Source organism: Stutzerimonas stutzeri KOS6, assembly GCF_000307775.2.
Classification (GTDB): domain Bacteria; phylum Pseudomonadota; class Gammaproteobacteria; order Pseudomonadales; family Pseudomonadaceae; genus Stutzerimonas; species Stutzerimonas stutzeri_B.
Map to the genome: position 1 here is coordinate 266158 of NZ_KK020676.1, position 44523 is coordinate 310680.

Consider the following 44523-nt stretch of genomic DNA (forward strand, 5'->3'; position numbering starts at 1 on the left):
GAATACCGCACCGAGCGCCCAGACATACAGCAGCCCCAGGCCCACGCTGCACAACATCACCCGCACCCACGACGCCTGACTGCGTAACAGCAGAGCCAGCCCCAGCGAGCCCAGCAATACCAGCAGGGTTCGCGGATCGCCGAAGTACCACCAGGCCAGTGCCGGCAATATCGCCCAGACCAGCACCCCCAGCGCATCGTTGAGGCCGCGGCGCAACAACACCAGGCTGCCCGCAGCTGCACTCAGCCAGAACAACATGGGCAACGCTGCAGCACCTGCCACCACGAAGATGGCCTGCATACGGCCGCGCATGATGAACTCAGCCAGGGCGCGCATGCGATCTATCCTTTACTTCTGTCGACCAGCCGGATCAACGGCCGTGGCTGTCGGTGTAGGGCAGCAGGGCCAGGTAGCGGGCGCGCTTGATAGCGGTAGCCAGCTGACGCTGATAACGTGCCTTGGTTCCGGTGATACGGCTAGGAACGATCTTGCCGGTCTCGGAGATGTAGGCCTTCAGGGTGTTGAGATCCTTGTAATCGATCTCTTTCACGCCTTCGGCGGTGAAACGGCAGAACTTACGACGACGGAAAAAACGTGCCATGAAATAGGCTCCTCAATAGATCCGTGGATTACTCGTCAGCGTTGTTATCGCTGCCGTCACTGTCGCTCTCGCTGGAGCCATCAGTGCTTTCAGGGCGATCACGACGCTCGCGGCGCTCGCTACGGTTTTCCTCGGCCTTGAGCATTTCGGACTGTTCGGTCTCGGCTTCGTCGCGACGAATGATCAGGTTGCGGATGACAGCGTCGTTGTAGCGGAAGTTGTCTTCCAGCTCGGCCAGTGCCTTGCCGCTGCACTCGACGTTCAGCATCACGTAGTGAGCCTTGTGAACGTTGTTGATGGCATAAGCCAGCTGACGACGGCCCCAGTCTTCCAGGCGGTGGATCTTGCCGCCGTCTTCTTCGATCAGCTTGGTGTAACGCTCCACCATGCCGCCGACCTGCTCGCTCTGGTCCGGGTGAACCAGAAAGATGATTTCGTAATGACGCATAACTGCTCCTTACGGGTTGCAGCCTGCCGCCGATGCGGTCAGGCAAGGAGTGAATGACTTGTTGTCCCGCCTGCAGGAAGGCGCGCAAGCGCCTGCCACCCAGGCAAGGGGCGCCATTCTAGAGAAGGGCCGACAGCGGCGCAAGGCAAACTGGTGAATATTTAACCAGCACCGGGCGTTCAGCGTCTTGCTGCCTCGCGCTCGGCGCGAATGGCGTCGAGAAGGTCGCGCACCTGATGGATATCGTAGGGTTTGATCATGGTCCGCAACCGGCTCACCCCGACGTCGGAGGCGCTAACCGCGTATCCCGAGGCGATCACCAGCGAAAGCACCGGATGGCGGGCTGCGGCCTGCCGGACAAGGTCGATGCCGCTCATCCCGGCCAACCCCACATCGGTAAGCAGCACGTCGAAAGACTGCCGCTCGAGCGCCTCCAGTGCCTCTTCTGCCGTCTCGTGGACCTCGACCTGATGACCGAGCTCCATCATCACCTCGCCGGTCAGCATGCGCAGCGTCGGATCATCCTCGACGAAGAGGATCCTCAATCCCATGTCCGCGGCGGGCGAGGCATCGCCCGCAACCTGCGACTGTTCTGCCAACGGCACCTCGGCCGCGACAGCATCCTGACTCTCATCCGCACAGCGCGGGAGGTGCACGCGCACCGCCGCGCCACCAGCCTCATCGCTGTCCAGCGTGACGAAGCCGCCACTCTGCTTGACGAACCCATAGACCATGCTCAGGCCCAGCCCCGACGCCCTACTGTCCTGCTTGGTGGTAAAGAAGGGCTCGAATGCGCGAGCACGAACCTCGTCGCTCATGCCGCCACCCTGGTCGATGACGCTGAGCGACACGAAATCGCCATGCTGCTCGGCCCCAGCTCCGCCCCTCAGCGAGCGATTCTCCAGGCGCAGTATCAGCCGCCCCCTGCCCGCCATCGCATCACGCGCATTGGCCGCCAGATTCAGCACCACGCTCTGCAGATTGCCGACATCGACGAATACCGGCCACGGACGACCCAGCACCTCCAGCTCGACCTGCACGGCCGACCCCAGGGCACCATTGAGCAACTCATGCATCTGTTCGAGAAGATCCGGCAGATGAACCTGTCGCGGCAGCAACGGCTGACGACTGGCGAAGGCCAGCAGCTGGGAGGCCAGGCGGGCACCTTTCTCGACGCCACTGACCGCCGCATCCAGCCGTCTGACTGCGGTCTCATCGCTGCCAACATTGCGCCGCAACAGCTGCAGATTGCCACCTATGATCTGCAGCATGTTATTGAAGTCATGGGCAATACCGCCGGTCAGCTTGCCCACCGCCTCAAGCCGCTGAGCCTGCTGCAAGGCCCGCTCGGCGGCTTGCCGTTCGACCTCGCTCTGGCGGAGCGCCAGGGTTCGCTCGCGCACCAGCTCCTCCAACTGCTCGCGATAACGGCGCAACTCCACCTCGTTGCGCTGCTGCTCGGTTACATCCTGCCCCTGAACGAAGATGCCGATCACCCGACCATCGTTTTCCATGATCGGCTGTAGAACGAAGTCCAGGATCGCCTCTTCCGCAGCCCTGTCCGGATGCCGCCTGAGAAACAGAGAAACGCGTTTGCCGACGTAGGGCCGGCCAGTCTCATAGACCTCGTCGAGCAGCCCGAGAAGAGCCTGCCCCTCGACCTCGGGCAAACCTTCACGCACCGTCTTGCCCAGCAACTGACGATGCCCGGTGACCCGCCGATACGCGTCGTTGACCAATTCGTAGACATGCTCCGGCCCACGTAGAAAACAGACGAAACCAGGCGCCTGGGCGAACAGTCGGCGCAACTGCTCGCCCTCGGACTGCAGCAGGCGCGCCCGAGACATCACGCCCTGCTCGAGCTGCTCCACCGGCTGCCCAGTGCCGGCCGCCTCACTTCGCGAGCCCTTCATCACCTGCAGCTCGGTGATGTCCGAGGTGTGCTGGAGTATCGCGACGACATCTCCCCGCTCGTCCAGGATCGGCGTATGCGTGGCACTCCAGTAACGATCCTCGTAAACCGGCCCGTGCGGGGTATGCCTCGCAATCGAATAACGGATCACCGGCAGCGTATCGACGGCCTTGCGGCTAAGCACGCGCGCGAACGAGTCGAGCAACTCCTGCACGTGCGTCGCTTCGGGGGACAGCGGATCAGCCGCAAAGGCCTCGTGCAGGCGCTTGCCCTGGATGTCCGCCAGCGCCCGGCCGGTGAGCGCCAGGTAAGCCTCGTTGGCATCCACGATGCGCAGCTCGCGATCGAGCAGGACGTAAGCGTTCGGGGACAGCCTGAACAGGCTTTCGAAAGACGGGCGCTGCTGCATACAACCTCCATGGTACGAGCCTGACGCCGCGTAACGAACCCAGCAAGGCTCCGGCAGCTCCCGGAGCCCTCAAGCAGTGAATCGAACAGCCGCTATCCGGCGGATTGGGCCTAGGACAGCGATTGACCACGGAAAGACCGATGGGTTTCAGAGCAATGTCGGCGCAGCCCGATATCAGCTCAGCCGGCCACTCTTGCGCTGGCGCAGCGCCTCGAACAGGCAGACGCCGGTGGCGACGGAAACGTTCAGGCTGCTCACGCTTCCCGCCATCGGCAAACGCACCAGATAGTCGCAATGCTCCCGGGTCAGCCTGCGCATACCCTTGCCTTCGGCACCCATGACCAGAACGATGGGCCCGCTGAGATCCTGGTCGTACAGGGGTTGCTCAGCCTCGCCGGCTGTTCCTACGATCCACAAACCCTTCTGCTGCAGCTTTTCCAACGTCCGCGCAAGATTGGTTACCGCCACCAGGGGAATGACTTCGGCCGCCCCACAGGCGACCTTGCGCACCGTGGCATTGAGCGTTGCAGACTTGTCCTTGGGCACGATCACCGCCAACGCACCGGCAGCATCGGCGGTGCGCAGGCACGCACCGAGATTATGCGGATCGGTCACGCCATCCAGCACCAGCAACAGCGGCGGACCATCGGCCCGGTCGAGCAACTCCTCCAGCATCGCCTCCCCCCAGACCTGGCTGGGACTGACTTCGGCGACTACGCCCTGATGCACGCCCTCGACCCAGGCGTCCATCTCCCGGCGCTCGCACTGCCCGACACTGACACGCGCCTGCGCAGCCAGTTCGAGCAGTACCTGGGCACGAGGATCACCACGCCCCTCGGCCAGCCAGACCTGCTTGACGCGCTTGGGGTGATGGCGCAGCAACGCTTCCACGGCATGCAGGCCATAGATCTTTTCCAGCTGACTCATGACTTGGCCTTGCGTTTTCTGGGAGCGCCGCCGCTCGACTTGTCAGCCGGCCGGGAGCTCGACTTGGGCTTGGCCGAACCCGAGCGGGACTTGCCCGCAGCCGGCTTGTCGCCTTTGCCTTTGCGGCCGGTCTTGGCCTCCTCCATCAGCGCCTTCTTCAGCTCGCGACTCTTGCGCACATCGGCATTGCCTGGCTCGCGACCGCGCCCCTCGCCGTCACGCTGGGCCGGCGTGGACTTGCTACCGCCACTGATCAGCTCGAAATCGATCTTGCGCTCATCCAGATCGACACGCATGACCCGAACCTCGACGCTGTCGCCAAGACGGAAACTGCGCCCACTGCGCTCACCGGACAGTCGGTGATGCAACGGATCGAAGTGGTAGTAGTCGCCCGGCATTGCCGTGACGTGCACCAGCCCCTCGACGTAGATATCGGTCAGTTCGACGAACAGGCCGAAACCCGTCACGGCAGTAATCACACCGGGGAAGCTCTCTCCGACGCGATCCTTCATGAACTCGCATTTGAGCCAGTTGGTGACGTCGCGGGTCGCCTCGTCGGCGCGTCGCTCGGTCATCGAGCACTGCTCGCCCAACTGCTCCAGTGCGGCTTCGTCGTAGGGATAGATTCGCGCCTTGGGCATGCTGGTGGCGCCTTCCCGACGCACATGCGGCGTGTCGCGGCGAGAGCGGATGACACTGCGAATAGCGCGATGCACCAGCAGGTCCGGGTAACGCCGGATCGGCGAGGTGAAGTGCGCGTAAGCCTCGTAGTTCAGGCCGAAGTGCCCGTGGTTCTCGGCACTGTAGACCGCCTGACTCAACGAACGCAGCATGACCGTCTGGATGACGTGGAAGTCCGGACGCCCCTGGATCTTCTCCAGCAGCGCCTGGTAATCCTTGGGCGACGGCCCTTCCTTGCCCTTGTGCAACGACAGCCCCAGCTCGCCGAGGAATGCGCGCAGCTTTTCCTGGCGCTCCAGCGGCGGAGCGTCATGTACGCGATAGAGCGCCGGAATCTCGTGCTTCTGCAGGAACGCCGCGGTGGCGACGTTGGCGCAGAGCATGCACTCCTCGATCAGCTTGTGCGCATCGTTGCGCTCGGTGGGCTTGATCTCGGCGATCTTGCGATCGGAACCGAACACGATGCGCGTTTCCTGCGTCTCGAAGTCGATCGCGCCGCGGGTGTGGCGCGCCTTGAGCAGCACCTTGTACAACGAATAGAGCTGCTTGAGGTGCGGCAGGACTTCCGCATATTCGCCGCTCAGCCGCTTGCCTTCGGCGGACCTGGGCTGCTCGAGCATGGCGCTGACCTTGTTGTAGGTCAGTCGTGCATGGGAATGGATCACCGCCTCGTAGAACTGGTAGTCGGTCATCTTTCCCGACTTGCTCAGCGTGATCTCGCAGACCATGGCCAGACGATCGACATGGGGGTTCAGCGAGCAGAGTCCGTTGGACAGCTCCTCGGGCAGCATCGGCACCACGCGCTCGGGGAAGTACACCGAATTGCCGCGGACCACCGCTTCCTTGTCGAGCGCCGAGTCGACCTTGACATAGTGCGACACGTCGGCGATGGCCACATACAGGCGGAAGCCGCCCGTCAACAGCTTCCAGCCCCCCGGCTTCTCGCAATAGACCGCATCGTCGAAGTCGCGCGCGTCCTCGCCATCGATGGTCACGAACGGCAGGTGGCGCAGATCGACGCGCTTGTGCTTGTCCTTTTCCTCCACCTCGGGCTTGAGCCGCGCTGCTTCCTTGAGCACCGCTTCTGGCCAGACATGCGGGATATCGAAGCTGCGCAGGGCGACGTCGATCTCCATGCCCGGCGCCATGTAGTTGCCGATCACCTCGACAATGTCACCCTGCGGCTGGAAACGCTGGGTCGGCCAGTGGGTGATCTTCACCTCGACGAACTGGCCGGGCTTGGCGTTCAGCGCACGCCCCGGCGTGACCAGCACTTCCTGCTGGATTTTCGGATTGTCGGGGATGACGAAACCGACATCGCTCTCGATGTGATAGCGCCCGACGATGCTTTCATGGGCGCGGCTGATCACTTCGACGATCGCGCCTTCGCGACGCCCACGCCGATCGAGGCCAGCCACCCGCGCCAGACAGCGATCGCCATCGAAGACCAGGCGCATTTGCGCAGGACTGAGGAACAGATCGTCGCTGCCGTCGTCGGGAATCAGGAATCCAAAACCGTCACGATGGCCACTGACGCGACCGCAGACCAGGTCCAGCTTGTCCACCGGGGCATAGGTGCCGCGCCGGGTGTAGATCAGCTGGCCATCACGCTCCATCGCCCGCAGGCGGCGACGCAACGCTTCGATATCCTCTTCGGACACGAGCCCGAACTCTTCAACCAGTTCTTCGCGGGCGGCTGGCGAGCCGCGCTCACCGAGGTGCTGGAGAATCAGCTCGCGGCTGGGAATGGGGTTTTCGTACTTTTCCGCTTCACGAGCGGCCTCGGGATCGAGGGATTGCCAATCGGCCATTAAGAGATGTCACCTTTCATTCATTTATAGGGACAGAACGCCCTTTTTCTATTGAAGCGCGAATCGCTCCCGGACGGCAGCTTTCACGTAAATTATTTTTCGTCATCAGGGGTTTACAAGGCCAGACCTCAGCCGTATAGTTCGCGCCCACAATGTCTGGTAGACGTTGTAACACGGAAACGAGGAAGTATCATCGTTTCTAGTGCCCAGGTGGCGGAATTGGTAGACGCACTAGGTTCAGGTCCTAGCGGTGGCAACACCGTGGAAGTTCGAGTCTTCTCCTGGGCACCACTTATTCACATGAAGTCCGCCGAACATGGCGAGCCTCAGGTAAAACGAAGAATGCCAACTTCGGCCGGATAGATTCGGCAAAACGGCAAAAAAGTCGATGAGCGATCATCGCAATGTGCCCAGGTGGCGGAATTGGTAGACGCACTAGGTTCAGGTCCTAGCGGTGGCAACACCGTGGAAGTTCGAGTCTTCTCCTGGGCACCACTCTTCAAGAAAAAACCGAGCCTCTGGCTCGGTTTTTTTTGCCCGCAAATTGTGTAGCAGGCCACAAGGCAACGTGCAGGATGGGCTTCAGCCCACCCGCGGCGGCCAGCGCGGGCCGAGGCCCACCCTACACCCCTAGAAGCACCGCACTCCAGACAGCAAAAGACCGCCCGAAGGCGGTCTCCATGCAGACGGCAGCCTACATCAGGCGTACGGATGACGCAGCACGATGGTCTCGTTGCGGTCCGGACCGGTGGAAATGATATCCACCGGCGCCTCGACCAACTCCTCGAGGCGCTTGATATAGGCGCGGGCATTGGCCGGCAGCTCGTCGAGACTCCTGGCACCGACAGTCGATTCGCTCCAGCCCGGCATATCTTCATACACCGGCTGCAGGCCTTCGTAGCTGTCGGCATCGGTCGGCGCATCGACCAGCACATCACCGTTGCGATCCTTGTAGCCGACACAGATGCGGATGGTCTCGAGACCGTCGAGCACATCAAGCTTGGTCAGGCAGATACCGGAAATGCTGTTGATCTCGATGGCGCGACGCAGAATGACGGCATCGAACCAGCCGCAGCGGCGTGCGCGACCAGTGGTCGAGCCGAATTCGTGACCGCGCTCGGCCAGACGGGCACCGACCTCGTCGAACAACTCGGTCGGGAATGGCCCGGAACCCACGCGCGTGGTGTAGGCCTTGGTGATACCGAGAATGTAATCCAGATACAGCGGACCAAAACCCGAACCAGTGGCAGTGCCACCAGCGGTGGTGCTGGAACTGGTCACGTACGGATAGGTGCCATGGTCGATGTCGAGCAGCGAACCCTGCGCGCCCTCGAACATGATGCAGGCGCCCTGCTTGCGCAGCTCGTGCAACCGGGCCGTGACGTCGGTGATCAGCGGCTTGAGGATTTCCGCGTAACCGAGCGCCTCATCGAGGGTCTTCTGGAAATCAACCGGCTCGACCTTGTAGAAGTTCTGCAGCACGAAGTTGTGATACTCCAGCAGCTCGCGCAGCTTGACCGCGAAACGCTCCGGATTGAACAGATCGCCGATGCGCAGACCACGACGCGCAACCTTGTCTTCGTAGGCCGGACCGATACCGCGCCCGGTCGTGCCGATCTTGCCTTCCGAACGCGAAGCCTCGCGCGCCTGGTCCAGCGCCACGTGATACGGCAGGATCAGCGTGCAGGATGGGCTGATGCGCAGGCGCTCGCGTACCGGCACACCCTTCTCTTCCAGCTTGGTGATTTCACGCAGCAGCGCATCGGGCGCGACGACCACACCATTGCCGATCAGGCACTGCACGTTGTCGCGCAGAATACCGGACGGAATCAGGTGCAACACGGTCTTCTCACCGTCGATGACCAGGGTATGACCGGCATTGTGGCCGCCCTGGTAACGCACGACCGCAGCCGCCTGATCGGTCAGCAGATCGACGATCTTGCCCTTGCCCTCATCACCCCACTGGGTGCCCAGGACCACGACATTCTTACCCATAACCCTTTGTCCTCTTCGGCGAAGCATACCGGCCGCAACCGGCGATAAACGAAACCAGGTCGACGCCGCAGCACGGCGTCATAGCCCTCAGAGCGTCAGCGACGATACCGTCCAGACACCATTACTCAACTGCAACTGCCGATCACAACCAAGAGACCCCGCATCGCCAGGCGACTGCCCGTCGAGCGCCTGCACCACGCGCTCGCCATCGCGACGCAGCTGCCGAACCGCATCCCACAGCCCGGGCTCGTCGCCGTGCGGCGCCCAGATACCCGAAAGGGGCGTTGTCAGATCGGCGTTACCCAGGCTCACCAGCGTCTTGAGATCGGTGGAAAATCCCGTCGCCGGCCGCGCGCGACCAAAATCGGCACCGATGTCGTCATAGCGCCCGCCCTGGGCGATGGACTGACCAACGCCCGGTACGAACACGGCGAACACCACTCCAGTATGGTAGTGATAGCCACGCAGTTCGCCCAAGTCGAAGTACAGCGGGACAGCCGGGTAACGCGCCGCGAGCCGATCGGCGATGGTCGTCAACGCTTCCAGGGCGGCCTGCACCTCAGCCGGCGCCCCCTCCAACGCGGCGCGCGCCTCGTCGAGCGCTTCGCGCCCGCCACAAAGCCTTGCCAGCGCACGCAGCATGCCGGCCAGCGCAGGGTCGAGCGCAGCCGTCAGCTCGGCAATCTCATCCATTGCCTTGCGCTGCAGCGCATCGAACAGGCGCTGCTCGGCCTCGCCACTCAGACCAGCCGCCCTGGCCAGGCCGCGATAGATACCGACATGCCCGAGATCCATATGCACATCAGGCACATCGGCCAGCTCGAGCATTTCCAGCATCAGACTGACGACTTCGACATCGCTCGAGACAGAACCATCACCGTACAGCTCCGCCCCGAGCTGGATCGGACTGCGCGACGTGGAGAGCGCCTGCGGCTTGGCATGCAGGACGCTGCCGGCATAACACAGGCGGCTCGGTCCCTCACGGCGCAAGGTGTGAGCGTCGACACGCGCGACCTGGGGCGTGATGTCGGCGCGTAGCCCCATCTGCCGCCCGGAAAGCGGATCGATCACTTTGAACGTACGCAGATCCAGATCCTGACCGGAACCGGTAAGCAGCGACTCGAGAAACTCCACGTGCGGCGTGATCACCAGCTCATAGCCCCAGCGCTGGAACAGATCCAGGACGCGGCGCCGTGCGGTTTCGATACGCGCCGCCTCAGGCGGCAGCACCTCTTCGATGCCATCTGGCAGAAGCCAGCGGTCTACCGTTGCCATTCGCGAAATCACCTCTAGTTCCGGTAAGCCCAGACGAAAACCGCGGCAACAGCCTCAGCTGGCCCGCGGTCGCGCGCAGTTGTATTCGAACCATGGCATCCGAGCCATGCCCCCGGAGGGGATCGGCATGACCACTGCATGCCTGGGATAGCCTGCAACCTCGAGGGCGCAGACGCAAAAAAGCCGGGATTTCCCCGGCTGGCGGATCATAGCAATCTTTTCCCTACCGGTCACCCGGCGGCAGTCTGCCGCCGGAGAAACCCTTCGCTCTGCCATGAAGCGCTACTTGCTTTTCTCCAGATAACGGAAGAACTCGCTCTTCGGATCGAGCACCAGCACATCTTCCTTGCTGGAGAAGCTTTCGCGGTAAGCCTGGAGGCTACGATGGAAAGCGTAGAACTCCTGATCCTGCCCGTAGGCCGCTGCATAGATGGCCGCAGCCTGCGCATCACCGTCACCACGCAGCTCCTCGGCCTCGCGGAAGGCCTCGGCCAGCAGGACACGCCGCTGGCGATCGGCGTCGGCACGGATACCTTCGGCAAGCTCCTTGCCCTTGGCACGATGCTCGCGCGCCTCACGCTCACGCTCCGAGCTCATCCGCTCGAAGACGCTGCGGTTCACCTCGCGTGGCAGGTCGATGCCCTTGACGCGAACGTCGACGACCTCGATGCCCAGCTCCTGTTGAGCCGCGCGGTTCAGGCTGGTGGTGACCTGAGCCATCAGCTCGTCACGCTGCCCGGACACCGACTCATGCAGCGTGCGCTTGCCGAACTGGTCACGCAATGCCGCCTCGAGACGACGCGCCAGGCGCTCGTCGGCGATCTGCTTCATACCCGAAGTCGCGGTATAGAAACGCTCGGCATCGTCCACACGCCACTTGGCATAGGAGTCGACCATCAGCGCTTTCTTTTCCAGGGTCAGGAACCGCGACGTCGTCGTATCCAGCGTCAGCAGGCGCGCGTCGAACTTGCGCACCGAGTTGACGTAGGGGATCTTCATATGCAGGCCCGGCTTCACGTCAGGCTCGACGATGCGGCCAAAGCGCAGCAGCACGGCGCGCTCGGTCTGAGAAACGATGTAGAAGCTGTTCCACAGCCCGATTGCCAGCAACACAACCACGATCAGGGCCGTCAGGGATTTATTGCTCATCAGCGGCTCTCCCTTGTGCGAACTTCACGCGGATCCAGTTCCGGAGGCAGGCGGGTGCCTTGGGTCGCTGCACCCGAGGCAACCCCGGCCGGAGCCGGCGTGCTCGCACCACGACTGTTGATCATCTTGTCCAGCGGCAGATAGAGCAGGTTCTGCCCACTGTCGCCACTCACCATGACTTTGCTGGTATTGCTCATGACTTCCTGCATGGTTTCCAGATACAGGCGCTCGCGCGTGACTTCCGGAGCCTTGCGGTACTCGGCGACCAGCTTGCTGAAGCGATCCGCCTCACCCTGGGCGCGCGAGATCACCGCATCGCGATAACCGCTGGCTTCCTCCAGCATCCGCTGAGCCTGACCGCGGGCTTCGGGAATCACGCCATTGGCGTAGGATTCGGCCTGGTTCTTCTCGCGCTGCTCGTCTTCGCGTGCCCGGATCACGTCATCGAACGCTTCCTGCACCTCGCGCGGCGCGGCCGCACTCTGCAGGTTGACCTGGGTGACGACGATGCCGGTACCGTAGTTGTCGAGGAACCGTTGCAGGCGATCCTTGACCTCGCCAGCCATGACTTCACGACCCTCGGTCAGCACCTGGTCCATGGCGGTCGAGCCCACCACGTGGCGCACGGCGCTGTCAGTGGCGTGCTGCAGGCTCACTTCAGGCTGGTCGACATTGAGCACGAACGATTGCAGGTTGCTGATCTTGTACTGAACGGTCAGCGGCACCTCGATGATGTTCTCGTCCTCGGTGAGCATCTGCCCCTGCTTGCTGTAAGAGCGCTCGCGGGTGACGTTTTCCTGGAACTTGCGATCGATCGGCGGGAAATAGATGTTCAAACCCGGACCAACCGTCTCGTGATACTTGCCGAAGCGCAGCACGACGGCCTGCTCCTGCTCATCGACGATATAGATGGCATTGAAAAGCCATACCGCGAGCAACACGACCAGCGCGATCCAGACCAGGCCGAAGCCGCCGCGCTTGCCGCTGCCGCCAAAACTGCCGCCGCCACGCTTCTTGCCGCCGAACATGCCGTTCAGGCTGTCCTGCAGCTTGCGGAAAGCCTCATCGAGATCCGGCGGGCCCTTCTGGTCGCCGCCGCCACGACGGCCACCGCCACCACTGCCCCAGGGATCCTGGTTATTCGAGTTGCCACCCGGCTCATTCCAAGCCATAGCGCTCTCCATTCAAATAAAGCTAAAGGCGCGCCCACGGCGCGCCGGCTAATGCTACAGAAAGCCCCGAACGACCGGCAAAAATGCCGATAGAGGCTTTATTGCAAAGTGTGTTGCTCGATGAACTCGTTCACTTGCAGACCTTCTCGACTGATCAGGCGATTCAACTCGATGCGCGGCAGACGAACCGCCAGCACACTCCCGCCCTGCTCATCATGGGTTTCGCGCTGAACTGCCCCCAGCTCGAAGAACTGCGCGCGCAGCCGCCCCAGCTTCTGCGGCAGACAGAGCGTGCCGACGAACAGGTCGTTGCCGAGCAACTCGGCAACCGCCTGGCGCACCAGATCCAGCCCCAATCCGTCCCGTGCAGACACCCACACCCGTTGCGGCCGACCATCGGCATCACGCTGAATCTGCGGCTCGATGCCCTCCATGAGGTCGACCTTGTTGTAGACCTCGAGCATCGGCAATTCGTTGGCGCCGATCTCTGCAAGTACGGCCAGCACCTGCTCGATCTGCTGATCGCGCTCCGGTTCGTGCGCATCGATGACGTGCAGGAGCAGATCGGCGTTGCTCGACTCCTCCAGCGTCGCCCGGAAGGACTCCACCAGCTTGTGCGGCAAATGGCGAATGAAACCTACCGTATCGGCCAGGATGACCGGACCGACATCGTCCAGTTCCAGCCGGCGCAGGGTGGGATCGAGCGTGGCGAACAGCTGGTTCGCCGCGTACACGTCGGACTCCGTCAGCGCGTTGAAAAGCGTGGACTTGCCGGCGTTGGTGTAGCCCACCAGCGAAACCGAGGGAATGTCGGCGCGACGACGTCCCCGGCGCGCCTGCTCACGCTGCCCGCGAACCTTTTCCAGGCGCTGCTTGATCTGCCGGATACGCACGCGCAACAGACGCCGGTCGGTCTCCAGCTGGGTTTCACCCGGACCGCGCAGGCCGATACCGCCCTTCTGCCGCTCCAGGTGCGTCCAGCCTCGCACCAGACGCGTACTCATGTGTTCGAGTTGCGCCAGTTCGACCTGCAGCTTGCCTTCATGGGTACGGGCGCGCTGGGCGAAGATATCCAGGATCAGGCCGGTACGATCCAGCACACGGCACTCGAGCACCCGCTCGAGGTTGCGCTCCTGACTGGGCGTCAGCGTGTGATTGAAGATCACCAGCTCGACCTCGCCTTCCTTGACGAGGTCACGCAGCTCCTCGACCTTGCCGCTACCGATCAGGAACTTGGCGGAAGGCTGATGCCGAGCGACATTGACGAAACCCACCGTCTCGGCGCCCGCCGAGCGTGCCAGCTCCTGGAACTCCTGAGGGTCCTCGCGCGCCGCGGGATCCTGGCCGTCCAGGTGCACCAGGATAGCCCGCTCACCACCACCGGGACGTTCGAAGAACAAAGAAACCTACCTCAGTCGTTACCCGACTCGGATTGCTCGGCATCGCCCGCGGTCGGCAGGCGCACAGGGCGACCGGGAACAACGGTGGAAATGGCGTGCTTGTAGACCATCTGGCTGACGGTGTTCTTCAGAAGAATGACGAACTGGTCGAAAGATTCGATCTGGCCCTGCAGCTTGATGCCATTGACCAGATAGATGGAAACCGGGACGCGTTCCTTACGCAGTGTATTGAGGTAAGGGTCTTGTAGCGAATGCCCTTTTGACATGTGCCGCACTCCTTAGAGGATCTGTTTTCGTTAGTGTTCTAAAAGTACAACCGGCGATCCACTTGTCTGAGAATAGACGGTCAAATTCCAGTGTCAGCTCAATATGGAGAGCGATTGCAGGTATTTCAATGCGCGCGGCAGATTGTCGCGGGACAAACTGTCCAGCCAGTGAATCTCCCCCCAGCTGCGCAACCAGGTGAACTGCCGCTTGGCGAGCTGCCGGGTGGCGATGATGCCACGCTCCAGCATTTCGTCTCTTGTCGACAGACCGTCCAGATGTTCCCAGACTTGTCGGTAGCCCACCGAACGAATCGATGGCAGGCCCGGGTGCAGGTCGCCTCGGCATCTCAGGGCTTCGACCTCTTCGACAAAGCCCTGTTCAACCATTCCCGTGAAACGCCTTGCGATGCGCTCGTGGAGAACATGGCGCTGTAGCGGGGCAATGCACAGATGCGCCACAGTATAAGGCAAGACACCGGAGCCTGGAGCGTCTGCAACGGCTTTTTGCGACCTTTGTCGGGCACGATGCTCGCTCATGGTCAAACCGCTGATGCGATACACCTCCAGAGCTCGCACCAGCCGCTGCGGATCATTGGGATGGATTCGAGCTGCCGATTCAGGGTCGATCTGCGCCAGTTGGTCATGCAGCACCTGCAATCCTTCGGCAGCTGCCTGCGCTTCCAGAGCGGCCCGCACCGCGGGGTCGGCGCCCGGCATATCGGCGAGCCCATCGCGCAACGCCTTGAAATACAACATGGTTCCGCCAACGAGCAGCGGAATGCGACCGGCAGCGCTAATCTCGGCCATGGCCGCCAGCGCATCGGCACTGAACTCGGCAGCCGAATAGCTCTCGGCCGGATCGAGGATGTCCACCAGGCGATGGGGAAACTCAGCCAGCACTTGCGCCGAGGGCTTTGCCGTACCGATGTCCATGCCGCGATAGACCAGGGCCGAGTCCACGCTGATCAACTCGCAGGGCAGCACGCGAGCCAGCTCCAGGGCCAGGTCGGTCTTGCCCGAAGCGGTCGGGCCCATGAGAAAAATGGCAGGGGGAAGGCGGGACATCGGCGAAGCTCGGCAGGCGTGGCCGGATAGTTTCCAGTGGCAGGCGACAGGCCGCAAGCTCGGCCTGACGCCGTCAGCGCCCCCGCAGGAACAGTTTGTCCAGATCGTCCATGCCCAGTTGCGTCCAGGTCGGACGGCCATGGTTGCACTGCCCGCTGCGCTCGGTGTGCTCCATATCGCGCAGCAAGGCGTTCATCTCGGGCAACGTCAACCGTCGGTTGGCACGCACAGCGCCATGACAGGCCATGGTCGCCAGCAACTCATTGAGATGCGCCTGGATGCGGTCACTGGTGCCATATTCGAGCAGATCGGCAAGCACGTCGCGCACCAGCTGGGTCGCCTCTGCCTGCTTGAGCAGCGACGGAATCTGGCGGATCGCCAGCGACTCCGGTCCCAGCCGCTGCAATTCGAAACCCAGCTTCTGAAACCACTGGGCGTGCTCCTCGGCACAATCGGCCTCGCGCTGGCTCAGCGCGATCGATTCCGGTACCAGCAACGGCTGGCCACGCAGCCCTTCGCTGGCCATCGCGGTTTTCAGCCGCTCATAGGTGATGCGCTCGTGGGCGGCATGCATGTCCACCAGCACCAGGCCCTGGGCATTCTCGGCAAGGATGTAGACCCCCTTGAGCTGCGCCAGGGCGTAACCCAGCGGTGGCACATCGTCCTGGCTTGCCGGCAAGGGTGCGGGGCCGCGCTCGGGCAGCGGCGTGAAGAACTCGCGGTATGCACCCTGGGCTTCGGCGGTATAGCCGGTCGATGCCGGGCGTGGCGCCTGCGCCTGATAGCCGGCACCGGGTCCACGCCACGCCGCTGCCTCGCCCTGAGGCCGCTCGAGCACACTGGCCGACAGGCTCATCTCGTTCTGCCCGGCGAACTCGCCAGCGGCGAGTCCCGACACCTGGGTCATCGGCGTGACGCTGGCTGGCGCCGCCAACTGGTCTTCCGGGCGCACATCACCCAGCGCGCGATGCAGCGTGCCATAGAGAAAGTCGTGCACCATCCGACTGTCGCGAAAGCGCACCTCGTGCTTGGTCGGGTGCACGTTGACGTCCACCACAGCCGGGTCGACGTCGAGGAACAGCACGAAGGTCGGGTGGCGACCGTTGAACAGCACATCGCGATAGGCCTGGCGCACGGCGTGGGCGACCAGCTTGTCACGGACCATGCGCCCGTTGACGTAGAAGTACTGCAGGTCCGCCTGACTGCGCGAAAAGGTCGGCAACCCGACCCAGCCCCACAAGCGCAGCCCATTGCGCTCGATCTCGATGGGCAACGCCTGCTCGAGAAATGCCGGCCCGCACACCGCGCCCACCCGGCGCGCGCGTGCCGCATCATCGCTGGCCTGGTGCAGGGCCAGCACGCCCTTGCCGTTGTGGCGCAGATGAAACGCCACGTCGAAACGCGCCAGCGCCAGGCGCCGGATGACCTCCTGCAGGTGATCGAACTCGGTCTTCTCGGTACGCAGGAACTTGCGCCGCGCCGGCGTATTGAAAAACAGGTCACGCACTTCGACGGACGTGCCGACCGGATGCGCCGCTGGCTGAACCCGGGCCTCCATCTCGCGCCCCTCGGTTTCCACTTGCCAGGCCTCGCTGGCATCGGCGGTGCGCGAAGTCAGGGTCAAGCGCGAGACGGAGCTGATGGAGGCCAGCGCCTCGCCGCGAAAGCCCAGGCTCATCACGCGCTCGAGGTCTTCCAGGTCGCGAATCTTGCTGGTGGCGTGGCGCGCCAATGCCAGCGGCAGATCGTCCGGTGGAATGCCGCAGCCGTCGTCGCGCACGCGCAGCAGCTTGACGCCGCCCTGTTCGACGTCCACCTCGATGCGGCTGGCGCCGGAATCCAGACTGTTTTCCAGTAACTCCTTGATCACCGAAGCCGGGCGCTCGACCACCTCGCCAGCGGCGATCTGGTTGGCCAGCCGCGGGCTGAGCAGTTGGATGCGAGGCGTACCGCTCATGGCTGGGACGCCAGCGTGGTGGCCGGAATATTCAGCGTCTGACCGATCTTGATGACATCGCTGCGCAGATTATTGGCACTGCGCAGGGAGGTCAGGCTGACCTGATAGCGCTGGGCGAGCAGCGCCAGGCTCTCGCCCGAGCGCACCACATGCTCGCGCGGCCCGGCGGCGATCTTGCCGGAATCCCGCAGCCAGGCGACATAGGTTCCGGGTGGCGGGTTTTCATGGAAGAACTGCCGCACGCCGCTGTGAATGGAACGCGCCAATGCCTGCTGATGGCTCGCGGTCTGCAGCTTCTTCGCCTCGGACGGGTTCGAGATGAAGCCGGTTTCCACCAGAATCGACGGAATGTCCGGCGATTTCAGCACCATGAAGCCAGCCTGCTCGACGCGCCGCTTGTGCAGCGGAGTGATCCGCCCCATGTTGCTCAACACCTTCTGCCCGACGTTGAGGCTGGATGACAGCGAAGCGGTCATCGACAGGTCCAGCAACACGCCGGCCAGCATCTGGTCCTTGTCGCCGAGGCTGACGTTGCCGGCACCGCCGATGAGGTCCGAGCGGTTCTCGCTGTCGGCCAGCCAGCGTGCGGTTTCCGAGGTGGCGCCACGATCCGACAGGGCGAACACCGACGCGCCATAGGCCGCCGAGCGTGGCGCCGCATCGGCATGGATCGAGACGAACAGGTCGGCGCCCTTCTTGCGGGCGACCTCGGTGCGTTTGCGCAGCGGGATGAAGTAGTCGCCGGTACGCACCAGCTCCGCGCGAAAGCCCTTCTCGGCGTTGATTTGGCGCTGCAACTCCTTGGATATCTGCAGCACCACGTGTTTCTCGTAGATCTTGCCGGGCCCGATGGCGCCCGGATCCTCGCCCCCATGGCCGGCATCGATGGCGATCACGATGTCCCGCTTGCCGCCCGCGGTAGCCGGCAGCGTTACCGCGGGCAGGGCCGGCGAGACCGGCGCTGCAGGCGTGGACGGGGTGGCGGTTGCCGGCGGCAACGTCGCGGCGCGGGCGGCGCTGGCCTGATCGAACAGGTCGACCACCAGCCGGTGGCCATACTGCTGATTGGGCGCCAGGCTGAAGCTCTTCGGCGACACGGGCGCTTGCAGATCGACGACTACGCGCAAGGTATCGGCGTCGTGCTGCCCGGCGCGCAAGGCGGCGACCGGGGTGTTGTCCAGCGGCAGTTGATTAAGCGGCGCCTTGAGCGTGGCGCCGCTCACGTCGATGACCAGGCGATCGGGGGCGGTCAGTGTGAAGATCTTGTGCTCGACCGGCCCCGACAGATCGAACACCAGGCGGGTGTTGTCCGGCGCACGCCACAGACGCACGCTCTGCACATCGCTGGCGGCCAGCAGATCCGTCGCGATCAGTGACAGCAGCAGGCCACCGACCAGGGTGCGAATGCGCATACCCAACCCCATGATATTCATAACTCTCCGTCGGTCAGGGCGACACACCAGGCTTCGCCCCGCGCGGTGTGCGGCGACAGGCGCAGCGTACGGCCGGCCTCATGCGGTGCAATGGTAATGTCCATGTCAGCCTTTGGCAAAATGCCGGCGCCGCGCTCAGGCCACTCGATCAGGCACAGCGCATTGCCTTCGAAATAGTCGCGAATGCCGAGAAACTCCAGCTCCTCCGGGTCGACCAGTCGATACAGGTCGAAGTGGAATACCTGCACGTCGCCCAGCTCGTAAGGCTCGACCAGGGTGAAGGTCGGACTCTTGACCTTGCCCGCGTGGCCGAAGCCGCGGATCAGTCCACGCGACAGGGTGGTCTTGCCCGCACCAAGGTCGCCATACAGATAGATCACGCCACAACCGCCGGTCGCCCGGGCGATACGGGCACCGAGCGCCAGCATGGCCGTTTCGTCCGCGGCGTACAGATTCACTTCAGGCATGGCGACTGCTCCTCGAGCGACTGACGGATCAGCGGAATCAGGTCACTGGCGGCCAGCCCGCGGCCCTGGCTGCCCAGCCGCTGACCCGCCGCGGCATGCAGCCAGGCAGCCAGACAGGCCGCCTCGAAGGGTGGCAGGTCCTGCGCCAGCAGCGCGCCGACGACACCGGCCAGCACGTCGCCGAGGCCGGCGCTGGCCATGGCCGGATGGCCTCGGTCGCACAGCGCCAGCCGGCCACCGGGCTCGGCGATCAGCGTGCCGGCGCCCTTGAGCAGCGCTACGCACGCATAGCGCCCGGCCAGCTCGCGCACCGCGGCCGGACGATCGGCCTGAACCTCGGCGGTGGAACACTGCAGCAGCCGCGCGGCCTCGCCCGGATGCGGTGTGATCACGCAGCCTGACGGCAGTTCGACGCTGCCGCTCGCCAGCAGGTTCAACGCATCGGCATCCCACACCTGTGGCACCTCGCGCTGCGCCGCCAACGACAGCAGGCTGCGCGCCCAAGGCGCCTGGCCCAGGCCAGGGCCAACCACCAGAACGTCGGCGCGCTCGGCCAGCGCCGTGAGACCGTAGGTCGACTCGACGCCATGGCACATGATTTCCGGACGCCGCACCAGCGAGGCCGAGACATGCTCCGGGCGGGTCGCCAGCGTCACCATGCCGGCCCCGCAGCGCAGCGCCGCTTCGGCACTGAGCAACGCGGCGCCGCCGGTGCCGAGGTCGCCGCCGATCACCAGCACCTGGCCGAAGCTGCCCTTGTGGGCCACCGGCGAACGCGGCGCGACGCGAGCCAGGGATGGCCGGTCGAGACGCACGGCCTCGCTTTCGACCTGCGCAACGACCTGCGGATCGGCCTGCAGGTCGTCGAACACCAGCGTGCCGACGCGATCCGGCCCGTCAGCAGTGAACAGGCCGAGCTTGAGGCCGATGAAGGTGACGCTGAGATCGGCGCGCACCGCATGCCCCAGCACCCGCCCGGTGTTGGCGCAGAGCCCGGAAGGCAGATCGATCGCCAGCACCGGCAGGCCACTGGCATTGATCGCCTGGATCACGCCGACATAGGGCTCACGTACGTCACCGGCAATGCCGGTACCCAGCAGGGCATCGACCAGCACACCCCGCAGCGGCGCTCCGGTATGCCAGGGCTGAATCGTCACGCCACAGTTCCGTGCTTCGGCGCAGGCAAGCGCGGCGTCGCCCTGCAGCGCTTGCGGATCGCCCACCGCCAGCACCTCGACCTGCCAGCCAGCGCGCTGCGCCAGCGCTGCCACCAGATAGCCGTCGCCGGCATTGTTGCCGCGGCCGGCCAGTACCGTGACCGCGCCGGCTTCCGGCCAGCGCCGGCGCAACGCCCGCCAGGCGGCATGAGCGGCGCGCTGCATCAGTTCGAAGCCGGGGGTGCCGGCAGCAATCAGGCGCGCATCGAGTTCGCGCACCTGTGCGGCGTTGTACAAGGCGACGGGCAGGGAATCGGTCATCGGGGCAGGGATCATCGAGGCGGAATGTCTGGCAGAATTATACGCACCCGCCCGCCAAGTCGTCGTACTCTCCTAGCAATGTCCAGCCCCGCTCTCGATCCAGCCACCCTCGCCCAGTCCATCAAGCAATGGGGCCGTGAACTCGGCTTCCAGCAGGTCGGCATCACCGGGGTCGACCTGGCCGAGCACGAGGCGCACCTCGAGGCCTGGCTCGCGGCCGGCTACCAGGGCGAGATGGATTACATGGCCGCCCACGGCAGCAAGCGTTCGCGACCGGACGAGCTGGTGCCCGGCACGCTGCGGGTGATCTCGCTGCGCATGGACTACCTGCCCGGTGACACGCGCATGACCCAGCAGCTCGCCGATCCGCAGAAGGCCTACGTATCGCGCTATGCCCTCGGCCGCGACTATCACAAGCTGATCCGCAAGCGCCTGCAGCAACTGGCCGAGCGCATCCAGCAGGTGGTCGGCCCGTTCGGCTTCCGGGCCTTCGTCGACAGCGCGCCGGTACTGGAAAAGGCTGCCGGGCAGCAGGCCGGGCTCGGCTGGATCGGCAAGAACACCCTGCTGCTCAACCGCAAGGCCGGCAGTTGGTTCTTTCTCGGCGAACTGTTCGTCGATATCGCCCTGCCGGTCGACGAGCCGATGACACGTGACCATTGCGGCAGCTGCCGGGCCTGTCTGGACGTCTGCCCCACCGATGCCTTCGTCGGCGAACGGCTGCTCGATGCACGGCGCTGCATCTCGTACCTGACCATCGAACTGAAAGGCCCGATCCCCGTCGAGCTGCGCGACAAGATCGGCAACCGGGTATTCGGCTGCGACGATTGTCAGATCGTCTGTCCCTGGAACCGCTTCGCCCGCCCCACCGAGCAAAGCGACTTCCAGCCCCGCCACAGCCTGGACAATGCCGAGCTGGCGAGCCTGTTCCGCTGGAGCGAAGAGGAATTTCTCAGCCGTACCGAAGGTTCGCCGCTGCGCCGTGCCGGCTACCAGCGCTGGCTGCGCAATCTGGCGGTGGGCCTGGGCAATGCGCCGTCGAGCATTGCGGTGCTGGAAGCGCTCGAAGCGCGTCGCGACGATCCATCGGAGCTGGTGCGCGAGCATGTCGAGTGGGCGCTGGCGCAGCATGCCGGGCGCGCGCCCGGATAAGCCAGCGCCCGCCCCACCTAAGGCGTTGGCACGCCGGCCGCGGCGGCACTCAGCTCTCGCAGCGCCTCGGCATCCAGCGTCTCCAGCTGCAGCAACTGCCGGGCGCAGCGCTCGAGCAAGTCGCGACGCGCCTCGAGCAGTGTCAGGCTGCGCTGGAAGGCGGATTGCACCAGCGCCAGGACTTCCTCATCGATGGCCGTGGCGGTGCTTTCGGCATAGTCATGCTGCGGCTTGAGGCCGAGCATCGCCTCGTTGCCGAGGAACGAGTTGGGCTCACGCTCCAGCGCCAGGTGACCGAGACGCTTGGACATGCCGTAGCGGGTGACCATGGCCCGGGCGATGTCGGTGACCTTGGCCAGGTCGTCGGCCGCACCGGTGGACAGGTGGGCGAACACCAGCCATTCCGCCGCGCGCCCGCCGAGCAGCACGGCCATCTTGTTTTCCAGCTCCTCGCGGGTCATCAGGAAGCGGTCCTCGATCGGCCGCTGGATGGTGTAGCCGAGTGCGCCCATGCCACGCGGGATGATCGACACCTTGTGCACCGGATCGACCCCCGGCAGCGCCATCGCCACCAGCGCATGGCCCATCTCGTGGTAGGCGACGATCTCGCGCTCGCGCGGATTGAGCAGGCGATTGCGCTTCTCCAGCCCGGCGACGATGCGCTCTATGGCCGCGGTGAAATCCTCCATCGCCACGGCCTCGGCCTTGCGCCGGGTCGCCAGCAGCGTCGCCTCGTTGACCAGGTTGGCCAGGTCGGCACCGGTGAAGCCCGGCGTCAGGGCGGCGATGGCCTGAGGATCGACATCGGCGCCCAGCCGCGACTTCTTCAGGTGCACATTGAGAATCTGCACCCGCCCGACCTTGTCCGGCCGATCGACCAGCACCTGGCGGTCGAAACGACCGGCGCGCAGCAGCGCCGGGTCGAGGATTTCCGGACGATTGGTCGCCGCCAAGAGCACCAGCCCGCTGGAGGTATCGAAGCCGTCCATCTCCACCAGTAGCTGGTTGAGCGTCTGCTCCTTCTCGTCATGCCCGCCGGACAGCGGCCCGGCACCGCGGGCGCGGCCGAGGGCATCCAGTTCGTCGATGAAGATGATCGCCGGCGCCTGCGCCCGCGCCTGTTCGAACAGGTCGCGCACCCGCGCGGCGCCGACGCCGACGAACATCTCGACGAACTCGGAACCGGAAATGGAGAAGAACGGCACCTTCGCCTCGCCGGCCACGGCGCGCGCCAGCAGCGTCTTGCCGGTGCCGGGCGGGCCGACCAGCAGAACGCCCTTGGGCATGCGTCCGCCGAGCCGGCCGTAGGTCTGCGGGTCGCGCAGGAATTCGATGATTTCCTTGAGTTCGTCCTTGGCTTCGTCGACTCCGGCGACATCGGCGAAGGTCACCTTCATGTCGGTTTCGACATAGACCCGCGCCTTGCTCTTGCCGATCTGCATCATGCCGCCACCACCCAGGCCACTGCCGATGCGCTTGAGCAGGAACAGCCAGATGCCGAAGAACAGCGCCGCCGGGACGATCCACGACAGCAGGTCGCGCAGCAGCGTGCTTTCCACCTTGCCGGTATAGCGCACCGGGTACTGCTGCAGGTGCTCGGCCAGTTGCGGTTCGACGCGATTGCTGACGAAACGTCGCTGGCCGCTGGGCAACGGCTCCTTGAGCGTGCCCTCGATACGCCGCTCGGTGATCGCCAGCTCTTCGACACGCCCATCCTTGAGGTGCTGTTCGAACTCGCTGTAGGGGATGGTCGCGACCTCCTGCTGCACCGACAGCAGATACTGAAGGCCGAAGAACACCACGATGGCGATCATCCAATAGTTGATATGGAATTGGGCTCGGTCTTTCACACCTGTTCTCCTTGTGCCGCAGACGGGGAAATTATGCCGGCTGCGCGAGAGGCCAGCCTGAACCCAGATCAGTAATGCCGCACGCTGCTCAGAGACCGCCCTGCACGCCGAGCCCGACGCCCAGTTCCGTCGCCACGGCAAAAGGCAGCAGCAACGTATCCAGCAGAGCGCTGGCGGGTAGATCCAGCGCGGGATACTTCGGCGCCAGCGCACCGAAGCGATCCATCGGACAGCACCCGCCGTTGAGGCTGTACCAGTCAAGGCGCGTGCCGGAATAGATGATCGGCGCGCCGGGCTTGGCGGCATCCAGCGTGCGCACACTGGCGCAGCCGCCCAGCAGGCCCAGGGCAAGCAGCACGAGCAGCGCGCGGCCGGTCATGTCAATCGTCACTGACAATATGGTGCTCGCCCCAGCGCGGCAGCATGTCCTGTGGAATGTCGAGCAGGTTGAGGATGCGCGCGACGACGAAATCCACCAGATCGTCGAGGGTTTGCGGCTGGTGGTAGAAACCGGGCGAGGCCGGCAGGATCACTGCGCCCAGGTTCGACAGCTTGAGCATGTTTTCCAGATGGATGCTCGAATAAGGCGCCTCGCGCGGCACCAGGATCAGCTGCCGGCGCTCCTTGAGGGCGACATCGGCGGCGCGCTCGATCAGGTTGTTGCAGGCACCGGTAGCGATCGCCGACAGGGTGCCGGTAGAACAGGGCACCACCACCATCGCGGTCGGCGCGCCAGAACCGGAGGCCGGCGGTGCCATCCAGTCTTCCTTGGCGAACACACGGATCTGTCCCGCTGCAGCACCGGTGTATTCGCAGAGAAACGCCTGCATCGCCTGCGGCTTGGCCGGCAGCACCACGTCGGTCTCGGTGGCCATTACCAGTTGCGCCGCCTTGGAAATCAGGAAGTGAACCTCGCGGTCCTCCTGGATCAGGCAATCGAGCAGGCGCAAGCCGTACTGCGCGCCGGAGGCGCCGGTCATGGCCAGGGTGATGCGTTCCGGTCCGCTCATTCGTTGTGCTCCGCGTTATCCTTTTTGGTGGGCTGAAGCCCACCCTACCCGTGTCCTTCAGTCCCCTACGCGAGCGCCACCGCAACCCGCAGGGTGGGCTTTAGCCCACCATTGCCGCCCGTATGGAATAGCTCGATCATCGCTGGCGCAACGCCTCGGCCAATTTGCCGTGCAAGCCGCCGAAGCCGCCGTTGCTCATGATCACCACCTGGGTGCCGGGCACGGCCTCGGCCTTGACCTTGGCGATGATCGCGTCCAGCGAATCACAGACGGTGGTAAGCACCGGCGAACCGGCGACCGTCGCGGCCAGGTCCCAGCCGAGGTTGGCCGGCGCGTACCAGATCGCCTGATCGGCCAGCGCGACGGATTCGGCCAGCCCTTCGCGGTGCGCGCCGAGCTTCATCGAGTTGGACCGCGGCTCGACCACGGCGATGATCGGCGTATCGCCCACCTGCTTGCGCAGGCCGTCGAGGGTGGTGGCAATGGCCGTCGGGTGATGGGCGAAGTCGTCGTAGAGGGTCACGCCGTTGACCTCGGCGACCTTTTCCATGCGCCGCTTGACGCTGCGAAACTCGCTCAGCGCCTCGGCGCCCTGCTTCGGCAAGACGCCGACATGGCGCGCCGCGGCCAGGGTCGCCAGCGCATTGGCGACGTTGTGCCGGCCGGTCAGCTGCCAGTCGACCACACCCTGCACTTCGCCCTCGAAGATCACCTCGAAGCGCGAGCCGTCCTCGCGGAGCAACTTCGCCTGCCACTGACCGCCCTCCCCGGTGGTCTGTACCGGCGTCCAGCAACCCATGCCGATCACGCGCTTGAGCGCCGTTTCCGATTCTGGATGGGTGATCAGCCCTTCGCCCGGCACCGTGCGTACCAAGTGGTGGAACTGCCGCTCGATGGCGGCGAGGTCGGGGAATATGTCCGCATGGTCATATTCCAGGTTGTTCAGGATCGCGGTGCGCGGACGGTAATGGACGAACTTGCTGCGCTTGTCGAAGAAGGCGCTGTCGTATTCGTCAGCTTCCACCACGAAGAACGGCGTCTCGCCCAGGCGCGCGGAGATGCCGAAGTTCTGCGGCACGCCGCCGATGAGAAAGCCCGGACTCATGCCGGCATGTTCCAGTACCCAGGCCAGCATGCTGCTGGTGGTGGTCTTGCCGTGGGTGCCTGCGGCGGCCAGTACCCAACGGCCCTGCAGCACGTGATCGGCCAGCCATTGCGGCCCGGAAACGTAGGGCAACCCCTTGTTCAGCACGTGCTCGACCGCCGGGTTGCCACGCGATAGCGCGTTGCCCACCACCACCAGGTCGGGGGCGGGTTCGAGATGCGCCGGCTCGTAGCCCTGCATCAGCTCGATGCCCTGGGCCTCCAGCTGGGTGCTCATCGGCGGATAGACGTTGGCGTCGGAGCCGGTGACGCGATGGCCGAGCGCCTTGGCCAGCACCGCGAGCGAGCCCATGAAGGTGCCGCAGATGCCGAGAATGTGGATATGCATGGATGACCTCTGACTGCCTCATGACACGGCCCTGAACGACCATTCTGCGCGGGTCGGCGGGCCTGACGATTGCGCCGCAGATTAGCACAGCACAGCGCTGCCGATCGTCGCTCCAGCGGCCGTGGCGGCGTCCCCGCCAGCCGAATGCAGGTCACTCGCCACACGTCGCTTGGCTCGCCGACCAACGGGCCTTGATCTACGCTGAATCCACGGCAGTCCGACCACGAATACAAGACCGGAGACTCACCATGCGTTACGCCCATCCCGGCACCGAAGGTGCCAAGGTTTCCTTCAAGACCCGCTACGGCAACTTCATCAACGGCGAGTTCGTCGAGCCGGTAGGCGGCCAGTACTTCACCAACCTGTCGCCGGTGAACGGCCAGCCCATCGCCGAATTCCCGCGCTCCGATGCCGCCGACATCGAGAAGGCGCTGGACGCCGCCCATGCGGCCGCCGACGCCTGGGGCAAGACCAGCGTGCAGGCGCGCTCGCTGATCCTGCTGCAGATCGCCGACCGCATCGAGCAGAACCTCGAGATGCTCGCCATCACCGAAACCTGGGACAACGGCAAGGCCGTGCGCGAGACGCTGAACGCCGATATCCCGCTGGCGGCCGACCATTTCCGCTATTTCGCCGGCTGCATCCGCGCCCAGGAGGGCACCAGTGCCGAGATCGACGAGCACACCGCGGCCTACCACTTCCATGAGCCGCTGGGCGTGGTCGGGCAGATCATCCCGTGGAACTTCCCGATCCTGATGGCCGCCTGGAAACTCGCCCCGGCGCTGGCCGCGGGCAACTGCATCGTGCTCAAGCCGGCCGAACAGACGCCGCTGGGCATCAGCGTGCTGATGGAAGTGATCGGCGACCTGCTGCCACCCGGCGTGCTCAATGTCGTGCAAGGCTACGGACGTGAAGCAGGCGAAGCCCTGGCCTCGAGCAAGCGCATCGCCAAGATCGCCTTCACCGGATCGACCCCGGTGGGCTCGCACATCATGAAGCGCGCTGCCGAAAGCATCATCCCGAGCACCGTGGAGCTGGGCGGCAAGAGCCCGAACATCTACTTCGAGGACATCATGCAGGCCGAGCCGACCTTCATCGAGAAGGCTGCCGAAGGGCTGGTGCTGGGCTTCTTCAACCAGGGCGAGGTGTGCACCTGCCCGTCGCGCGCACTGGTGCAGGAGTCCATCTACGCACCGTTCATGGAAGCGGTGATGAAGAAGGTCGCGCAGATCAAGCGTGGCGATCCGCTGGACACCGACACCATGGTCGGCGCCCAGGCCAGCCAGCAGCAGTTCGACAAGATCATGTCGTACCTGGACATCGCCAAGCAGGAAGGCGCCGAAGTGCTCACCGGCGGCGCGGCAGAGAAGCTCGAAGGCTCGCTCGCAAGCGGCTATTACATCCAGCCGACGTTGCTCAAGGGCACCAACCAGATGCGCGTGTTCCAGGAGGAGATCTTCGGCCCGGTGATCGGCGTCACCACCTTCAAGGATGAAGCCGAAGCCCTGGCCATCGCCAACGACACCGAATATGGCCTGGGTGCCGGCGTCTGGACCCGCGACATCAACCGCGCCTACCGCATGGGCCGGGCGATCAAGGCCGGACGGGTATGGACCAACTGCTACCACCTGTATCCGGCGCATGCGGCGTTCGGCGGCTACAAGAAATCCGGCGTCGGCCGCGAGACGCACAAGATGATCCTCGACCATTACCAGCAAACCAAGAACCTGCTGGTCAGCTACGACATCAATCCACTGGGCTTCTTCTGATGGGCTGAGCGCGGCCGACAGTGGTCGGCCGCGCTTTCGTACAAGACACCAGCCGGGCTCCGCCGTGGTGCTGCGGAGCGCGAAAAAGGTGCGTATCTGCCGAACTTGGCTGACAAATCGTCGCGAGCGGGCGCTTGCGACGTCGGGGCATGACGCTTGCTAGGGACAGAGTTGCCAACCCATCCAAGAGGATTCCCCCCATGGCCCTCGAACACAGCCGTTCAACGCCACCGCACCCTGCAATCGATTTCGAAGCCGTTGGCAGCCACTACTTCCAGGAACGCGAACTGAAGAAAGGCGCAGCCGGCTGGGTGCTGCTGGTCGGTCTCGGTGTCGCCTACGTGATTTCCGGCGACTACGCCGGCTGGAACTTCGGCCTTGCCCAGGGCGGCTGGGGTGGCCTGTTCATCGCCACGCTGCTGATGGCCACGATGTACTTGTGCATGTGCTTCTCGCTGGCCGAACTGTCCTCTATGGTGCCCACCGCTGGCGGCGGCTACGGTTTCGCCCGCACCGCATTCGGCCCGCTGGGCGGCTTTCTCACCGGCACGGCGATCCTCATCGAATACGCCATCGCCCCGGCGGCGATCGCCGTGTTCATCGGCGCCTATTGCCAATCGCTGTTCGGCATCGGCGGCTGGATGATCTACCTGGCCTTCTACATCATCTTCATTGGCATCCATATCTTCGGCGTTGGCGAAGCATTGAAGCTGATGTTCATCATCACCGCGGTCGCCGCCCTGGCGCTGGCGGTATTCATCGTCGCCATGGTGCCGCACTTCTCGGTCGACAAGCTGCTCGATATCGCGCCGACCGCCGCTGTTGGTGCCAGCACCTTCCTGCCCTACGGTTACGTCGGCATATGGGCGGCGATTCCCTACGCGATCTGGTTCTTCCTCGCCGTGGAAGGCGTGCCGCTGGCTGCCGAGGAGACCAAGAACCCGCAGCGCGACATGCCACGCGGCTTGATCGGCGCGATGCTGATCCTGGTTGCCTTCGCCGGGCTGATCCTGCTGGTCGGCCCAGGCGGCGCCGGTTCGAGCACGCTGGTGGCATCCGGCAACCCCTTGGTGGAAGCGCTGACCACGGCCTACGGCTCGTCCACCTGGATGAGCGGCTTCGTCAACCTGGTCGGCCTGGCCGGGCTGATCGCCAGCTTCTTCTCGATCATCTACGCCTACTCGCGGCAGATCTTCGCGCTGTCGCGGGCCGGCTACCTGCCACGCAACCTGTCGCTGACCAACCGGAACAAGGCGCCGGTACTGGCCCTGGTGATCCCGGGCGTCATCGGCTTCGCCCTGTCGCTGACCGGCCAGGGCGACCTGCTGATCCTGGTGGCCGTGTTCGGCGCGACCATCTCCTACGTGCTGATGATGGCCTCGCACATCGTCCTGCGCCTGCGCCGGCCGGACCTGCATCGCCCGTACAAGACGCCCGGCGGCATCGTCACCTCGGGCGTGGCCCTGGTACTGGCCTGCATCGCCGTGATCGCGGGCTTCCTGGTCGATCCCCGCGTGGTGATCGGCGCCGCGATCATCTACGCGATATTCATCGCCTACTTCGCGATCTACAGCCGGCACCACCTGGTCGCCGGCACACCGGAAGAGGAATTCGCGGCGATCGAGAAGGCCGAGGCGTCGCTGCACTGAATTAAGGAGGCTGACATGGCTTACTCGCACAGCGTGGGCGGCACCACCTGGCGCTTCGACGACCTGCGCGAGGTGATGGCCAAGGCCAGCCCGGCGCGCTCCGGCGACCTGCTTGCCGGGGTGGCCGCCGCCAGCGACGCCGAGCGCGTGGCGGCGCAGATGTGCCTGGCCGAGGTGCCGCTCAGGCGCTTTCTCGACGAGGCATTGATCCCCTACGAAGGCGACGAGGTGACCCGGCTGATCATCGACAGCCACGACGACGCCGCCTTCGCCCCGGTCAGCCACCTGACCGTGGGCGATTTCCGCAACTGGCTGCTCGGCGAAGAGGCGGACGAGTCATCGCTGAAAGCCCTGGCCCCGGGGCTGACCCCGGAAATGGTCGCCGCGGTGTCGAAGATCATGCGCGTGCAGGACCTGATCCTGGTCGCGCAGAAGGTCCGTGTCGTCAGCCGCTTTCGCAACAGCATCGGCCTGCCCGGGCGCATGTCCACCCGGCTGCAGCCCAATCACCCGACCGACGACGGTGCCGGCATCGCCGCGAGCATCCTCGACGGCCTGCTCTACGGCAACGGCGACGCGGTGATCGGCATCAACCCGGCGACCGACAGCACCGCCGGCATCTGCGAGCTGCTGAAGATGCTCGACGCCATCATCCAGCGCTACGAGATCCCGACCCAGGGCTGCATCCTCACCCACGTCACCACCTCCATCGAGGCGATCAACCGCGGCGCGCCGCTGGATCTGGTGTTCCAGTCCATCGCCGGCACCGAAGCGGCCAACGCCAGTTTCGGGATCAACCTGGCAGTACTTCAGGAAGGCTACGAAGCCGGCCTCTCGCAGAAGCGCGGCACCCTCGGCGACAACCTGATGTACTTCGAAACCGGCCAGGGCAGCGCGCTATCGGCCAACGCTCACCACGGTGTCGACCAGCAGACCTGCGAGGCCCGGGCGTATGCCGTCGCACGGCGCTTCAAACCGCTGCTGGTGAACACCGTGGTCGGTTTCATCGGCCCGGAGTACCTCTACAACGGCAAGCAGATCATCCGCGCCGGGCTGGAGGACCACTTCTGCGGCAAGCTGCTAGGCGTGCCCATGGGCTGCGACATCTGCTACACCAACCACGCCGAAGCCGACCAGGACGACATGGACATGCTGCTGACCCTGCTCGGTACGGCGGGCATCAACTTCATCATGGGTATCCCGGGCTCGGACGACGTGATGCTCAACTACCAGACCACCTCCTTCCACGACGCCCTCTACGTGCGCCAGGTGCTCGGCCTAAGGCCCGCCCCCGAGTTCGAGGAATGGCTGGCGAAGATGCAGATCCTGCGCCAGGACGGCAACCGCCTGCAGCTCGGCCGCGAACTGCCCGAACCGTTCCGCCGGGCGCTGGAGCAGCAGGCATGAAGCCGCCCTTGCTACCTCGACCATCCTCAGGTGGAAAACGCTGCGCGGTTTTCCACCCTATGCCGATACCCACACCGCAGCCCGTAGGGAGGAAAACGACCGCAGGTCTTTTCCACGCGCCTGACCGTCACGCTCCGAGGTAGCCATGCACGACCGCTCCCCGACCATCGAAAATCCGTGGCAGCACCTGCGCCAGCTGACCCCGGCACGCATCGCCCTTGGCCGTGCCGGCACCAGCCTGCCCACCGGTGCGCAACTGGACTTTCAGTTCGCCCATGCCCAGGCTCGCGATGCCGTGCACCTGCCGCTGGATCGTGCGGCGCTGGCCCGCGAGCTGGACAAGCACGCCCTCGCCTGCCTGGCGCTGCACAGCGCGGCAGCCGACCGACAGACCTACCTGCAACGCCCGGACCTCGGCCGGCGCCTGGACGACGCCAGCGCCGCAACGCTCGCCGGGCACGCTGACGGAGGCTGCGATCTCGCCCTGGTGATCGCCGACGGCCTCTCGGCCCTGGCCGTGCAGCGCCATGCGGTACCGATGGCCTTGAAGATCGCCGAGCTCTGCCAAGCGGAAGGCTGGTCCCTCGCACCGATCAGCCTGGTCGAACAGGGCCGCGTGGCGATCGCCGACGAAATCGGTCAGCGCCTCAAGGCGCGCATGGCGGTGATCCTGCTCGGCGAGCGGCCAGGACTCAGCTCGCCGGACAGCCTCGGCCTGTACTTCACCTGGGCGCCGCAGGTCGGCCGTCATGATGCGCAGCGCAACTGCATCTCCAACATCCGCCCCGAGGGCCTGAGCTACAACCTCGCCGCGCACCGCCTGCTGTATCTGATGCGCGAAGCCAGCCGCCGCCAGCTGTCCGGCGTACAACTCAAGGACGAAGCCGAAGTGCCGGTGCTGGACGGCCAGCCGCGCGCCGGCAACTTCCTGCTCGGCTGATGCCGACTCAGGCCGACTGCCAAGGCTCCCGCGCCTGGCTGTAGATCATCGTGCCGTCGACGTGGTGTTTCTGATCCGCTGCGGTCATCCCGGCTCTCCTGGCGCGAGGGCCTGCCCTGATTTAGTCGCCCGCCTGGCAGTCCCGTGCCGCGCCGATCCCGGCACACCGATGCTTGTCGCGGCCCGCAGCCGCGCTTAATGTGGGCGCCCCGCCCCGCTGGAAACCTCACCCATGTGGTCCTACCGCGCCTGGCAGCGCAAACGCGTCCTCGCCCGCAATCCGGTCGATCCGCAGCTATGGCAACAGGTGCTCGACAGCCTGCCGATGCTCGACGGCCTGAGCGAAGACGAGCTGGATCGCCTGCGTGAGCGCGCCGTGCTGTTCCTGCACGACAAGCGCCTGACACCGCTGGCCGGCGTCGAGTTGCAGGCGCAAGACCGCCTGCGTCTGGCGCTGCAGGCACAGTTGCCGCTGCTGCACCTGGCCGATCTCGGCTGGTACCGCGGCTTTCACGAGATCGTGATCTACCCCGACGACTTCCTCAGCCCGCAAAAGCACCGCGATGCCGCCGGTGTCGAGCATGAATGGGACGCCGAGCACAGCGGCGAGGCCTGGTTGCAGGGCCCGGTGATCCTCGCCTGGCCCGGCGTGCAGGAGAGTGGCGGCTGGGAGGCCTACAACCTTGTGATCCACGAACTGGCACACAAGCTGGACATGCTCAACGGCGATGCAAACGGCCTGCCGCCGCTGCACCGGCAGATGCGCATCGATGCCTGGGCCAGCGCCATGCAGAGCGCCTACGACCGACTCAACGCCGCGCTGGACGCCGACCCGGAAGTCGAGACGCCGATCGACCCCTATGCCGCGGAAAACCCGGCGGAGTTCTTCGCCGTCACCAGCGAGTACTTCTTCAGCGCCCCGGATGTGCTGCAGCAGGCCTTTCCCGAGGTCTACACGCAGCTCATGGAATTCTATCGCCAGGACCCGCTGGCGCGGTTGCAACGCCTGCAGGCCGAACATCCGGCCTACCGGGAACCTGCGTAGGCCAGGCGCGTCGAAGCCGGCGTGCATTGCACGCGACATTGCGCCTATAATCGCGCCCACTTTTTTCCGCCCCCAGGCCTCGCTGGCCGATCAGGAGCCCATCGTTCATGAGCTACAGCAAAGTCCCGGCTGGCAAAGACCTGCCGAACGACATCTACGTCGCCATCGAGATCCCGGCCAACCACGCGCCGATCAAGTACGAAATCGATCACGATACCGACTGCCTGTTCGTCGACCGTTTCATGGCCACGCCGATGTTCTACCCGGCCAACTACGGCTTCATCCCGCACACCCTGGCCGACGACGGCGACCCCCTCGACGTGCTGGTCGTGACCCCCTATCCGGTTGCCCCGGGCTCGGTCATCCGCTGCCGGCCGGTCGGCGTGCTGAACATGACCGACGAAGCCGGCGGCGACGCCAAGCTGATCGCCGTCCCGCACGAAAAACTGTCCCAGCTGTATGTGGACATCAAGGAATACACCGACCTGCCCGCCCTGCTCCTCGAGCAGATCAAGCACTTCTTCGAGAACTACAAGGATCTCGAGAAGGGCAAATGGGTCAAGGTCGAAGGCTGGGGCAACGCCGACGAAGCCCGCGCAGCAATCACCAAGGCGGTTGCGGCTTACCAAAAATAAGCCAACGCCACCCCCTGAAGCCGGCCACAAGCCGGCTTTTTTATTGTCTAGTGATTTCTGCCCGCTTCCGCTCAACCCTAGACGCCATGCGGGTTACAGCCTAATATCTGTCCACTAGCAGCCACCCGAAACTAGCCCCCTCCAGCGTAAAAGTGTGGGGACAAGTGTGGGGACAGAATCAGGGAGCGAAGCATGGGCAAGCTGAACCCGAAGCAGGTAGAGAACCTGCGCGAGTCGGGCACCTACGAGGACGGGGACGGATTGCGCCTTATCGTGAGGGCATCCGGGAGCAAGTCCTGGCTACTGCGTTACCAGATTGCCGGCCGGCGCCGCGATATGGGGTTGGGCAGCTATCCCGAAGTGAGCTTGAAGGAAGCGCGCCTGACCGCAGCGGGACACCGTAAGCAACTGGCGAGCGGTATCGACCCGATGGCAGTCCGGGATGCCCAGCGCGAAGCCGAACGGGAGGCACAACGGGCTAAGGAAGCTCAGCGTGTGACCTTCCAAGGCTTGGCAATGGACTACCACACCGCGCATAGCGCTACCTGGTCAGAGAAGTGGCGCAAGGGCTGGCTGCGCAAGCTGGAACTGTACGCATTCCCCATCATCGGCAAGAAATCCGCCGGGGATATTGAAACCGAGGATGTGTTACGTGTCCTCCAACCGATCTGGGGCAGCAAAACCCGCACCGCCGACGAAGTCCGCGGACAGATCGAACAGGTACTGGATGCGGCCAAGGCTCGCAAGCTGCGCAAGGGCGACAACCCTGCCCGTTGGCGCGGGCACTTGGACAACCTACTGAGCCGTGCGGAGAAGAAGAAAGCCCGCAAGCGTGAACATTTCGCCGCGATGAAATGGCAAGACGTCCCGGCGCTGATGACCGCTCTCGCCGGCCGTGACTCGCGCGCTGCCGTGGCCGCTCGCCTGATGATATTTACCGGCGCACGAGCACAGATGATTCGCTTGGCCGCCTGGGATGAGTTCGATCTGGAGTCGGGCATTTGGTCGCTGCCTGCCCTGCGAATGAAGATGCGCAAGGCGTTTGAGATACCCCTGGCGCCGCCCGTTGTGGAAATGCTCAAGAGCCTGCCACATATTGAGGACAGCCCTTTCCTTTTCCCAGGTCAAGGTAAAACCGGAGCCATCCATGCGAACGCCGTTCGTACCCTATTGCACAGCCTGGGTCATGACGACATCACCCGCCACGGCTTCCGGTCGAGCTTCCGCGACTGGGCAAACGAGCGAACGCACTACCCGCGCGAAGTCTGCGAGCTGGCGCTTGCGCATGACGAGCGCGACCAGACCGAGGCCGCGTATTCGCGCTCCGATTTTTTGGAAAAGCGACGCGCGCTGATGGCGGAATGGGCGCAGTTCATCACAACGCCGCCAGCGGCGAATGTCATTCAAGGCGACTTCAAGCGCGTCAGCGGTGCGGGGGTACCTGTATGAAAATGAAACGCCCCGACACCCTGCCGGAATGGTTTGACCTTGAGAAGTATCGGGGCTGCGCCGGCTTCGGCCCAGTCGAGTGGTGGGCCTGCCTCGAAAAGCGGCAGGGAGCCTGGCAGGTAGTCCCCCACCTAGTTACTGAAGAACCTTCGTCGACACTGACGGCACTTGCACACACGCGGGCGCGCCCATTGGCCGACGCAAGCCGAACACGCGAGATTATTGACAGACTGGCCACTCGCCGGCCCGTTCGATCGGCAACCTGGGTCGAGCTGGGCAGAGCCGCCCGGATTGATCGGCTGGCGGATAGCGAACAGGCACATGCGTGGCGCGCTCTCGGGGCTGACATCCAGCCAACCGATGAGGCAACGCCGGCAATAGGGGCACTCATGATTCCCGGCTGGTTAGATCATGAAGCTGATGCGGCTGTCGCCATCGTAGACCTGAGCGCCCCCTATTCGGTGGTGATGAGTGCGTTTCAAGTATGGCTGAAGCAGGCGAGAGCCGCAGCGCAAGCAGCACGAAACCGCCCCAAGACTGACAAATGGGCCGAATACGGTCTCCTGCCGTATCTGGACTTGCAAATCTGGTGCTTGGAAACCGACGCAAACATACCTGAACCCATGATGGCAAAGGCCATCCATCCCCCTTGCGAGAAGGAGGCTTGCATCCGCTGTTCGGGGACCGACTGGATTGGCGACACGCTGGCGCCGCTAGCACGATCCCTAATGGCCGATCTTTCGCCACTCCGAGCCCTAGCTGCTGAAAACATCGAGGAATGGGCAAAAGCACAGCGATCCGCGCTGCTGCAAGGGAATTTTCAGCCGTAAAAGCCTCTCTGGCTGTTGGTCTACTCGGTGTATTGAATAGGCGTCGCTAGTCGTTAAACGACACTAATGGAGCGATGCAAAATGAGCAGCTTGTCCCGCCACACACGTCCCGCCCGGGCGATTTATCGCCTTCCCCAAGTCATGGCCGCCACCGGATTCGGGCGCGCCTGGATTTATGAGCTGATGAGGCGCGGAGACTTTCCGCCCTCGTGCAAGGTTGGTTCCCGCGCTGTCGGCTGGAATGCCGCGTCAGTAGATGCTTGGATCGCTGAGAAACTGGGGGAGCGCGTATGAACCCGCAAGACTTCCCGATTGACGCGCTGTCCCTGTCAATCGCTCGCGCTGACGCTGTACTGGCATTGATTTCAACGCAATTCGATGACCCGGATGCTGACCAGCACCCCGCGGAAGTGAACAGTGACGCTATCGGCGCCGTACGCGCTGAGCTAGCAGCTGTCCGCGCGCTGATTGCTGAACAACTGAGGGTGACGGTATGAGCTGGCGAGGGCTGACGCTAGACCCGAACATGGTTGCGGGAGCTGGGCTCCCCCACGTGGGGCGACTCCCCTCCCCCTCACGGGCATTGCGGCGTGCTAACTGGGCTGAGCTCAGGCGGCTTGCCCGGCGAAACGGCTGTTCGCACTCACAACTAGCCGCTTGGCTCGTCGATCAGGATGTCCCATGGATGAGCGGTATTCAGATCATGCGGTATGCCCTGGGCTGTACCCGCCCGGAAGCTGAAACCGCTTTGTGGGCTGCGGGGGTGAAGCCGTGACGGACGCAGAGTATGACGACCTGATCGGGGCACCAGCCGCGACCTGCTCGCCGAAGCCCGATCTGAACGAAGCCCGTCGCTTTCTTGAGGCGCTGGCGCTTGGCGAGCCAGTGACATTCCAGACCTTCGACGACACCCCAGCAAAGCGTCCACTGCTCGCCCAAATGCGGCACGGCACGCTTGATGAGCACGCCGCCTTTCTGGAGAAGATGAACGCCAAGGGGGCTGGTGTATTCGTGACCGTTAACGCAACGGATGGCGAGGGGCGCAAAAGGGAGAATATTATCCGTCCCCGCGCGCTGTTCGCTGACTTCGATGACCCAGCGCCAGATACTTTGGAACGGCTGCGAGCCGATGAGTTGCCGCCATCGATCATGGTCGAGAGCAGCGCCGGGAAGCTGCACGCTTACTGGCTTACGGATGAGCTGGAGCTTGGCGAGTTCATGAGCCGGCAAAAACAGATTGCAGCATCATGGGGCAGTGATCCAAGCGTCTGCGACCTGCCCCGCGTTATGCGCCTGCCTGGATTCCTCCATAACAAAGGGAGGCCGCAACCTGTACGGCTGATTGAGGCGAGCGGGAAACGGTACGGCTCGGAGCTACGGGAGCGGTACAGCGCCGGCAACGGATCTGAAGGCACCACAGCCACGGCGGACGATGACGATACCGCGGAGCTGTTGGCGCTGATGCCCACGCGTGTGAACCTGGCAAGTGCAATCGGCAATCTGCGGGCAGGCGAGGACGTTCATGCAAACGCACTAGCGCTCGTCGGTAAGTGGACGCATGCGGGGGTAGCTGAGAACGATATCAGGGAGCTTTTCGCCAACTTTATCGCGCCGGCCGTGGCCACTGCGCGTGGCGCTGATCGTGCGTCTGAACTTATGGGCACTGAGCTGGAGCGGATGTTTGCCGGCGCCAAGGCAAAGGGATACGCACCGATCAAGCCGGACGGCCCGGCGCTGGACTGGGTGGAGCTGGATGACCTAATGATCGCGGACATCCCACCAGTTCGCTTTCTGTTTGAGCCGCTGCTGCCACGCGGAGACGTGACGTTACTTTCAGCTGATGGGGGGACCGGAAAGTCCACATTGGCGTTAGCCCTAGCTGCACACGTAGCCTGCGGGCGCGACTGGGATGGCTTGGCTACGGAAGAAGGGCGCGCCTTGTTCGTCAGCCTGGAAGACCCGGCCAATATATGCCGCCTGCGCCTGCGCGATGTGATTAGCACTTATGACCTGGACGCCGGGCGGGTCAGTCGAAACGTGCGGATCGCAGACGGTACGAAAGGGACTGGCGCGCTACTGGCACCCCAAGACGGCAAGCTCTATCCCACCCCCGTCCTGCTGGAACTAAGCGGGGCATTGCTACGTGAACGGTTTGATCTGATCGTAGTCGACAACGCTTCTGACGCTTTCGCGGGGAACGAAAACGATCGCCAAGAGGTGCGGACATTCATCCGGTTCATGCGATCCATGGCACGGAAAACAGACGCAGCTGTGCTCGTGCTGGCGCACGTCGATAAAGCCACCGTTCGCGCCAGCTCTACCACTGCAGGTAGCCGGTACAGTGGTAGTACAGCCTGGAACAACTCCGTTCGTGCCCGTCTGGCCATGTTCTACGATGCCGGAGTTCTAGTGCTGGTACATGAGAAGTCCAACCTAGCCAAGCTGCTGGAAAAGCAGATTCGCATGGATTTCGTCAATGCGGTCCCGGTGCCACTGACCATGATCGATGGTTATGACGAATGCGCAGCCACGGCCGAACAGCGGGAAGCCGAAACCATCCTGGCGCTTATGCAGGAGGCTATCGCAAAGGGGCTGGATGTGAGCGCGGCGAGGTCCGGCCCGGCGACAACCTGGCACTTGCTGCACGCCATGGAAGGCGCTCCAGCAGACTGGAGCAGGAAAGAAGGCAAAGCGCGATTCAATCGCCTGCTGGTGCGCCTGGAGGCGGCCGGACAACTGCGGCGCGAAGAATGGAAAGATGATTACCGGAACAAGAAGACACGTTTTGTGCCCGCAACCATGACGGACCTACTCGACGATATGGACATTTAATCGCTGCTGATGGGGGTAAAAAGTGCGTATGCGTTACCCCCCATACCCCCCAAGCGTACTAACGCGCTTTGGGAGCGCGTCGTTAGCCGCGTTGGTGGGGATGAAACAACCAACGCACAACCAACGCATGAACTAACGCACTAACGCACTCTTCCCGATACGAAAACGGAAAAATCGGGATTCGCATCACCGAAGGTGCCTATACAGAAAATTCGAATTTCGCGAAGTCCGTGACTCTGCGCCCCCGCGGATGGCTCCCCCGCTCAGATGGGACCCGGAGCGACTACGTTAAAGGCAGGTGTTTGCCGATGATGGTTCATGGCGATATGGTGGCCGCCGTCCATGGAATCAGGAGTGCAAGCAATGCCCGGCGAACTCTTCGGCCTGTTCGTTTTGACCGGCGGCACGGTTGCCGCTGTGCTGGCGTATCTGGTCTGGTCGCACGTATCGGCGGCGCGGGAGAAAGCCCGGGAGGCTGAAAAAGAACAACGCTGGCGCGTGGCATTCGGCATGGCGGAAGAGTCACCACCAGCGCCGAAGCCAGGTAAGCCAGGGCGCGCATGGTTGCCGGTTGCTGTGCTGGTCGGTGCCCTGGCGATCGGCGCCGGGCTTATGGTGGCGGATGATGGCGAAGAGGGTGGCCGGCCGGCGGCAGCCGATAACCTGGCCGCACGGTTTCCGGGGCCATGGCGGGAGGATTATCTACAACTGGATCAACACACAGTTGAGCAACGGCGGGAACTCGCGCTATTCAGCATGCGCGCGCTTGGCGCGGAGGTTAACTTGGCCGCCGTCACGGCTGCGCCAGACGAAGCGGAAACGCGCGAACTTGTAGCGACAGGGATCAACCTCAACGGCCTGTTATGCGCCAGGGTCACGGCAATAAGGCCGCTTGAGGTTGACGGGAACTATGAAGTGGAATGCCTAGAATATCGGGGCGGGAAAATCACTAAATCTTACTTTATTGACGTATGGCGCGGATTGGCACTGATTCCGGGAGCCGAGCCCAGGTCATCAGATGGATGGATTAGGCCCTGATTCAATAAAAAGCCCGGGCTTTCCGGGCTTTCCGCTTAATTTTTTTTTCAACTGGCGAACGTCGATTAGCGACCCGCTAGCCGTACCGGCCGAAGTCTTCCGCATAGCTTCGAGTTTTCATCGCGCTCGCGATTATTGCCATCAGCAGCGCGGCCAGGATGCTGCCGCCTGGCTTTACCGCCATCCAGAACGCGGCACCGTAGGAGATGAGGCGGACGGTTCGCACGATTAGGTTAAAGCCGGCGTAAACGTAAACGGCCGCGGGTGTTTTCTCTTCATCCCGTTTCATTTACCAGTCCATTGCCTAAATGAGCCTGGCTCTTAGCATGGCTCCATTTCACCACCGCGTCACGCTCTTGGATTGGATGGACGCCGCCATGAACGCGCCACACTTCTGTGGGACTAAATGTGGGTACGCGAGAAGAATTTTAATATTTCTCTTTATACCTCAATGGCTTATTTGAAAATAAAGCCGGCCACAAGCCGGCTTTTTATTTTTCAAAGGAAATCCGTGCGGCTGAGGCTGGGCCGACTGGACCTCCGATTTGGACCAGCAGTATTTGCAACTGTCTGTTCAGGTTCCGCAGCTGACGGCGATGCGGCCAGCACGACCAGCCATGAGATCGACCCGAGTTCAAGCGCGAGCCTACCAAGCGGGCGCATGAGCATGCGCTGGTCGACGCCGCTCTGCCTGGATGGCAAAAAAACCAGAACTTAAATTCCAGTTAAACGCCAAAATCGCCTCGATCTAGACGTTTATTGCGTGCAAATGCTCGCCTGACTAGCATTTCAAGCGTTAAATTTCCGGTACACGCCATGCCTGAGCAGCTGACGATACAAACATTCGTTAACGGCCGGTGGCACGACGCCCTGGTGCTGACGGTGGATGATCCTGCGAAGGTAAAGGGACGGTGTCTGCTCGACTGCATAAACCCCGAACTACCTGATCGATTTCCTGGAATGTGTCGACTCCGGCCTCGATCCCGCGGTCAGCGTAAATCTGCCCATCAGTTGGGCGAGCACCCGCACTCAGGGCTTTGCAGCGCTTATTTACGACATCATCCCCGCTGGTGCTGCGCGAAAGTCGCTGGAAAGGCGTTTTGCCGGTGAAAAGCCCAACGGAATGGATCTGGACCTGTTCCTGCTCAAGCGCTGCGCGCCAGCGCCCATTACAATTCGCCGCCTGCGCCTCGAAGTCACCGGACTGGACCAGGACTCGTTCACCAAGATGTGCAAACTGACGACGAAGACCCTGTCCGCGCTTGAGAATGACAGGGGCAATCCTACGATCAACACCCTCAACGGCATTCTCAGGCCGTTCGGATTGGCAATGACGCTCGGTTCGTTGCGCCATCGCCCCGCCAAGCCGGTCCGCCAGAACGAACAAGAGCCAGCGCGTAGACGGGGAGCCAGCCCGAAACGCCAGAAGGCAGCACTACAAACGACGGCCGCCAAGGCCGAGTGAACCGCTGCACTTCGGCAACGGAGCGCTTGGCGATGCATCAGGCCGGCGAACCTTGTGGCTGCAACGGGCCTTCTTTGCTAATGTCGCGCCCGATTCCGACTCGCCGCCGACGACAGGTTCCCGCATGGCCCGCAAGAAAGCCGCCCTCGATTTCGAACAATCCCTCGCCGAGCTGCAACAGCTGGTGGAGCGTCTGGAGAGCGGCGAACTGTCGCTGGAAGACTCGCTGACCTGCTTCGAGCAGGGCATCGGCCTGACCCGTGACTGCCAGGCCGCACTCAGCCAGGCCGAACAGAAAGTTCAGATCCTGCTGGAACGCGACGGCGCCCTGCAGGAAGCGCCCTTCGAGTCGGACCCCGAAGCATGATGATCGGCGACTACCAGAAAAGCTGTCAGCAGCGCGTCGACGGCTGCCTAGAAGCGCTCTTCGTCGCCCCGCAGCCGCAACTCGAGCGGCTTTACCAGGCCATGCGCTACAGCGTGATGAACGGCGGCAAGCGCGTCCGCCCGCTGCTGGTCTACGCCGCCTGCGAAGCACTGAACGGCGACAAGGCCAACGCCGACGGCGCGGCCTGTGCGGTCGAGCTGATCCACGCCTATTCGCTGGTGCACGACGACCTGCCGGCCATGGACGACGACGACCTGCGCCGCGGCCAGCCCACCACCCACAAGGCCTTCGACGAGGCCTGCGCCATCCTCGCCGGCGACGGCCTGCAAAGCCTGGCTTTCGAGGCCATGGCCCAGGACCGGCATAATCCGCCGGATGCCACCCTGCGCCTGCGCATGTTCAGCGTGCTGGCCCGTGCGGCCGGGCCGGCCGGCATGGTCGGCGGTCAGGCCATCGACCTCGGCTCGGTGGGCCTCAAGCTCGATCGCGACGCACTGGAACTGATGCACCGGCACAAGACCGGTGCGCTGATCGAAGCCAGCGTGCAGCTCGGCGCGCTCGCCAGCGGCCATGCCGATGCCGACAGCCTCGCCGCGCTGAGCCAGTACGCCCGCGCCATCGGCCTGGCCTTCCAGGTCCAGGACGACATCCTCGACGTCGAAAGCGACACCGCGACCCTGGGCAAGCATCAGGGTGCCGACATCGCCCGGGACAAGCCGACCTACCCGGCGCTGCTCGGCATGGATGCGGCCAAGGTCTACGCCAGTGAGCTGCGCGACCAGGCGCTGCATGCGCTGCAGCCGTTCGATGAGGCCGCCGAGCCGCTGCGCGAGCTGGCGCGCTACATCGTCGAACGACGCAACTGAGCCTTTTGCCAGAAACGCAGTCCAAACCCTACCGGACCCGGGGCCGTTCTTATCGAAGGGCCCATCGGGTAAACTGCCGCACTATTTTTCAACGAAAACGATCCGCCTGATGCCCAAGACGTTCCATGAGATTCCTCGGGTGCGCCCCGCGACGCCCGTTCTTGACCGAGCGGCGACACCCGAGCAGCTGCGCCGACTGAGCGAGGCGGAACTCGAAGAGCTTGCCAACGAACTGCGCCAGGAGCTGCTCTATAGCGTCGGCCGCACCGGCGGGCATTTCGGTGCCGGCCTCGGCGTGATCGAACTGACCATCGCCCTGCACTACGTCTACGACACGCCGGACGATCGGCTGGTGTGGGACGTCGGCCATCAGGCCTATCCGCACAAGATCCTTACCGGACGCCGTGAGCGCATGGCCACGCTGCGCCAGAAGGACGGCCTGGCCGCCTTCCCGCGTCGCTCGGAAAGCGAATACGACACCTTCGGCGTCGGTCATTCCAGCACCTCGATCAGCGCCGCCCTGGGCATGGCGGTCGCCGCCCGTCTGAAAGGCGAGCAGCGCAAGTCGATCGCCGTGATCGGCGATGGCGCGCTCACTGCCGGCATGGCCTTCGAGGCGCTCAACCACGCCCCGGAAGTCGGCGCCAACATGCTGGTGGTGCTCAACGACAACGACATGTCGATCTCGCGCAACGTCGGCGGGCTGTCCAACTACCTGGCCAAGATTCTCTCCAGCCGCACCTATTCGAGCATGCGCGAAGGCAGCAAGAAGATCCTCTCGCGCCTGCCGGGCGCCTGGGAAATCGCCCGCCGCACCGAGGAATACGCCAAGGGCATGCTGGTGCCCGGTACCCTCTTCGAGGAGCTGGGCTGGAACTACATCGGCCCCATCGACGGCCACGACCTGCCCACCCTGATCGCCACCCTGCGCAACATGCGCGACCTCGACGGCCCGCAGTTCCTTCATGTAGTGACCAAGAAGGGCAAGGGCTTCGCCCCGGCCGAAGCCGACCCGATCACCTGGCATGCGATCAGCAAGCTGGAGCCGGTCGGCGCACCGCCGGCACCGAAGAAGCCCGCCGGGCCGAAGTATTCGAATGTGTTCGGCCAGTGGCTGTGCGACATGGCCGCCGCCGACGCACGGCTGACCGGCATCACCCCGGCGATGAAAGAAGGCTCCGACCTGGTGGCCTTCAGCGAGCGTTATCCCGATCGTTACTTCGATGTCGCCATCGCCGAGCAGCACGCGGTGACGCTGGCAGCCGGCATGGCCTGCGAAGGCCTGAAGCCGGTGGTGGCGATCTACTCGACCTTCCTCCAGCGCGCCTACGACCAGCTGATCCATGATGTCGCGGTGCAGAACCTCGACGTGCTGTTCGCCATCGACCGCGCCGGACTGGTCGGCGAAGACGGTCCGACCCATGCCGGCAGTTTCGACCTCTCCTACCTGCGCTGCATCCCCGGCATGCTGGTGATGACGCCCAGCGACGAGAACGAGATGCGCCGCATGCTCACCACCGGCTATCACTTCGAAGGCCCGGCTGCGGTGCGCTACCCGCGTGGCAGCGGCCCCAACGCCGCCATCGAACCGGGGCTGGAACCGCTGGAGATCGGCAAGGCGGTGGTGCGCCGTCAGGGCAGCAAGACCGCGCTGCTGGTGTTCGGCGTGCAGCTGCCCGAGGCGCTGCGGGTCGGCGAGGCGCTGGACGCCACTGTGGTCGACATGCGTTTCGTCAAGCCGCTGGATGAAGCCCTGTTGCGCGAGCTGGCGGCCAGTCACGCGCTGCTGGTGACGATCGAGGAGAACAGCATCATGGGCGGCGCCGGCAGCGCGGTGGCCGAGTTCCTTGCCGCCGAAGGCGTGCTGCGACCGATCCTGCACCTGGGCCTGCCGGATTACTACGTCGAGCACGCCAAGCCCAGCGAAATGCTCGCCGAATGCGGCCTGGATGCCGCCGGCATCGAAGCGGCCGTACGCAAGCGCCTCGCAGCACTCGGCGGGGCCTGACGCAAAATTTTTTATCCGCACAGCCCCGACGCGGCCGCAGCCTCCGCAGGGTGGGCTTTAGCCCACCGACCGACACGCACAAGGCATGGGCGCTGGTGAGCTGAAGCCCACCCTACGGTACTCCCCGGATGTGGCCTGGGAAGCGGCCGTACGCAAGCGCCTCGCGGCACTCGGCGGGGGCTGACGCGACGATTTTTGTCCGCACAGCCCCGACGCGGCCGCAGCCCCCGTAGGGTGGGCTTTTGCCCACCA

39 protein-coding genes and 2 tRNA genes (1 of these 41 only partly in view) are annotated in these 44523 nt (G+C 64.0%); 19 read left to right on the forward strand and 22 right to left on the reverse strand.

Translation table 11 applies throughout. From position 1 onward, the window contains the following. The 6 genes from B597_RS29780 to rnr all read right to left on the reverse strand — a co-directional run. On the reverse strand, positions 1 to 336 hold the start of the coding sequence (locus B597_RS29780; RefSeq protein ID WP_024161783.1) for a hypothetical protein. Its footprint begins 558 nt before the window's first position; only the first 336 of its 894 coding nucleotides appear in the window; the start codon lies at positions 334 to 336; the stop codon falls past the left edge of the window. A gap of 34 nt (positions 337 to 370) precedes the next feature. Then, positions 371 to 601, reverse strand: a complete 231-nt coding sequence (gene rpsR / locus B597_RS29785; RefSeq protein WP_003283112.1) for a 30S ribosomal protein S18 — start codon at positions 599 to 601, stop codon at positions 371 to 373. A 28-nt stretch (positions 602 to 629) separates the two neighbouring features. After that, positions 630 to 1049 (reverse strand): 30S ribosomal protein S6, encoded by a 420-nt coding sequence (rpsF, locus tag B597_RS29790; protein ID WP_003295399.1) that lies wholly within the window; start codon positions 1047 to 1049, stop codon positions 630 to 632. Between the two features lie 179 nt (positions 1050 to 1228). After that, positions 1229 to 3370 (reverse strand): PAS domain-containing protein, encoded by a 2142-nt coding sequence (locus tag B597_RS29795; RefSeq protein ID WP_003295401.1) that lies wholly within the window; start codon positions 3368 to 3370, stop codon positions 1229 to 1231. A 174-nt stretch (positions 3371 to 3544) separates the two neighbouring features. Then, positions 3545 to 4297 (reverse strand): 23S rRNA (guanosine(2251)-2'-O)-methyltransferase RlmB, encoded by a 753-nt coding sequence (rlmB, locus tag B597_RS29800; RefSeq protein WP_024161784.1) that lies wholly within the window; start codon positions 4295 to 4297, stop codon positions 3545 to 3547. Beyond that, a complete protein-coding gene (gene rnr, locus B597_RS29805) occupies positions 4294 to 6789 on the reverse strand; it encodes a ribonuclease R (RefSeq protein WP_024161785.1) in 2496 nt (831 codons plus the stop codon). Before rnr ends, rlmB begins: the two co-directional genes overlap by 4 nt. Positions 6790 to 6993: 204 nt before the next feature. On the opposite strand from rnr, the gene B597_RS29810 reads away from it, so the two are divergent. Both B597_RS29810 and B597_RS29815 read left to right on the forward strand, forming a co-directional pair. Continuing rightward, positions 6994 to 7080, forward strand: a tRNA-Leu gene (locus B597_RS29810). Between the two features lie 117 nt (positions 7081 to 7197). Beyond that, positions 7198 to 7284 (forward strand) — tRNA-Leu (locus tag B597_RS29815). A gap of 204 nt (positions 7285 to 7488) precedes the next feature. Here the strand turns inward: B597_RS29815 and B597_RS29820 are convergent. The 11 genes from B597_RS29820 to B597_RS29870 form a co-directional block, all read right to left on the reverse strand. Further along, the gene (locus B597_RS29820) at positions 7489 to 8784 is read right to left on the reverse strand and encodes an adenylosuccinate synthase (protein ID WP_003295405.1); all 1296 of its coding nucleotides are present in this window, start codon (positions 8782 to 8784) and stop codon (positions 7489 to 7491) included. Positions 8785 to 8871: 87 nt separating this feature from the next. Further along, positions 8872 to 10059 (reverse strand): ATP phosphoribosyltransferase regulatory subunit, encoded by a 1188-nt coding sequence (locus B597_RS29825; RefSeq protein WP_003295407.1) that lies wholly within the window; start codon positions 10057 to 10059, stop codon positions 8872 to 8874. Between the two features lie 282 nt (positions 10060 to 10341). Further along, complete coding sequence (gene hflC, locus B597_RS29830) at positions 10342 to 11208, reverse strand: protease modulator HflC (protein WP_003295409.1); 867 nt, start codon at positions 11206 to 11208, stop codon at positions 10342 to 10344. Next, positions 11208 to 12380 (reverse strand): FtsH protease activity modulator HflK, encoded by a 1173-nt coding sequence (gene hflK / locus B597_RS29835; protein ID WP_003295410.1) that lies wholly within the window; start codon positions 12378 to 12380, stop codon positions 11208 to 11210. The genes hflC and hflK overlap by 1 nt, the downstream gene beginning before the upstream one ends. Before the next feature lie 98 nt (positions 12381 to 12478). Continuing rightward, positions 12479 to 13780: a ribosome rescue GTPase HflX gene (gene hflX, locus B597_RS29840; RefSeq protein ID WP_003295412.1), complete on the reverse strand. Its 1302-nt coding sequence runs from the start codon at positions 13778 to 13780 to the stop codon at positions 12479 to 12481. 11 nt (positions 13781 to 13791) lie between these two features. Next, complete coding sequence (hfq, locus tag B597_RS29845; protein WP_003283098.1) at positions 13792 to 14046, reverse strand: RNA chaperone Hfq; 255 nt, start codon at positions 14044 to 14046, stop codon at positions 13792 to 13794. Between the two features lie 93 nt (positions 14047 to 14139). Then, a complete protein-coding gene (gene miaA, locus B597_RS29850) occupies positions 14140 to 15111 on the reverse strand; it encodes a tRNA (adenosine(37)-N6)-dimethylallyltransferase MiaA (protein WP_003295413.1) in 972 nt (323 codons plus the stop codon). A 73-nt stretch (positions 15112 to 15184) separates the two neighbouring features. Beyond that, positions 15185 to 17068: a DNA mismatch repair endonuclease MutL gene (mutL, locus tag B597_RS29855; protein WP_003295415.1), complete on the reverse strand. Its 1884-nt coding sequence runs from the start codon at positions 17066 to 17068 to the stop codon at positions 15185 to 15187. Further along, positions 17065 to 18480, reverse strand: coding sequence for an N-acetylmuramoyl-L-alanine amidase (locus B597_RS29860; protein WP_024161786.1), 1416 nt, complete (start codon positions 18478 to 18480; stop codon positions 17065 to 17067). The genes mutL and B597_RS29860 overlap by 4 nt, the downstream gene beginning before the upstream one ends. Positions 18481 to 18497: 17 nt before the next feature. Further along, positions 18498 to 18968 carry a tRNA (adenosine(37)-N6)-threonylcarbamoyltransferase complex ATPase subunit type 1 TsaE gene (gene tsaE, locus B597_RS29865; RefSeq protein ID WP_024161787.1) on the reverse strand — a complete coding sequence of 157 codons (471 nt, stop codon included), beginning with the start codon at positions 18966 to 18968 and terminating at the stop codon, positions 18498 to 18500. Next, entirely contained in the window at positions 18956 to 20446 is a 1491-nt protein-coding gene (locus B597_RS29870) for a bifunctional ADP-dependent NAD(P)H-hydrate dehydratase/NAD(P)H-hydrate epimerase (protein WP_024161788.1), read from the reverse strand. Before B597_RS29870 ends, tsaE begins: the two co-directional genes overlap by 13 nt. Positions 20447 to 20524: 78 nt before the next feature. Here B597_RS29870 and queG point away from each other — a divergent pair, with 78 nt between their 5' ends. Continuing rightward, complete coding sequence (queG, locus tag B597_RS29875) at positions 20525 to 21598, forward strand: tRNA epoxyqueuosine(34) reductase QueG (protein ID WP_003293921.1); 1074 nt, start codon at positions 20525 to 20527, stop codon at positions 21596 to 21598. Positions 21599 to 21615: 17 nt separating this feature from the next. On the opposite strand, the gene ftsH is transcribed toward queG, so the two are convergent. The 4 genes from ftsH to mpl form a co-directional block, all read right to left on the reverse strand. Then, on the reverse strand, positions 21616 to 23448 hold the full coding sequence (gene ftsH, locus B597_RS29880) for an ATP-dependent zinc metalloprotease FtsH (protein WP_003293923.1): 1833 nt from the start codon (positions 23446 to 23448) through the stop codon (positions 21616 to 21618). 88 nt (positions 23449 to 23536) lie between these two features. Beyond that, complete coding sequence (locus tag B597_RS29885) at positions 23537 to 23827, reverse strand: YceK/YidQ family lipoprotein (RefSeq protein WP_003293925.1); 291 nt, start codon at positions 23825 to 23827, stop codon at positions 23537 to 23539. A gap of 1 nt (position 23828) precedes the next feature. Beyond that, the gene (gene ubiX, locus B597_RS29890; RefSeq protein ID WP_003293926.1) at positions 23829 to 24458 is read right to left on the reverse strand and encodes a flavin prenyltransferase UbiX; all 630 of its coding nucleotides are present in this window, start codon (positions 24456 to 24458) and stop codon (positions 23829 to 23831) included. Between the two features lie 136 nt (positions 24459 to 24594). After that, positions 24595 to 25950: a UDP-N-acetylmuramate:L-alanyl-gamma-D-glutamyl-meso-diaminopimelate ligase gene (gene mpl / locus B597_RS29895; protein ID WP_003293927.1), complete on the reverse strand. Its 1356-nt coding sequence runs from the start codon at positions 25948 to 25950 to the stop codon at positions 24595 to 24597. A 248-nt stretch (positions 25951 to 26198) separates the two neighbouring features. Between mpl and B597_RS29900 the strand changes: the two genes are divergently transcribed. The 12 genes from B597_RS29900 (at position 26199) to B597_RS29950 (ending at position 39544) form a co-directional block, all read left to right on the forward strand. Next, on the forward strand, positions 26199 to 27719 hold the full coding sequence (locus tag B597_RS29900) for an acetaldehyde dehydrogenase ExaC (protein ID WP_003293928.1): 1521 nt from the start codon (positions 26199 to 26201) through the stop codon (positions 27717 to 27719). Positions 27720 to 27919: 200 nt separating this feature from the next. Beyond that, complete coding sequence (gene eat / locus B597_RS29905) at positions 27920 to 29368, forward strand: ethanolamine permease (protein WP_003293929.1); 1449 nt, start codon at positions 27920 to 27922, stop codon at positions 29366 to 29368. Between the two features lie 15 nt (positions 29369 to 29383). Further along, complete coding sequence (locus B597_RS29910) at positions 29384 to 30775, forward strand: ethanolamine ammonia-lyase subunit EutB (protein ID WP_024161789.1); 1392 nt, start codon at positions 29384 to 29386, stop codon at positions 30773 to 30775. Between the two features lie 145 nt (positions 30776 to 30920). Further along, positions 30921 to 31715, forward strand: coding sequence for an ethanolamine ammonia-lyase subunit EutC (gene eutC, locus B597_RS29915; protein WP_003296354.1), 795 nt, complete (start codon positions 30921 to 30923; stop codon positions 31713 to 31715). Positions 31716 to 31947: 232 nt separating this feature from the next. Then, on the forward strand, positions 31948 to 32760 hold the full coding sequence (locus B597_RS29920) for a M90 family metallopeptidase (RefSeq protein ID WP_003296353.1): 813 nt from the start codon (positions 31948 to 31950) through the stop codon (positions 32758 to 32760). A 107-nt stretch (positions 32761 to 32867) separates the two neighbouring features. Next, positions 32868 to 33395, forward strand: a complete 528-nt coding sequence (ppa, locus tag B597_RS29925) for an inorganic diphosphatase (RefSeq protein ID WP_003296352.1) — start codon at positions 32868 to 32870, stop codon at positions 33393 to 33395. 192 nt (positions 33396 to 33587) lie between these two features. Next, positions 33588 to 34844, forward strand: a complete 1257-nt coding sequence (locus B597_RS29930; protein WP_003296351.1) for a tyrosine-type recombinase/integrase — start codon at positions 33588 to 33590, stop codon at positions 34842 to 34844. Beyond that, positions 34841 to 35674: a DUF6387 family protein gene (locus B597_RS29935; protein ID WP_003296350.1), complete on the forward strand. Its 834-nt coding sequence runs from the start codon at positions 34841 to 34843 to the stop codon at positions 35672 to 35674. The genes B597_RS29930 and B597_RS29935 overlap by 4 nt, the downstream gene beginning before the upstream one ends. An 81-nt stretch (positions 35675 to 35755) precedes the next feature. After that, complete coding sequence (locus tag B597_RS46255; RefSeq protein ID WP_003296349.1) at positions 35756 to 35968, forward strand: helix-turn-helix transcriptional regulator; 213 nt, start codon at positions 35756 to 35758, stop codon at positions 35966 to 35968. Then, positions 35965 to 36171 (forward strand): hypothetical protein, encoded by a 207-nt coding sequence (locus B597_RS29945; RefSeq protein ID WP_003296348.1) that lies wholly within the window; start codon positions 35965 to 35967, stop codon positions 36169 to 36171. The genes B597_RS46255 and B597_RS29945 overlap by 4 nt, the downstream gene beginning before the upstream one ends. A 274-nt stretch (positions 36172 to 36445) precedes the next feature. Beyond that, entirely contained in the window at positions 36446 to 38506 is a 2061-nt protein-coding gene (locus B597_RS46025; RefSeq protein WP_152028139.1) for an AAA family ATPase, read from the forward strand. Between the two features lie 363 nt (positions 38507 to 38869). Then, entirely contained in the window at positions 38870 to 39544 is a 675-nt protein-coding gene (locus B597_RS29950) for a hypothetical protein (protein ID WP_003296346.1), read from the forward strand. Positions 39545 to 39620: 76 nt separating this feature from the next. On the opposite strand, the gene B597_RS29955 is transcribed toward B597_RS29950, so the two are convergent. Continuing rightward, a complete protein-coding gene (locus tag B597_RS29955; protein WP_003296345.1) occupies positions 39621 to 39833 on the reverse strand; it encodes a hypothetical protein in 213 nt (70 codons plus the stop codon). An 834-nt stretch (positions 39834 to 40667) separates the two neighbouring features. Between B597_RS29955 and B597_RS0223125 the strand changes: the two genes are divergently transcribed. The 4 genes from B597_RS0223125 to dxs all read left to right on the forward strand — a co-directional run bounded on the left by B597_RS0223125 (position 40668) and on the right by dxs (position 44271). Continuing rightward, on the forward strand, positions 40668 to 41009 hold the full coding sequence (locus B597_RS0223125) for a helix-turn-helix domain-containing protein (protein ID WP_051519735.1): 342 nt from the start codon (positions 40668 to 40670) through the stop codon (positions 41007 to 41009). 124 nt (positions 41010 to 41133) lie between these two features. After that, positions 41134 to 41376 carry an exodeoxyribonuclease VII small subunit gene (locus B597_RS29960; protein ID WP_003296343.1) on the forward strand — a complete coding sequence of 81 codons (243 nt, stop codon included), beginning with the start codon at positions 41134 to 41136 and terminating at the stop codon, positions 41374 to 41376. After that, a complete protein-coding gene (locus B597_RS29965; RefSeq protein ID WP_003296342.1) occupies positions 41376 to 42263 on the forward strand; it encodes a polyprenyl synthetase family protein in 888 nt (295 codons plus the stop codon). The genes B597_RS29960 and B597_RS29965 overlap by 1 nt, the downstream gene beginning before the upstream one ends. Before the next feature lie 109 nt (positions 42264 to 42372). After that, on the forward strand, positions 42373 to 44271 hold the full coding sequence (dxs, locus tag B597_RS29970; protein ID WP_003296341.1) for a 1-deoxy-D-xylulose-5-phosphate synthase: 1899 nt from the start codon (positions 42373 to 42375) through the stop codon (positions 44269 to 44271). Positions 44272 to 44523: the final 252 nt, after the last annotated feature.

Coding starts and splice junctions, on each gene's coding strand:
- rpsR (WP_003283112.1), bottom strand. CDS start 601: ATGGCACGTTTTTTCCGTCGTCGTAAGTTCTGCCGTTTCACCGCCGAA.
- rpsF (WP_003295399.1), bottom strand. CDS start 1,049: ATGCGTCATTACGAAATCATCTTTCTGGTTCACCCGGACCAGAGCGAG.
- B597_RS29795 (WP_003295401.1), bottom strand. CDS start 3,370: ATGCAGCAGCGCCCGTCTTTCGAAAGCCTGTTCAGGCTGTCCCCGAAC.
- rlmB (WP_024161784.1), bottom strand. CDS start 4,297: ATGAGTCAGCTGGAAAAGATCTATGGCCTGCATGCCGTGGAAGCGTTG.
- rnr (WP_024161785.1), bottom strand. CDS start 6,789: ATGGCCGATTGGCAATCCCTCGATCCCGAGGCCGCTCGTGAAGCGGAA.
- B597_RS29820 (WP_003295405.1), bottom strand. CDS start 8,784: ATGGGTAAGAATGTCGTGGTCCTGGGCACCCAGTGGGGTGATGAGGGC.
- B597_RS29825 (WP_003295407.1), bottom strand. CDS start 10,059: ATGGCAACGGTAGACCGCTGGCTTCTGCCAGATGGCATCGAAGAGGTG.
- hflC (WP_003295409.1), bottom strand. CDS start 11,208: ATGAGCAATAAATCCCTGACGGCCCTGATCGTGGTTGTGTTGCTGGCA.
- hflK (WP_003295410.1), bottom strand. CDS start 12,380: ATGGCTTGGAATGAGCCGGGTGGCAACTCGAATAACCAGGATCCCTGG.
- hfq (WP_003283098.1), bottom strand. CDS start 14,046: ATGTCAAAAGGGCATTCGCTACAAGACCCTTACCTCAATACACTGCGT.
- miaA (WP_003295413.1), bottom strand. CDS start 15,111: ATGTCCCGCCTTCCCCCTGCCATTTTTCTCATGGGCCCGACCGCTTCG.
- mutL (WP_003295415.1), bottom strand. CDS start 17,068: ATGAGCGGTACGCCTCGCATCCAACTGCTCAGCCCGCGGCTGGCCAAC.
- B597_RS29860 (WP_024161786.1), bottom strand. CDS start 18,480: ATGCGCATTCGCACCCTGGTCGGTGGCCTGCTGCTGTCACTGATCGCG.
- tsaE (WP_024161787.1), bottom strand. CDS start 18,968: ATGCCTGAAGTGAATCTGTACGCCGCGGACGAAACGGCCATGCTGGCG.
- B597_RS29870 (WP_024161788.1), bottom strand. CDS start 20,446: ATGACCGATTCCCTGCCCGTCGCCTTGTACAACGCCGCACAGGTGCGC.
- queG (WP_003293921.1), top strand. CDS start 20,525: ATGTCCAGCCCCGCTCTCGATCCAGCCACCCTCGCCCAGTCCATCAAG.
- B597_RS29885 (WP_003293925.1), bottom strand. CDS start 23,827: ATGACCGGCCGCGCGCTGCTCGTGCTGCTTGCCCTGGGCCTGCTGGGC.
- ubiX (WP_003293926.1), bottom strand. CDS start 24,458: ATGAGCGGACCGGAACGCATCACCCTGGCCATGACCGGCGCCTCCGGC.
- mpl (WP_003293927.1), bottom strand. CDS start 25,950: ATGCATATCCACATTCTCGGCATCTGCGGCACCTTCATGGGCTCGCTC.
- B597_RS29900 (WP_003293928.1), top strand. CDS start 26,199: ATGCGTTACGCCCATCCCGGCACCGAAGGTGCCAAGGTTTCCTTCAAG.
- eat (WP_003293929.1), top strand. CDS start 27,920: ATGGCCCTCGAACACAGCCGTTCAACGCCACCGCACCCTGCAATCGAT.
- B597_RS29910 (WP_024161789.1), top strand. CDS start 29,384: ATGGCTTACTCGCACAGCGTGGGCGGCACCACCTGGCGCTTCGACGAC.
- eutC (WP_003296354.1), top strand. CDS start 30,921: ATGCACGACCGCTCCCCGACCATCGAAAATCCGTGGCAGCACCTGCGC.
- B597_RS29920 (WP_003296353.1), top strand. CDS start 31,948: ATGTGGTCCTACCGCGCCTGGCAGCGCAAACGCGTCCTCGCCCGCAAT.
- ppa (WP_003296352.1), top strand. CDS start 32,868: ATGAGCTACAGCAAAGTCCCGGCTGGCAAAGACCTGCCGAACGACATC.
- B597_RS29930 (WP_003296351.1), top strand. CDS start 33,588: ATGGGCAAGCTGAACCCGAAGCAGGTAGAGAACCTGCGCGAGTCGGGC.
- B597_RS29935 (WP_003296350.1), top strand. CDS start 34,841: ATGAAAATGAAACGCCCCGACACCCTGCCGGAATGGTTTGACCTTGAG.
- B597_RS46255 (WP_003296349.1), top strand. CDS start 35,756: ATGAGCAGCTTGTCCCGCCACACACGTCCCGCCCGGGCGATTTATCGC.
- B597_RS29945 (WP_003296348.1), top strand. CDS start 35,965: ATGAACCCGCAAGACTTCCCGATTGACGCGCTGTCCCTGTCAATCGCT.
- B597_RS29950 (WP_003296346.1), top strand. CDS start 38,870: ATGCCCGGCGAACTCTTCGGCCTGTTCGTTTTGACCGGCGGCACGGTT.
- B597_RS29955 (WP_003296345.1), bottom strand. CDS start 39,833: ATGAAACGGGATGAAGAGAAAACACCCGCGGCCGTTTACGTTTACGCC.
- B597_RS0223125 (WP_051519735.1), top strand. CDS start 40,668: ATGGATCTGGACCTGTTCCTGCTCAAGCGCTGCGCGCCAGCGCCCATT.
- B597_RS29960 (WP_003296343.1), top strand. CDS start 41,134: ATGGCCCGCAAGAAAGCCGCCCTCGATTTCGAACAATCCCTCGCCGAG.
- B597_RS29965 (WP_003296342.1), top strand. CDS start 41,376: ATGATCGGCGACTACCAGAAAAGCTGTCAGCAGCGCGTCGACGGCTGC.
- dxs (WP_003296341.1), top strand. CDS start 42,373: ATGCCCAAGACGTTCCATGAGATTCCTCGGGTGCGCCCCGCGACGCCC.